We start from the raw sequence: 57,671 nt of genomic DNA, 5'->3' as shown, positions 1-57,671 counted from the left end.
TCTGCGCCTAATCCAATAGCGATTTTAGCTGCATTTGTTCCAACCATACCGCCGCCGACGACAGCGACTTTACCACGTTTAACTCCAGGAACTCCGCTTAATAGAATTCCTTTACCACCGTTATTTTTTTCAAGGAACTGAGCACCGATTTGCGCTGCCATACGTCCAGCCACTTCACTCATTGGTGTCAATAAAGGAAGTGTACGGTTTATTGCAACCGTTTCATAAGCAATGGCCAAGACACCGCTTTCTTTTAGAGCCTGTGCAAGAGCTGGTTCAGCTGCAAGATGCAGATATGTGAAAAGAATTAAATCTTTACGGAAATATTTATATTCAGATGAGATAGGTTCTTTTACTTTCATGATCATTTCTGTGCTTGACCAAACGCTAGCAGCGTCCTCGACTATAACAGCTCCAGCTTCTTGATATGATTCATTTGTAAAACTGCTTCCTAATCCTGCGTTCATTTCGATTAATACTTCATGTCCCGCATTGACTAATGCTACAACCCCAGCTGGAGTGATAGCTACACGGTTTTCATTGTTTTTAATCTCTTTCGGAATTCCTATTCTCATCTTAATCCCTCCAATAATTTGTTTTACTATTTGTATCACAAGTATAATGGGAAAAAGAAACAGTTAGTATGTGGAAATCAGAAAAAGGAAAAAGGTGTATTTGTGGAATTCCACAAACGCAGTATCAATAATTATGGACTTGCCAGGGTTAAGTGCTTAGTTTAGATAGTTAACGTGAGAAAACATTACGCTGAAATCTTAATTTTTTGCAACCGGTTCATGCATTCGCTCCAAAATCCTTCTTTTCTTATATAGCATTATTCCCGTATCGGCCATATCAGCGATCATAGAGCGATTGGTAATGGCACCAAAGATTATTCCAGCAACAGGTACCATTTGCAGAAGCTTTTTCCAACCAAACTGATCACGATATGTATAAACAACTTCCCGCCATCCTTGCAATTCAGAAGCAAGTTCTCTTTTGGATTCAGATTCGGGAAGGTGCATATTCGACAATTCCTTTAACAGTGCCTTTTTTCCGACAACATCTGATGTAGTAAATTGTAGGCATTTGACGATGAAAATACGCTCCTGACGGTCTCGTGGATTGTAGCCGTAAGAGAGAGCGATTTCCTGAAGTGTCTTGATTGACATACCAAGAAGCAAGGGGATGTCAATGGCTAGGGTGAAGATTCCACCTATGCCAGTAGTAGCACCCTGAACTGTGGCCAATTTACTTCCGGAATTTTTAATCTCTTGACTAACACTGTCCATAATATGAAGGGGAAGTTTTGAAACATCTTCTATGGAGGAAACATTCAGTTCAGGATTCTTGGCCTGCAGCTGATTTAGAATATTGGATTCCTTTGTTAAATATTGTCCTCCGGTTTGAATATAGCTACCGATTTCATCGAGCATGACACCAAGCTTTTTCTGTATGAAGTCCGGTGTTAGCTTGTCTAAAAGTTTGAAGGGGAGACGTCCAATTCGTTCCCAAAACCATAACCCATTCTGGTCTTTTTCCCATTTTTCAATGATTTTTAATTCTTTCTCAAGTTCTTCATTCGATTCTAGATTCATTTAACCAACCTTTCCATTTATTTATTTTTTTTCCATATGTTGATGGAATATTTCAATTTTTCTTGTGAAATTTGTCAAATTCATAAAGTTTAATATCTAGAAATAGAGACATTTTTTGAATCGGATCTTTTAAACGAATATTTCCTACTTCTGTAATCCGTTTTAAACGGTAATTTAAGGTATTCACATGGATATGAAGATTTCTTGAAGCTTCATTTGGATTGCAGTCTTTCTCTAAATAGACAGTAAGTGTTTGCAGTAATTCTGTCTGGTTTTTCAAGTCATAAGCTCTTAGCTTCAAAATAGAAGGATGAGCGTGACGTTGTTTGTTGTTTGCAAGAGTTTCAATCATTTGAAACATGCCTAGCTCTTCATAATGTAAAATAAGCTTCATATCATGAGGAAAAATATTTTTCATTTTTAAGGTATATTGAGCTTCTTCATAGCTTGATTTTACGTCCATTAAGTTTTTATACATATTACCTGAAGTACCAAGGATATGTTCAACACCAAAACGCCGTTTCATTTCTAATATGAAGAAAGGAATGAAATCATAAATGGATGTGGTAAAAGAAGGGCTATTTTCTTGGTCCGATCCCGCAAAAAGAATGAGCTTGTTATGGTCAATGGCAAATAAGAACCTGTTTATCTTTTGAGTAGTCGTTAACATATAGGAAATGTAGCGTTCTACTTCGCGATTGATCTCTTTAGGGAATTCAAATACTAATATGGAAAAAACAACAGGAACTTGGATAGAAAACTTCGTGAAATTTTCTATTATTTCTGATTCTTCTTGATAATGACCAGTTAACATACGCCAAAGAAACTCCTGATGACCTGCTTCTTTCCTTTTCTTTTTTAATTGTAATTGCTGCAACTGGTTTTTCGCTTCTTTTGCAGCAAATTGAAGAAAGTCCATATCTTCTTCGGAGAAAGGTTGATTCACTTCCAAGGCCCAAATGAAGCCAAGGACTTCATTATTTTTCCTAATAGAGACTGCCGCTCGATTACCGAGACCAACATCATTGATAGCCCCAATTTTAATAGGAGCGTCTTCTTTCAATAAAGCCGGGATAAACCCATCTTTCCATAAGCTGTTGATGACTTTTTCAGGAACGCGCCTTCCGATAATAGTCATGATGCGGGCTTGGTCGGTTGTATCATCATGCGTACTATAAGCAAGCAGGCGATGGTTACCATCCTCAATTGTAATGGGACAGCCTAAGACGGAACTGATTCTATCCGCAAACTCCATCATATCTCCATAAAGGTCTTTAAAAATATCTCTATTTGTGAATTCCTTCATTATTATTTTGCCCCTCGCTTAAAAGATTCCTTTTTCTTTAAATTTTAAACGATTAACAGTGTTTTAGCATAGAATTATATCCATGTTTTTTACGGGAGAAACAGAAAATCCCTACCGATGGAAACCGGAAGGGATTTTTATTTTAGAAAAGGAAATTAATCAAAAGATAAAGCAAACCTGCTAATGTTGCTGAGATAGGAATGGTAATGAACCAGGTAACAATCATTCTTCTTGCCGTTCCCCATTTTACGCCCTTAACACGGTGGGCTGAACCAACTCCAAGAATCGAAGAAGAAATAACATGTGTTGTACTAACTGGCATGTGTATCACGGTCGCGCCAAAAATGATGAAGGCTCCGGTTAAATCCGCTGCAACACCATTGACAGGGCGGATCTTCATAATCTTGCCGCCAACTGTTTTAATGATTTTCCATCCGCCAACAGAAGTTCCAAGTCCCATTGCTAACGCACAGGAAAATTGAACCCAGAAGGGGATGTCAGTACTTGTTGCATAGCCATTTGCAATAAGGGCCATCGTGATGATCCCCATGGCTTTTTGGGCGTCATTCGTTCCGTGGGTATACGATTGAAGTGCTGCAGTTGCAATCTGTATAGTACGGAATTTCTGGTTTGTTTTTGTCAGGTTATTATTTTTAAATATAACTTTAAAGATGCTGTATACGATAAATCCAATTACAAAAGCAATTATAGGGGAGAAAATCAAAGCTTGAAGAATTTTTAAAAATCCTTCCCATTTAATGCCGGCGAAACCAGCTGCTGCAATGGCGGCACCTGCAATCGAACCAATCAATGCGTGGGATGAACTGCTTGGTATCCCGTAATACCATGTAAGGAGGTTCCATATAATAGCGGCAAGCAAAGCTGCCAAGATTACATATGAACCATTTGGAAGCGTGAACGGATCCACAATATCCTTAGTTATGGTCTTCGCTACGCCTGTAAACGTCATAGCTCCGACGAAGTTCATGATGGCTGCCATGACAATGGCATGCCGAGGTTTCATGGCCTTTGTTGAAACAGCTGTAGCAATTGCATTTGCTGTATCATGGAAACCATTGATGAAGTCAAATGCTAAAGCAAAGAAAACGATTAATATAGTTAAAATTAATAAAGTATCCATTTATGGGGGTACTCCTTAGGCGTTTTTCATTATGATTGTTTCAAGTGTATTGGCCACAGCTTGACAGTGATCAGCGATCTCTTCAAGGCTTTCGTATATTTCTTTATATTGAATGATTCTGATTGGATCCTTTTCAACCGTAAACAAGTTTTTGATCGATTGACGTTGGATTCCGTCACAAACAGATTCAAGGTCTTTAATTTTAATTGCATTTTCACGAATCATTGGTAATTTTTTTGTGGAAAGTGTATCGACAGCTATTTCAATCTCATACGTACACTCTTTAATTGCATCCACAAATTTAAGCATATACTCATCAGCATTGACGATTGAGTACATTTCGAATAATGCGGCGCAGTGTTCCAAACCGTCTATGACATCATCCATTCTCATGGTTAATTCTAGGATATCCTCACGTTCGATAGGAGTGATGAAGGCATTGTTTAGTTCTTTAATTACGTTATGAACCATTGAATCGCCTTTATGCTCATAATCTTTCATAGTATCTGAAAATACTTTTAGATCGGAGATATTCTTCAGTTTATAATCCGCGAAATAGTCAGCACCTTCTTTAAGGTTTTGAGCGATGTTAAAAAGCATTACTGCGAATTTGTCTTTTTTAGATTTAAAAGCCATGTTAAGCCTCCCAATTAGTCATGCAATTTTTACATAAAATTATTATACGCTTAGTATTAACAAGTTGATTGTAACGAATTCATGTAGTATGAGGAAAGGTTTTTCGACGAAAATTTACAAAATCTTAATAAAACTTTACAATCGAAAACAAGGATAAGTAAAAAATGGGAATCAGTTACACTTAAAAGGGCGAAATCATAAAAAAACCTTCCCAATATGGAAAGGTTTAAGGTTTTATAAAAATAAAGCAATTAGATAATAAATCAATCCGGCTAAGGAAGCTGAAATCGGCAAGGTTATGAACCAAGTGATTAACATACTTTTAGCTGTTCCCCATTTTACACCTTTGATACGGTGTGCAGAACCTACCCCAAGTATGGATGAAGAGATGACATGTGTCGTACTGACCGGCATATGCAGGAATGTAGCACCGAAAATTATCGCTGCACCGGTCATATCGGCAGCGACCCCATTTACTGGACGTATTTTCATGATCTTACCGCCCACCGTTTTAATGATCTTCCAACCACCGATTGAGGTACCAAGCGCCATTGCGATTGCGCACGATAATTGCACCCAAAAGGGGACATCAGAGCTAGAGGCATATCCGTTAGCCATTAAAGCCATAGTGATGATACCCATGGATTTTTGAGCATCATTTGTTCCGTGTGTATAAGACTGAATTGCCGCTGTGAGAATTTGTATTCTCCTAAATCGCTTGTTAGTCTTACCTAAATTATTATTTTTGAAAATTACCTTAAAGATGTTGTACACAATAAATCCAAGTGTAAAGGCAAGAATCGGAGATAAAATTAATGCTTGGACGATTTTGGTGAATCCACTCCATTTAATCGTATCGAAACCTCCAGCCACAATGGCAGCTCCCGCTATAGAACCAATAATAGCATGGGAAGAACTGCTTGGAATACCAAAATACCAAGTGATTAAATTCCATGTTATTGCGGAAAGTAGAGCAGCGAGGATTACATATGAGCCATTGTTTAATGTGAAAGGATCAACAATATCCTTCGTAATGGTATGTGCTACACCAGTGAATGTCAGCGCTCCTAATAAATTCATGACCGCAGCCAAAATGATCGCATGACGTGGTTTAAGCGCCTTAGTTGACACGGCTGTTGCAATAGCATTGGCTGTATCATGAAATCCATTGATAAAGTCAAAGATTAAAGCAAAGATAATAATTAGCGCGGTTAAGATGAATATAGTATTCATACATGGAAGACTCCCTTAATATTCAAGTATGTAATGAGAAAATTTAGATAGTGACCAATGAATGGGCGTTGGACAACTTTGCAACTCCACATTATTAGAATGGAAGTTTTACGTTTGATTATTCTTTAAAGATGGCACCTTCTTCTTTTTCTTGGTTTACGGACGGACTATTCAATTGTAACTAATTTCTTATCTATAAGCATAGATATTTCGTCATTTTTTTACAAAATATTTAACTTAATGAAGGATTAAATGATAAATTTTCACTTTAAATAGAAAATTTTGGATAAAATGTTTGTTGAGTCATTTAATAAACCTTTAAATTCCGAGGCTTATGGTTAGAAATAAAAGGTAGGACGATGATATAATTGGTAAATAAAAGGTAAGGGGGATTGGCAAATGATATCAAGTATAGGGGAAACGATTACTTTACATAATGGAGTAAAAATGCCGCAGTTAGGTTTCGGTGTATTTAAAGTGAAAAATGGCAGTGAAACGGTTGAGTCCGTCAAGAAAGCAATCGAAGTAGGATACCGTTCAATTGATACGGCTGCCGTTTATGAAAATGAAGAGGGTGTAGGACAGGCTATTAGAGAAAGCGGAATACCGCGTGAAGAATTGTTCATCACATCTAAAGTGTGGAATACTGATCAAGGTTATGAAACGACCCTTCAGGCATTTGATGATAGTTTGAAACGCCTTGGTTTGGAATATTTAGATTTATACTTAATTCACTGGCCAGGAAAAGACAAATACCTGGAAACGTGGAAGGCATTAGAGAAGCTTTACAATGAAGGAAAAGTGAAATCAATCGGTGTAAGTAATTTCCATGTCCACCATTTAGAAAAATTATTAGCGAACAGTGAAATAAAACCTGTCGTAAACCAAATAGAATTACATCCACTTTTGACTCAAGTTGAAATTCGTGATTACTGCGAAAAGCATGATATCAAGGTAGAAGCATGGAGCCCGCTAGGTAGGGGGAGCTTAATAGAAGAACCGACTATCAATCATATTGCAAAGAAGCATGGAAAAAGCTCTGCTCAAGTATTAATTAGATGGCATCTCCAACATGAAATTGTCGTTATCCCTAAATCGATTACGCCGTCCCGTATCGAGGAAAATGCACAAGTGTTTGACTTTTCATTGAGTCTTAACGAAATGAATCAAATTGATGCCTTAAACAAAAATGAACGATTTGGAAGCAATCCGGATGAACTTTTGTTTTAATGATTGATGATATAGACTTTAAAGAGAACTAAAAATGATATGAGGGTGTCCCAGTAATTTCGGGGCATCCTTTTTTCGTTATATCTTTATAAACATATTTGAGCTAGATACTGCTTATACTATGAATGTGACAAAAATGTAGCATAGTGTATACCCTTTTCATAAGTCTAATAATCATTTTTTCTTTGCCAAATATTTTTTAAAAAAATGAGGTTTTAGATTATTTTAACGGGGAAAATAATGAGTACAGCAGCAAACAAAAAGAAAAACACACTAACATTGAGGAGTGTCCAATCAGTTCCTCAGGGTCAATAGCTAGCTAACTTTCCCACTAACTAAAGCATTCACATTCATTAGATATTGTGCATAATCGGCATCATACCATTTGAGTGAAAAGGTTAATGAATTGAACAGGACATGAATATTTGGAAGTGATGAGATTTCTTGAAGTCTGCTGTAGAACAGGAAAATATACTGTCTGGTATAAAAATACAACTACTTAAGGAGGAAATATATTATGGGATTTTTATGGTCATTAATTATCGGAGGTATTATCGGTTGGTTAGCAGGTATGATAGTAGGACGTGACGTACCATTTGGTATCATTGGTAACATCATCGCTGGTTTTGTTGGTGCATGGTTAGGTTCATTAATTCTTGGGAACTGGGGACCTTCAGTAGCAGATTTCGCTATTATTCCTGCATTAATTGGAGCAATTGTATTTGTCTTCATATTAAGCTTGATCTTAAAAGGCATGAGAAAAGCTTCTTAAATATCACAATAAAAGCTGGCCCAAGTGGCCAGCTTATTTTTTTGATTCATAATCCTTACTATGCAGCTTTAGAAACGGCTGCTTATAATGATAGAATTTTAAGAAAACTGACTCCTACTTATTTGGGGTCAGCTTCTTTTGTATATTAGAGAGTCTCAAATATCCCGGACTTATCTAAGAAAGGTGCTTCTATTATCATTTTTTCTTCGGAAATTGGATGGATAAATTCAATTTTTCGAGCATGAAGGGCTTGCCGTGGAAAGGTATTTTTTCCGCCGTACAAGGTATCACCAGCCAAGGGGTGATTTATGTGGCTAAAGTGCACCCTGATTTGGTGGGTGCGGCCGCTTTCCAAAGTGCAACTGACAAGCGTTAAGTTTTTCTTCGAATCCCGCTTAAGCACTTGGAAATGGGTAATAGCCACCTGGCCAGTAGGTGAAACCCTTCGTCTAGTAGCATGATGGCGGTCTCTACCAATTTTTTCGTTGATTTTACCTTCATTCTTTTGGATGATTCCTTCAACTAAAGCGACATATGTTCGTTTGATTTTTCTTTCTTCCAGCATTCTATCCAACATAGACCCAGTGAGGCGATCTTTGGCAAAAAGAACGGCTCCAGTGGTATCTTTATCAAGCCTATGAATATGCTTAATCATACAGGTTTGGCCGGTGTTCTGAAGGTGGTACCCTACACCATTGATAAGCGTATGTGTATCGCCGGGTTGAGAAGGGTGGGTATCCATTCCTGCCGGTTTATTGGCAATCAATAATAGGTCATCTTCATATAAGATAGAAATCCCTAAATCTACAGCTTTAACGGTTTCATTTTCAGCATTCATTAAAGGAATGCTAATCGTATCGCCTTCGGAAAGAGTCGTTGTCCATGAAACAGTATTTCCGTTCAATTTTACTTCTTTACTCATTCTCCACTCATGCACCAATTTCTTTGGCGCCTTCCAGTGGTCCTTAAAAAGCTTATCTAATGTTAATCCATTCCAACTTTGAAGAACTTCAATTGATAATATTTGGTTTGTTATATTAAAATGTCCCAATATAATTCCTACTTTCGACTTATGTGATTGTAATTAATTGAAAAAAATATATAATGATTACAAATAAAAGTAAAATTAGTAACATTAGACCTATTGTTTAGAATTCAGTGGCGAAAATTACCACGTTTTTTTTACAATATTTATGTTATTCTAGAGGGAAAGAAATCGCTTGTCCTAGAATATACATACTATTAGATAGGTCTAATGGATCTAAAAAAGGTGGTTTTTTTAGTGAAGACGGTCTTTTCTTCAACCGAAGAACAAGAGCAAGAAATTGCGAGTCTCGTTGCACGTTTCTACAAATCTGTATTTCCTAAATACTTCACAGAAAATGAAATTATTCATTTTCGGGAGATAGGCGTTTTGCAGCCGAATAAAAGTACATTTACCTACTTTGCAACACTAAGAGACGCATTTCAAGTAATGGCATGCCTTCAAGTCCTCTTGTCCATTCTAGACAAAAAGAAGATAGAGGATTCTTTTATAATTGATTCTAAATTTGAAGAATTGTTTCAACATAACATTACTCTATTGAATGAATGCGGAATCTTTTTCCCTTTTTATTATGACCATTTTACACGTATAAACCATGAAGCAAGTAAAGATATGCAAATGATGGATATTCAGGTGGCGAATCAATATTTAGTATAAAACATTAAAAATGAGCCGGCTATAACGGAAATACTTTTCCCGTTATAGCCGACTCATTTTTTTCTATCCTTAATTAATATCATTGTCCTCAAACCATTTTTTGAAGGTTTGTTCTTCGTTATAGCCAACTATACGTTCTTGTTCTTTTCCATTTTTAAAGTGAACAATTGTCGGCGTGCTTTTGATGCCATAATCGCTCCAGCCTTGTTCAAACTCCAATAAATTGTATTGAACGAGATCGATACCCATCTCTTCAGCCAACGGAGCTACGATAGGTGTAGTTTTTTGACAGTGAGGGCACGTAGGACTATAAAAATAAACAGTCATTTCTTCTTTATCTTGAAGGTCATTCTCTAATTCTTCGGGAAGGATCAGATTTTGATAATTTGGGTCATCCAATTGATCGACGGTGGCGGATTTAAGATGCTCTTTGCCATACGGATTTCCTTTTGATTTTTCTTCTTTTTTATAGTTTGTCAAAACGCCTAGTATGACAAAAAGCGCGACGATTATCACTAAAAATATAACCATTTTCTTCATTAAGCTGCAACCTCCTTGGATCTTGTCCATACGATGTAACTGCATATGAAAATAATGACAAATGCAGTTAAAGCTAGGAACGGGATGGTAATAAAACCAAAAACGTTAATATATTGTCCTGTACAGGGAACCCTTCCGCATGCTAGGGTATGTTCGGAAAAAAATGAAACCTTTTGTATTAAATAATGATAAGTTGAAATAAATGCACCAATTGCAGATAATATCATGGTATAGAAGCTGATCCAATAATCTTTTCGAATGATTGCAATTCCTAAAATGATTGTAAAAGGATACATGATAATCCGCTGATACCAACAAAGCATACATGGTTCATATTGCTTAATCTCAGAAAAATATAAACTTCCAAGCATAGCAATGATGGAAGCAGCCCAGGCTACAAATAATATATTCTCCCCGCTGCGTTTTGTATTGTTCATCGATCCTCTTCCCCATCTCTTTTTTCTCTTATGAAAATTATAGTATGTATGGATGCGGTCTGTAAAATATATATTCTTTTTATGGGGGTACAGAATAGATTTGGACGCGGGAAGAATTGAAAACTTTAAAAGAGTGGCAGTTAGCTTAACAGATAATAGGTAATTAAACCCGATTTAACAGAAGTAATGATGGTACGATAAGGCTACCCAGTAGGCGAATTGGCAGTAAGAAAGGTAATAAAAAATAGAGATGTTATCTATATGCCTCCGAAAGGAAGAAAAGTAATGTTTTATCTAGGAAGTATTGAATAGGCTGGAGAAGGTTCAGTTGTTTTAATTTTTGAATAAGGGGTATAATTCTTATGGAAGAGATTAAAGGAGTTTGAGGAAAATGCCTAATTTGGACCTGCATAAATATGAAAAAATAATGGAAATACGTAACATGAGGCTAGGGGACATTGATGAAATAATTGCTTTACAATCTAGTTGCTTTCCTGGAATGGATCCATGGAAGCGCGATCAGCTTGAAAGTCATCTGGAAATTTTTCCAGAAGGACAATTTGTAGCTGAATATGATGGTAAAGTGATTGGATCATGTTCTAGCCTCATTATTAATTTTGACGAATATGATGATCGCCATACATGGGATGATGTAACCGATAATGGATACATCACGAATCATAATCCGGACGGTTATAATTTATATGGAATCGAGGTCATGGTCCATCCTAAATTCCGCAGGATGAAAATTGGTCAAAGACTATATGATTCAAGAAAAGAACTTGTTGCCCATTTGAACTTAAAAAGCATCATTATTGGCGGCAGGATTCCTAATTACCATAAACATGCGGAGGAATTGCTACCAAGAGAATATGTGAAAGAAGTGCAATTACATAAAATATATGATCCGGTTCTATCGTTCCAGCTTTTAAATGGCTTCACGCTCATGAGGATAAATCCTAATTATTTGCCTGATGATTTGCAATCCAATAAATATGCTACACTCATGGAGTGGAATAACGTTGATTATCAGCCGAAAACAAAACGTTATTATAAAACATCTGAACCGGTACGTATCTGCGTCGTGCAATACATGCTGCGTAAAATCGATTCATTCGAAGACTTCGCTAACCAAGTCGAGTATTTCACCGACGTTGCTTCGGATGCTAATGCGGATTTCGCCGTATTCCCGGAATTGTTCACGACCCAGCTGATGTCTTTCTTAAATGAAAGATCACCAAGCTTGGCAGTACGGAAACTGTCAGATTTCACGGAACAGTATATTGAATTGTTTACCACTTTAGCTGTAAGGTATAACGTCAATATAATTGGCGGTTCTCATTTCGTTAAAGAAGACGACGATAATATCTATAATATAGCCTATTTATTCCGCCGTGATGGGACAATTGAAAAGCAATATAAAATTCATATTACACCGAATGAAAGAAAATGGTGGGGCATCAATGCTGGTGACCGTGTACGCGTCTTTGATACAGACTGTGGAAAGATCGCCATTCAAATTTGTTATGATATTGAGTTCCCGGAACTTGCTCGGATTGCGACTGATATGGGAGCTAAGATTATTTTTACGCCATTTTGTACGGAAGACCGACAAGGTTATCTGCGTGTTCGCTATTGTGCTCAGGCCCGTGCAGTGGAAAACCAAATTTATACGGTTATTTCTGGGACTGTCGGGAATCTGCCGCAAACGGAAAATATGGATATCCAATATGCACAATCAGGGATTTTCGCCCCGTCGGATTTTGAATTTGCACGTGACGGGATTGTTGGGGAAACGAGCCCGAATCTTGAGATGGTTCTGATTGGCGATGTTGATTTAGAGATATTAAGACGTGAGCGACAATCGGGTACCGTAAGACAATTAAAAGATAGACGCCATGATATTTACAAACTACATTATCAAAAAGGTGAAAAATAAAGATTTAAACTAGCTCGTGATGAAAAAGCCATGCTCGATGTGGCTTTTTTTATTACGAGCCTTTACTTCATTTATTGGGAAAAATGTGATAATTTTGTTATAGAAACAGATACATAAAAGTTTTTAAAAAAAGGTCGTTGAGAGGGGATGTCAGAGATGGACTGGAAATCAGTATACACCACTTGGGCAGGGTATCAGAATTTAAATGGGGAATTACGTGTCTTGCTTGAGGAAATGCAACAGGATGAAGCTAAACTCGAAGATGCCTTTTATAAGAATTTAGAATTTGGAACAGGCGGTATGCGTGGAGAAATTGGAGCAGGAACCAACCGAATGAATATTTACACTGTAAGAAAGGCTACGGCTGGATTGGCTCAATATATTTCAACGTTCGGGGAAGAGGCAAAAGGGAGAGGTGCTGTCATTGCTTATGATTCAAGACATAAGTCTCCGGAATTTGCACTCGAAGCAGCTAAAACCTTGGCTACATTTGGCGTAAAGGCTTATTTATTCGATGAATTACGCCCAACTCCAGAATTGTCATTTGCTGTTCGCAAGCTAAATGCATTTGCTGGGATTGTCATCACAGCGAGTCATAATCCACCTGAATATAATGGTTACAAGGTTTATGGATCAGATGGAGCACAGTTACCTCCGGAAGCTGCTGACCAAGTGATTAGCTACGTGAATGCCATTGAAAGTGAACTTGATTTACAAATTAAAGAAGCTAAAGATCTTAAAGAGCAAGGGCTTATTAAAATAATCGGGGAAGAACTGGATGCAGCTTATAATAAAGAGTTGCTCACAGTTCCTGAAAATCCACAGCTTGCTGAGGAAATAGATGTATCACTAGTCTTTACTCCACTTCATGGAACGGCAAATAAATCAGTCCGACGTGCCCTGCAGAGCTTAGGGTATCAAAACGTCCATATCGTTAAGGAACAGGAATTACCGGATCCAGACTTTTCAACGGTCAAATCTCCAAATCCGGAGGAACCTGCAGCATTTGAATTGGCCATCGAGCTTGGAAATAAAGTCGAAGCGGACCTATTGATTGCGACAGACCCAGATGCCGACCGACTTGGTATTGCCGTGAAGAACAAATCGGGCAAATATGTCGTTCTGACTGGAAATCAAACAGGTGCGCTTTTTCTAGATTATTTACTAGCTCAGAAAAAAGAAAAAGGTACGATACCTGAAAATGGAATTGTCTTAAAAACCATTGTGACTTCAGAAATCGGGCGGACAATTGCAGAGTCCTATGGCTTAAAGACGATGGATGTACTTACCGGATTTAAATTCATTGCTGAGAAAATAAATCAATATAATAAAAGTGGCGAACACAGCTTTTTGTTTGGGTATGAAGAAAGCTACGGATATTTAATTAAGGATTTTGCTCGTGATAAAGATGCTATTCAAGCAGCAGTGCTTGCTGTCGAAGTCTGTGCTTATTACAAAAAGCAGGGATTGACTCTTTATGAAGGTTTATTGAACGTCTTTGAAAAATATGGCTTCTATCTGGAAGGGTTGCGTTCATTAACGTTAAAAGGAATTGAAGGAGCGAAACAGATTCAAGGAATATTGGATCAATTCCGTCAGAACCCGCCAACGCAAATCGCAGGCATCCAAGTAGTCGTCGAGGAAGACTATCAGAGCAGCAAAAAGCATTCACTAACTTCAAATAGTGAAGAGCTAATTGAGCTTCCGAAATCAAACGTATTGAAATACTTCCTTAAAGATGGGACATGGGTATGCCTTCGTCCTTCAGGTACAGAACCGAAAATTAAATTTTATTTCGGTGTCCAAGGCAAGACGATGGCGGAATCAGAAGCTAAATTATCAGCTGTTATAGCAGACTTTATGGGTAAAATTGAAGCATTAGTCTAAAGTGATAAACAGATAAATGTAAACGAAGGGCTTCAGGTCCTTCGTTTTTTTGCGTAAAAGTTGTTTTTTAGATGAAGTTGGAATACGTTTAGTGTAATAAATGTCTCTAATTCAAGGAAATTTTTAGCTGGTTTTGATATACTGAAAAAGAGAGTAACATGGGTGAAATATTCAAATAGAAACAATGGAGGAGTATTATACATGAAATTAGTCATCATTAATGGATCACCACGTAAACAAGGGCGTACAGGGATTGCCTCTCGCTTCATTTCCAAGCAATATGGAGCAGAACTAATCGATTTAAGTAACAGTGAGATTCCTTTATATTCAGGTGAAGGCGAGCAATATCAATTGAATGTAATTCAAGATTTTCGTAAAAGTATTGAAGAAGCGGATGGAGTGATTTTGACATCTCCTGAATATCATGGTTCGATGAGTGGCGCTTTGAAAAATGCATTGGATTTTCTAAGCAGTGATCAATTTACACACAAACCAGTTGCTTTACTAGCTGTATCAGGCGGTGGTAAAGGTGGGATTAATGCGTTAAATTCTATGAGAACAGTGGGCCGAAGCCTATATGCAAATGTGATTTCAAAACAATTAGTGCTTGATCCGCATTGCTTCGATTATGAGAATGACGGTTTAACTGAAGAGCCTGCGTTACTTGTCGAGGCCTTAATTGAAGAACTTAAAATGTATGCAACTGCTTATGCAACAATGAAAAAATAATGGATGAGGGTCAGGTATAAAAATACCTGACCCTTTTTTTTAGGTTTTCACCCGCCACAGTTAAATCCCCATGAAATTAATCTTCTTCTTGTATATATTTTCCCGTTTTGCAAAAACTATTGTTGATTTTAGCTTGGGAGTTCACTTAAATAATCACTTGTCTTTTCTGCCGCATGATCCAAATAACGAAGCAGTGCATACAGTTGAGATTGAATAATTTGATAATCATGCTCAAACCGATAGGCGTGTAAAAAATGTTCTATTTTTTTCGAAAGAAAGTGATCTTTCGTACGAACCATTAATACTAACAGGCTGTCCCAATCAGAGCGGTGTGTGTGAAACAAAGCCTGATCATAATCCGCAATTTTCATGTAGTTCTCCTCCTTAGGAGCTATTTGTATTTTGTTCAGATTGGGTAGAACATTTACTTACAATAAGTGGCGATGTATACGGGCCGCGGTTGTTGCTTTTTACCTGAATAAAAATAAAAGGTGAGAACATGAGAAAGATAATCTTAATAGTATTGATTGGTCTTCTTTTTTTTCCTGAAGCACCACGCGCAGAACAGGTGTATTCACCTGGACAAATGGAAAAGGACCTACAAGAAATTCAGAATCAGTATAAATTCGAAGTCCAAAAAATTGGAAAAACGGAAAAAGGAAAATATATAAAAGCAGTCAGGTTAGGGAAAGGGAAAAAATCCATCTTACTAGTAGGCTCACATCATGGGCGAGAATGGCTAAGCTCTATCCTGTTGATGACTATGCTAAAAGATTATGCAGCAGCCTATCAAGCGGGCAAACCAATAGGCGGGTTTCCTTCAGGTTTATTGGATGAAGTGAGCATCTGGTTTATCCCGATGCTGAATCCTGATGGAGTCAGCATTCAACAAGGAGATTTATCAAATTTGAATTTCCTTGAAAAAGCAGGGGTCTGGAGAATGAATCGATATAGTACGAATTGGTCGCGGTGGAAGGCCAACGCAAAAGGGATTGATTTAAACAGGCAATATCCGATTGGGTGGGAAGAAGTAATGAGTGATGCAAAAAAACCTACTTATCAATTTTATAAAGGGGAACAACCGCTAGAAGCTACAGAGGTTAAAGCGCTTGCGGATTTTACGAAGAAAGTTGATCCCACAATTGCGGTGTCCTATCATACATCCGGCCGGGAAATTTTCTGGCATTATAAAAATAAGAGAGAGAATATGGCGAGGGATTATGGCATTGCGAAAAAAACAGCAGAATTAACAGGTTATGAACTGACCTTTCCGGAAAAGGAGGCTGTAGGCAGCGGATTTACGGATTGGTTCATAACCGAGTTCAAGCGCCCGGGAATGACAATTGAACTTAGTTATTTGGTGGATGAAACCAATCCTCCATTTTCTGTATTTCCTGAGGAATGGAAACGGAACCGGTTAGTTGGGATTATGCTTGTAAAAGAAGCGAACAAGCTGCATAACAAATGAACAATTTAACATAATAAAACTAACAGGATGTATGAGGAGGAAATGGTTTTGAAAAAAGTCATCATGATGATTTTAGGACTTCTTGTAATTTTACAATTTGGTTCCATATCAACACATGCCCAAAAACCAGATTACGAAAAATACGGAAAGATTGCAATCGCCGTCGTACAGGCCGATTACCCTGAAGTTGAGATTACTGATTATGAATATAAGGGAAGAAAAACAATAGGGGAAAATCAGGTGGAAGACGATTTTAGTTTCTTAGTCGTGGAGAAAGGCAATAAATTCAAAGTCACTGTGGCAGTCCAACATGATCTTACCAATGAAAAATTACTTAGTTTAAAGGTCACAGAACAGAAGGAAAAGTAAATTTACCCCAATATATTTTAGTATTACCTAACATCTTCGGTTTTTGAGGATGTTTTTTCTATTAACGTTGAACAATTAATCACGGAACTTTTCCGCCTTCCCACATTAGGAAAAAGATAGAAGACTAGGGAATATCGGATAAAAGTGCAGAGCATAAGGATCTGGAAAATGACCTTAGTGGAATCATGGCCTGAAAATGAAATCAGATCTATCCGTTGATTTTATAAAAAATACAAAAGATCTATAGGTGATGAGGAAGTGAAATGAGGAAATTAAGCCATGATTGACTCAATCAGGGGATTTTTGGAACCTTGAATGAAAGGGTAATTGGTAAATGAAATCAAATATATAATAAGTTTACATAATTGTGATTTTAATTTCACCCTTTGTACCGCTACAATTAACTTTTCATTGCATTTATGAGCCGCTAACACGTATAGTTAGAATCAGATTGACAATATAGCATGACTTTAGGGGTATTTTATAATGAGAAAGTTTAAGAAAGTTTATGTAGAAATTACGAATATATGTAACTTGAAATGTAATTTTTGTCCTAGTTCTAGCTTGCAGAGGACACTGAAGTTTATGGATCCGGATGGTTTTACTCATGTTATTGAGAAAATCAAACCACACACCGATCATATTTATTTTCACCTGATGGGTGAACCATTTTTAAATAAAGATTTAGGAACTTTCTTGGATATTAGTGCCGAACATGATCTGAAAGTGAATATAACAACGAATGGTACTTTGATTCAAAAGGTTAAAGAAAAGCTGCTTTCCAAAAAAGCACTTCGTCAGGTGAATATTTCACTTCATAGCTTTGAAGCGAATGATACGAGTAATAGTCTAGACTCATATGTGAGTAATATTGCTGACTTTATTAATGAGGCAAACGAAACAAGTGAAATGATCTGCGCAATTCGATTATGGAATATGGATACGGATGAGCTTAAGGCGAGTAATGGTCTAAACGATGATATTCTCAGTATGTTGGAGGAGAAGCTTTCGTTGGATATTCGATTAAGTGAAGCTCTTCAGGATAAGAATAATATTAAACTGAAGGACCGTGTTTATATAAATATGGCTGAAAAATTTGAATGGCCAGAATTGGACCGCGACATTATCGATGAGAATATTTTCTGTTATGCTCTAAGAGACCAGTTAGGTATCTTAGTGGACGGTACAGTTGTTCCTTGCTGTTTGGATAGTGAAGGGAAAATTCCACTGGGGAATATATTTGAATCATCTCTTGAAGAAATTATAAATGGTGAACGGGCTAAAAATATGTTTGATGGTTTTTCGAGAAGATGTGCAGTAGAAGAACTATGCAAACGATGTGGCTATGCAAAGCGTCATAAAAAATAAGAGGTAATGAAAACCACGGAGAATCTTCGTGGTTTTTTTTTTGACTAATGTTTTATATTTATTTAGGTTTTTTTATTAAAAATTCTGAATATTGTTGTTTTATTAAAATGCCCATGATAAAATATTCTCTATTATAAATGAAGTGAAAACTTCATATAGTAATAAAAAAAGTTTTGGATTCATATTTTGTCTGTAAGGGGAAGGTTTTATGGATTTGCAGCAAAAAGTTAAAGAGGTATTCCCTGGATTATCTACTGGCCAAAAAAAGGTCGCAAATTACTTGTTAGTTCATTCACATACATTTGCAGTCAGCTCAGCTCAAAAGTTAGGGAAGGATATAGGGGTGAGTGAAACAACGATCATTCGCTTTTGTTATTCTTTAGGGTTAAGTGGATTTGCGGAACTTCAAAAACTTATTCGTAATCAATTAATATTCGAGAGTAGCCTGAATGAATATCATTCTTCTAAACTAGAAGTTGCGAATCAGCCAAACTTCATGGCACAAGTAATGCAGAAAGATATCGTCAGTATCGAAAAAACAATAAAAAATCTATCAAATGATGATTTTACAAAATCAGTCGATAAATTGGCGGCAGCCGACCAAGTATTAATTTCCGGACATCGTTTATCATTTTCAGCGGCGCATTGGTTAACTTTTACGCTTAGACTTGTAAGGGAAGAAGTCCATTTATATAGACCGGATACAGATGATATTTTTTTACAACTAAACAAAATAACTGAAAATTCTGTTTTTGTAGCAATCTCATTTCATCGTTATGTGAAAGAAACTGTGAAAATTACGGAAATGGCAAAACAAGCGGGTGCATTTGTAATCGGAGTTACCGATTCTGAATTGGCTCCAATTGCGGAGTTTACGGACGTTTTATTGCCCATTTCAGCACCTAGAACCTCCACTATCGATACTGCACCTGTTCTATTCTCATTATTAAATAGTTTAGTAGCAGGTGTATCGATTAAAGACGCGCAGGGATTTAAAGAAAGAAAGGCTATGTATGATGCGTTCAATCAAGATGATGATTTTTTCTTTTAACAGAAAAAAGGGGAGAAAGAAATGGATATAACACAATCAATTGAAAAATTAAGACCTCGTATTATCGAAATATTTGACCATTTACACTCTCATCCTGAAACAAGTTGGAATGAAGTGAATACTACAGCATTCATTTCGAATGTTTTAAAAGAAAATCAGTGCTCTGTGAAAAAATTTAAAGATTGTACGGGCGTAATTGGAGAAATCGGGAATGGAAGTTTCACTGTCGGATTACGATCAGATATTGATGCACTTTGGCAAGAAGTGCATGGGTCGTTTCAGGCCAATCATTCCTGTGGACACGATGGGCATATGACTTTGGCTCTTGGAGTTTTCCTGGTATTGAAGGAAATGAACTTTCAACCCAAAGGAAAACTGAAATTCATTTTTCAACCTGCTGAAGAAAAAGGTACGGGTGCATTAAAGATGATTGACGAAAAAGTAGTGGATGATGTTGATTTTCTTTATGGTGTGCACTTAAGACCAGCGGAGGAAGTGAAAGATGGACAGGCGGCACCAGCAATTGTTCATGGAGCTGCACAGTTTATTAAAGGAGAAATAGTAGGGACAGATGCACATGGAGCTAGACCGCACCAGGGGCAAAATGCTATTGAAATAGGAGCATCATTCGTTACATTGTTAAACAATATCCATCTCAATCCATCCATACCTTTTTCAGCAAAAATGACACAGTTTTTTGCAGGTGGCGAAAGTTCCAATATCATTCCAGGGAAAGCTACATTTTCATTGGATTTAAGAGCTCAGGATAATGAAGTAATGAAAGACCTTACCAAAAGAGTGGAAAAAGTTGCAGAAGCTTTGGCCGTCGCAAATGGAGTTGAAATTAATCTGGAGTCGGGAGCTAATGTAGCTGCTGCAATTGTGAACAACCAAGCTCAAGAAATAATGGCTGAAGCTATTGCAGATACTCTAGGGAAAGAAAATTTAGTAGCTCCAGTTATTACAACTGGAGGAGAAGATTTTCATTTTTATACATTAAAAAAACCAGAAATCAAAGCGACGATGCTTGGGTTAGGCTGTGATTTGACACCAGGTCTACATCATCCGAATATGACATTCAATAAAGAAGCTTTGCTATCCGGAATTGAAATTCTAACGAAAGCGATCATTCTTACTTTTGAAAAATATGGTGAGGGGGAACGACGATATGACAAATGAATTAATCATTAAATCTTTATCTACTCTAGAAGATTTACAAGAAGTGCAGCAACTTGAAATTCTCGTATGGGGCATGGATTGTGTCCCTACCCATCAAACGCTTACAGCAGTCAAAAACGGTGGCATTATTTTAGGTGGTTACATCGATAATCAATTAGTAGGTTTTCAATACAGTTTCCCTGGATTTAAGGATGGAAAGGTTTTTCTTTGCTCACATTTGCTAGCTATCCATCCCGAACATCAAAAGAAGGGATACGGTAGATTACTTAAATTGGCACAAAAAGAAGAAGCACTTAAAAAAGGCTATCATTTAATTACCTGGACATATGATCCATTGGAAAGTGTGAATGCTAACTTGAATATCGGTAAACTAAAAGCGGTTTGCCGTACATATATGGAAGATTGTTATGGGGAGCTTAAAGGCGAACTTAATGAAGGACTGTCCACTGATCGTTTCATGGTGGAATGGAATTTAGAGCAAGAAACTGGGAGCGATGATCAACTTACTGATAAAGCGACGCATATCGTAACGACGGAAATGAATAAGCAAGGCTTTCCGTTCATCGAAGATTATAGTTTGGAAACAACTGCGGAAATCGTGGCTATACCCATTCCAACGGAAATTCAAAAAATAAAAAAAGAAAATCTTTCCCTTGCAATTGATTGGCGTGTAAAAACAAGTGAACTATTCCAAACGCTTTTTTCCAAAGGGTATGTTGTAGTAGGAATTGAACGAAAACAAGGTGAAAACATCCAAAACTACTTATTAAAAAAAACAGAATAAGAGGAGAATAGAGATGAAAATAAAAGAAGTGCGTTTACGTCATTTGAATATGGATTTGACTGCTCCATTTACAACTAGTTTTGGAACATTTGTAGATAAAGAGTTTATCCTAGTGGAAGTGAAAAATGAAGAGGGACTTTCAGGATGGGGTGAATCAGTCGCGTTTGGAGCTCCTTGGTATAACGAAGAAACAATTAAAACTAATTGGATTATGCTGGAAGATTTCCTGATCCCGCTTGTGTTGGATAAAGAATTAGAACATCCGAGTGAGGTATCGGAAATGTTCTCACATATTCGTAAAAATAATATGGCAAAATCGGCAATCGAGGGAGCTATCTGGGATTTATACGCAAAAGAAAAGAATATCCCATTAAGTACAGCTTTAGGCGGAGAACTGGATAAAATTGATGTAGGCATAAGTATAGGAATACAAGAAACAGTAGCTGATTTACTTAAGAAAATTGAAAACGGCTTGAAAGATGGTTATAAAAGAATCAAAATCAAAATTCAACCAGGTTGGGATGTAGATGTAATCAGGGAAGTACGCAAGCAATATCCTAATGTACCGATTATGGCAGATGCAAACTCTGCCTATCGTTTGAAAGATATCGAGTTACTGAAACAACTCGATCAATTTGATTTAATGATGATCGAGCAGCCTTTGTCATCTGATGATATTGTGGATCATGCGACATTACAAGCGCAAATCAAAACACCGATTTGCTTGGATGAAAGCATACACTCCGTAGAAGATGCACGAAAAGCTCTTGAGTTGGGAAGTTGCAAAATCATCAATATTAAAATCGGAAGAGTAGGCGGCTTAACGGAAGCAAAGAAAATTCATGATTTATGTAAAGAACGAAATGTACCGGTTTGGTGTGGAGGCATGTTGGAATCAGGTATCGGACGTGCCCATAATATCGCATTAACAACACTTGATAATTTCACAATGCCTGGTGATACGGCAGCATCGGCAAATTATTGGCATAAAGACATCATTCAACCCGAGGTTACAGTGGAAGATGGAGTCATTATTGTTCCAAAGACGGCTGGTATTGGCTTTAAAGTCGATTACGCAACTGTCGATGAATTTACTTCTTATAGTAAAAGATATACCAAATGAGTAATTAAGCAGTTTTAGTATTCCAGCTTCGCGAGCGATGTGAATAACCTTATCGTAAAAACGCTGAAGCTGGAAAGTTATTAATGAAAAAAACGGGTAGAATTGAATGGGGAAATGTTTCGTGTACACTAAATTGTCAGAATAATCATTTAATTAAGGTGGAATTCATATGAAAAACAGTGTAAATCTTGCAGGTGCATATATTGGAATTATCATCGGAGCAGGATTTGCTTCAGGACAAGAAGTATTGCAATTCTTTACGAGCTTTGGAATCTACAGTGTATTGGGAATTATAGTAGCAACTGTATTATTTGCTTTTCTAGGTATGCAGGTTACACAGTTGGGCTGTGCCCTTCAAACACGCTCTCATAAAAGTATAATCGATCATATTTGTGGTCGTTATTTAGGTAGAGTGGTTGATGTTATGATCACGTTTTTCTTATTTGGTGTAACTGTCATTATGATTGCAGGTTCTGGCACTATTTTTGAAGAACAATTTGGCATTCCAAGTGTAGTAGGAGCTGTAGTGATGACAGTACTTACCATTGGAACTCTCTTACTTAATGTGAATAAAATTATGTCTATCATTAGTGCAGTCACACCGTTTTTATTTATCATCATGATTATTATTTCGGGTTACTCATTCTTTACATCTGATCTTAGTTTTAATGAGATCATTTCTTCCTCTAGTAAAGAAACAGCAGCAACTGGAAATTGGATTATGGGTACATTACTGTATGTTTCCTATAATATGGCTGCTGGAATTGCAATGTTAGCCGTAATGGGTGGTACGTTTAAGAATAAGAAAGAGGCAGGTATGGGCGGTATTTTAGGTGGAATCGGTTTAGGAATATTATTATTCTTGATCAATATGGGAATGATATCTGATTTAAAAGGCATTGAAGGTGCAGGAATGCCCACTCTAATATTAGCCAATCAAATTTCTCCATGGTTGGGTTATATACTATCAATTGTACTTTTGGGGATGATTTACAACACTTCAGTTGGAATGCTTTATGCTTTTACTGCTAGATTTGTTCCATCCGAAACAAAAATCTTCAAAATTTCAGTAATTGTTGTAGGGATACTGGCTTTCCTTGCTAGTTTCGTAGGATTCATTAAATTGGTAGGAACCGTATACCCAGTTACAGGATATTTAGGTTTTGTAATTATAGCAGCGCTTATTGTTTCTTGGGTTCGCTCAAAATCGAAAAAAAGAGCAGTAAATGCAGACTTCGTGAAGTATTAAAAGTGAAGGGGATTTAACTGATTACAATATCGTTCCCTGAATTAAATAACATTGATAATGAAAAAAGAGTTTATTTCTAAATATATTCCTAACATCTTCGCTTTATGGAGATGTTTTTTTCTATTAACGATGAACCTTTAAACGTGATTACGGCATTTTTCCGCCTTTTTTTCATACATTAGGATAAAGGCGGAAGACAAGGGGGATATCGGATGAATGAAGCGGAGCAAAAGGCTCTGGAATATGCCATTAGTGAGATTACAGAAATAGCAACTGGGTTCGGGTTGGATTTTTACCCGATGCGTTATGAAATTTGTCCTTCAGAAATTATTTATACATTTGGTGCATATGGGATGCCAACTCGTTATTCTCATTGGAGTTTTGGAAAGCAGTTTCATAAAATGAAGCTACAGTATGATTTTGGATTAAGTAAGATTTATGAACTGGTTATTAACTCTAATCCTTGTTATGCTTTTCTTCTTGACTCCAATTCACTTGTGCAAAATAAATTGATTGTTGCCCACGTTTTGGCGCATTGTGATTTCTTTAAAAATAATGTTCGTTTCAATAACACAAAGAGAGATATGGTAGAAAGTATGTCGGCCACGGCAGAAAGAATTCGAGAATATGAAATTCTGCATGGCAAAAAGGAAGTAGAAACATTCCTCGATGCTCTTTTGGCTATCGAAGAACATATCGATCCGTCACTTATGAGACCAAAGCTTGCCTGGACGATGGAGGATGAGGAAGAAGAAGAGGAAATAAAGCCTGCAGCGACTCAATACGATGATTTATGGAACCTTGATAATAAGGATAAGCCAAAGAAATCTAACGTGAAAGGTCGGAAAAAATTTCCTCCGAGGCCTGAGAAGGATATTATGCTTTTCATTGAGCAGTACAGTAGGGATTTAGCAGATTGGCAGCGGGATATCATGACAATGATTAGGGAAGAGATGCTGTATTTCTGGCCACAGCTCGAAACGAAAATCATGAACGAAGGCTGGGCATCCTACTGGCATCAGCGCATTATCCGTGAATTGGATTTATCTTCAGGTGAAGCAATTGAATTTGCCAAATTGAATGCAGGTGTTGTTCAACCATCACGAACCAGCATTAACCCTTATTACCTTGGGCTGAAGGTGCTTGAAGATATTGAAGAACGCTATGATAATCCAACCGAAGAAATGATAAGACTTGGCGTTAAGCCTGGATCCGGTAGGGAAAAGATGTTCGAAGTCAGGGAAATTGAATCGGATATATCCTTTCTGCGCAATTATTTGACGAAAGACCTGGTTATGCGGGAGGATATGTATTTATTCCAGAAGCAGGGCAAGGATTATAAAATTGTCGACAAAGCGTGGGAGCAAGTTCGCGATCAGCTCGTCAGTATGAGAGTGAACGGAGGATTCCCATATATCACAGTAAATGACGGCGACTACATGCGGAATGGTGAACTTTACTTAAAACATTGGTACGAGGGTATTGAATTGGACCTGAAATATCTTGAAAAAGTCATGCCGTATATCCATCAGCTCTGGGGACGTTCCGTGCATATGGAATCGGTCATGGAAGGAAAAGAAGTCCTGTTTTCCTATGATGGAAAAAGTATTCATCGGAAGTATTTATAAGGAAGAATGAACTGCTGAGTAATCGGCAGTTTTTTTGGTTTAGTTTCAAAATTCAATACTTTCCACACTGATGAAGTGACTTGATTTCTCTGTGTCCAAGTTACTTAATTATCCTGCTGATTTTTTTCTTAATGATTCAAAGCAAAAAAAGACGTTATTTGTAAGGCGATTCTTCCTTTTTTGTTGAATAAGAAAAGGTTGCCGCAGCAACCTCCTTAATTGAGGTAAAGTCCCCGTTAACTGAAGATGTACAATATTTATTTATCATTACATTTCGAAAAGGTTATCTCGCTCCACTTTACAAACTCTAGCTGCGAAATTTTTATAACATTCTGTTTTACCTTTGTCTTGTGCAGCTTTATGTGCTGAATGTTCCTTCCAATTCTTTATTGCATCTAGAGATTCCCAGTATGACACAGTGATTCCTAGCCCCTCATCTCGAGCACTTTCCACGCCTAAGAAACCCTGCTGTTGAGAAGCTAACTCTTCCATTTTGTCTGACATTTTTCCATAACCATTGTCACCTTCCGTTCGCTGTGAAGAAAAGATCACTGCATAATACGGTGGTTGAAGAGTTTTTGCAATCCCACTCATTTCTTGTCCTCCTAATAAATTGAATATTGAGACATTTATATCTTCTGAATTTTAACATAATTTCTGGTATTTTTGTTTAATTAACCTGCCCTGTTTGTGGCATAAGAAAAAGGCTGCCACAACTAATGAATGTACTATTCCCCCAGATGATCTCTACGAAATATGAACAACATGGTACCCCCTTTAGCAGAAACCATCAAGGCTCTTTAATGTGTGAAGAACAAATTACTATGTTAACCCCTGGTGATAGTTAAGAATAGATCTTCTTTATTGTTGAATAAATAGTAACAAAGAAGGCGTTTCACAAAGGACGGTAAACAACATTACGAGTGGAGTTGTAATTATTACCGAATGTTTCACGATTTGGAAATTTACTTCAACGGCTATTCATACAACCAAACATGGGGGGGACGGAATTCACGGGCGAATAACTCTTCCGTGTTTTTCTTTTTATATAAAATAGTGTTCCGGAAAAATTAACAACATTTACCATAAAATCAATGAGCTTGAAGTGATAAGATGGACTAGATGTAGTAACTTTGTTTATTTCTCCAATGTTAATTGCAACAAAACAGAGTATATCCTTCGAGGACGATGATTTCATAAGTGAGCTCGAGGTCACAACTAAATTTCATATTAATCCATGTAAATATTCCATTTGGAACAATACTGGACGGTGAAATCATCAACAATGTAAGCCTGATTTTGAAACACTGATGTAAAGATTTTAATCTAAAGAATAATCAGAACATACTCTACAATACAGCAACGAAATATATAAACTATGGGGCTGATTAACGTTAGCAGCTCGTAAAAGTAGTTCCCAGACGTTTTCAAAAATCATATGAATGATTGATTAAAACGTTTAGAGAATCGCTATACAACAGCAAATGCAAGTGCGGGGGCTTCCTTGCTATATGTACGGATCTTGGCGCAATGCTATGCCGAGAGTAGCCCGCCCGATATTCATTAATACTGGATGGAAAGCTAGAGGAGATACATACACTTATGGATAACAAAAGATGTATATGTGCGTGCCAAGTGGGATGATATTACCCGTTTAACTAAGTTATTCGAAAAGAATAAAACTAACGTTGACTATTATTGCAACGGTGTTTAAAAGCAATCTGTTAATGCTTCCGTACAGTTCGCTATTCATTTGTGAATCGAAAGTAAAATAGGGGGACTTTGGGATGAAAGAATGGATGTTGAAAATGTTTCAAGAATCATCGGGCAACTTAATCGAATTAATAACCGTTACTCTGATAGCAGGGCTAATCGGTTTCGTAATCATATGCGTTCGTGGTCTTTTTTACAGAGCATTGGACTTCTTTTCAATACCTGTTGGTCGGTTAATAGAGAAATTGGTTAAGAGAAACTAGATATGGGGTTTTAGTCCGATAAAAACACTCCTCGATCGCTTATTAGTCGAACCCTCGCTAGAATATATGATGAGTTCTACGGACACAGGAAGTCGATGGGGGGGTGTAAGCTGCGTTTTTTATGACATGATCGAGCTGTGGGAAATGGTTGCTGGACAACAATGTCCAATGCGCTAACCTTAGATTTCATTTACTGTTTTTTCACACCAAAAAAGAGAAAATTAGCTTGCTGAAGTAAATACTTCTGCAATGAGACATTGGAAAAAGAGGGGTAATTCACTCAGAAGAGATAAAGTAAAAGGGATATAGGCTTTTACAGTAGCTAATTGAGAAAAATGATTGTTCCAGCTAGCACTACAAAATTTAATAATCAACTAACCATTCTATGTAAAGGAATAACTGAACTAATGAAATCTACTAAGAGGATTACCAACCACAATATTTGTTATAGTGGTCGGCTTAGTGTTGGAGGTAAAATATGGAAATTGACATTATGAAACCTAGCAAACTAAATAACTGGTCAAAAACGAATAATCCCCAAAGTAAAACAGTTAAAATAGCCCAGCTATCGGATTCTTCGATTTTTCGTTCCATTTCTATTAAAAAGTTAACCTCATTTCTCAACGTATCTGTAGATCAGCAATAGCGTATAAAACTGCGGACCCACTGATTTTCACTCTATCTCCCGAAGATTTGCAGTATAATGTTCCTCCGCGTTTGGAAAGCTGTCTTGCTACCATTTCATTCTTACCAAGACGTTTTGCCCAGTAAGGAATGAAATTACAATGTGCAGAACCACAAACAGGGTCTTCATTCACCTTGAGATTCGGGAAAAAGGATCTAGAAACAAAATCGTATTTATTACTTTTCGCCGTGATTGAAACGCCCAAACCATCCGGCAATTTTTCTAGCTTAGAAAAGTCAGGGGAGGCATTTTGAACATCCTCTTCCTTTTCCAATACTAACATCAAATCTCTGCCCAGATAGGTTTCTATAGGCTTAACACCAAGAGCTTCGACTATTTGATCTGTTAGAGGAAATTCTTCTGGCATCCTGCTTGGAAAATCCATTTCGTAAAGTTCATCTTTTTTTAATACAACAAGTTCACCACTCATTGTTTGAAACTTGATTTCCTCCACATTATTTTCGTAATAGTTGGCAATTACATAAGCCGTTGCCAAAGTAGCGTGGCCACAGAGTTCAATTTCGTCTGCCGGCGTAAACCATCTTAATCTGTAGCTTTCACCCTCTTTCACAGCAAATGCTGTTTCAGAAAGGTTGTTTTCAGTAGCGATTTTCTGCATAGTATCATCCGACAACCATTCTTCCATGATGCAGACACCAGCAGGATTTCCTTCAAACACTTTTTCAGCAAACGCGTCTACCACGTAATATTTCATTCTAATAACCTCCTTGTCTTTATCTAAAACTCATATTTACAAAATTACTTTATCATCGTAATTGTATGCTTTCAATGATATTATTGTATGCAATACAATTATCTGGAGGCTCAATATGCCTGTAAATTCATTTGAAAATTACCCCATGACGTGGAAACCAGATAAGAAACAGCTTGCTTCTCCAATATATAGATCCATTGCAAGCTTATTAGAATATGATATTCTCAATGGCTACCTATCACCTAATACCAAACTTCCGCCTCAAAGAGAACTAGCAGATTATCTTGATATTAATCTTAGTACAGTAACCAGAGCTTTTAAAATATGTGAAGTTAAAGGATTAATTTACGCTGTTACCGGAAGTGGAACCTTTGTCGCTCCTAATGTGGGAAATGCTATTTTCATGGCAGATAGCGAAGAGAATAAGAGTTTCATAGAGATGGGTATTATAGAACCACTTGATTGCTCAAATGCATTAGTAGCAGAAACGATTAAAAGAATTGTCACTAAAAATTATTTGAAAAAATTATTGGATTACAGACACCCATTAGGCATGCCTTATCATAGAATGGCAGCCAAAAAGTGGATGGAGCGTTTTAACATGGATATATCTGTTGAAAATATCGCGATAACTTCAGGGGGGCAAAATTCCCTTACACTGATTTTAATGTCCCTGTTCAATCCCGGGGATAAAATTGCGGTGGATACGTATACTTATCCTAATTTTATAGAATTGGCGAATATGCTTAATATTCATTTAGTTCCAGTAGAAGGAGATACCTTTGGAATGTTACCAGAACGGTTAGACGCCATATGCAGGGCTAATCATTTGCAGGGGATCTATTTAATTCCTTCCTGTAATAATCCGACTGCTATCATTATGGATATGAATCGAAGAAAAGATATAGCAAAGGTCATAAATAAACACAACCTTATACTAATGGAAGATGACATATTTTCTTTCCTCGCACCGCAAGGCTATTTACCGATTTCACATTTTGTACCGGAACGGTTTGTTTATAGTTTAAGTATCTCTAAATCACTAAGCTCCGGAATGCGAGTTGGATTTTTGGCCTACGCTAATCAGTTTGCCGAAAAAATCACGCACGGAATTTTCAATATCAATATAAAAACCTCCTCATTAAATGCAGAAGTTATAACTGAGTTGATCAATACTGGCAGTGCAGAGAAGATTATTTCGCAAAAGAAAGAAATTGCAAAAGAACGTAATCTTCTCTATCAAAAATATTTTCAAAAAGAAAATTCTAACGAAAACCCGTTGAGTTTCTTTCGTTGGCTTCCGTTGCGCCAAAAGTATCAGCTGAAACAGTTTGAACAGAACGCTTTGGAACATGGTATTCATGTTTATCATTCCCATCGTTTTTTGGTCAAAAATGATAAATCCGATCAGTTTATTCGTATTTCGCTGACATCGGCCAAGGATTCTGATGAATTAGAGAAAGGGCTTTGCATACTTAAGAATTTCTTACTAAATATCGAATGAAAAATGATGTATTTTAAAGGAACTGACTTGCGGTGTTTTGGCTCACGTTAGAAGTGGTTAAATATCATCTCGAATGACAGAAAAAGGACAAATTACCGAATTTGAAGCTTAAGGGCTCCACGAGCCGGCAAGCAGTCGTTTTCTAACCCACCATACAACTCTATTAGGTATTAGAATTCAGCAATTATTGGAATCTGGGCGAATAAATATTCTAACTCCATTTCATATTAACGGAGTTTAACCAACAAACGATAAAATAACTTTTGTGAGAAAACTAAACGAAGAAGAATTCACGATCGGTGATATCGATGAAATAGTTGTGAGTGCTGTGGCAGTCCTGTTCTAGCGAAATTGGAAATTAAAAAAATTCTTGTAGCGAATAAAAGCAGAAGACCAATCTGAAACCAGGCTGGTCTTTCAAGAAGATTAAAGTAAAAAATTTTAAGATATATAGTTTTCACTTGAATATATAAGAATATGCTTATATAATGATCAGGAAATGAGACGGTAGAAGTTTATCGTTTTTAAGATATAAGTATATAATTATTTAACAATTAGTTGAGGAGGGGTAAAATGCAAACGAATGAAGCTGCGGATATAGAAATTGCTGCGAGCATTCTTAAACTTCTAGGTGATAAAACACGTTTGACCATGGTTAAAATCATGTCTGAGCATGAATGTTGTGTCTGTGAATTTGTGGACTTGTTCGATATGAGCCAGCCAGCTATCAGCCAACATTTACGTAAGTTGAAAGATAGCGGAATTGTGAATGAAGCGAGAAGAGGACAATGGATATTTTACTCGTTAAACCAAACATCTTCGTATTACTCATTTATTCAAACCGTTATCAAGGACTTGCCAAGTCAAGCATTTAAAGTAGAAGAATTAACAGCACAAGGAAAACGAATTTGTTGTGACTAACTAGGAGGTACTACTTCAGTGGGTTCAGTTATTTTGGCAATTATCATCTTTTTATTAACGCTCGTACTTGTCATCTGGCAGCCAAAGGGATTGTCGATTGGATGGTCAGCTTGTGGCGGAGCGGTATTAGCTTTACTTGTGGGTGTGGTGGATTTTACAGATGTCATAGACGTGACATCAATTGTCTGGAACGCAACGCTCGCCTTCATCGCCATTATTATTATCTCCCTTATTTTAGATGAGATAGGCTTTTTTGAATGGGCGGCTTTACATATGGCTAGAGCGGCCAAGGGAAATGGAGTAAGGATGTTTGTCTATGTAAGTGTCCTGGGTGCTCTTGTGGCTGCTTTTTTTGCAAATGACGGAGCAGCTCTTATTCTTACACCGATTGTATTAGCAATGGTTCGTGCCTTAAAGTTTAGTGATAAAATGATTTTTCCATTTATCATAGCTAGTGGTTTTATTGCCGATACAACCTCACTACCTTTAGTGGTAAGTAATCTTGTAAACATTGTGTCCGCAGATTTCTTCAATATCAGTTTTGCCGAGTTTGCATCAAGAATGATTGTACCAGATCTTTTTGCACTTGTAGCAAGTATCTTGGTTTTATATCTATTTTTCCGTAAAAGCATTCCGAAAAATTATGATGTATCACAACTTAAAAAACCAGTGGAAGCCATTAAAGACCAAAGAATGTTTCGGTTGTCTTGGATAGTACTAGGAATTTTACTTATTGGTTATTTTTCAAGTGAATTTATTAGGGTACCTGTATCCATTATTGCAGGTATTGTTGCTATTTTCTTTCTAATGATGGCTAGAAGGAGCCCAGTGGTCAACACGAAAACCGTTATTAAAGGCGCGCCATGGGCAATCGTGTTTTTCTCAATTGGCATGTATGTAGTGGTTTACAGCCTACGAAATGTTGGATTAACAAATGTATTAACGGATTTAATCCAAGTTACCGCCGATCAAGGGCTATTTTCAGCAACGATTGGGATGGGCTTCATTGCCGCCATTCTCTCATCGTTTATGAATAACATGCCAACTGTGATGATTGATGCCCTTGCCATTTCCGACACCAATACAACAGTAGTGATTAGGGAGGCCCTTATTTATGCAAATGTCATAGGTTCGGACTTGGGCCCGAAAATTACACCGATTGGTTCTTTGGCTACATTATTGTGGCTACATGTCCTTTCATTAAAAGGCGTGAAAATCTCATGGGGAACCTACTTTAAAACGGGAATCATCTTAACCATTCCAACATTGTTCATCACATTAGTTGGCTTATATATATGGTTGCTCATTATTCATTAAACACTTACTTTACTTTAAAAGGAGAGATACAATATGGCTAAAAGAACCCTTTACTTTTTATGTACAGGTAACTCTTGCAGAAGCCAAATGGCAGAGGCATGGGGCAAGAAATATTTAGGAAACGAATGGGAAGTGCTTAGTGCAGGAATTGAAGCCCATGGGTTAAATCCAAATGCCGTAAAGGCAATGAATGAAGTTGGAGTGGATATTTCCAATCAGTCATCAGATATCATCGACACTGACATTTTAAATAATGCAGATTTTGTTGTGACTTTATGTGGTGATGCAGCAGACAAATGTCCAATGACGCCACCGCATGTTAAACGGGAACACTGGGGCTTTGATGACCCAGCAAAAGCGGAAGGAACAGATGAAGAAAAATGGGCTACTTTCCAACGTGTTCGTGATGAAATTGGAGCAAGAATTGAACGTTTCTCTAAAACAGGCGTATAAATAACATTGAAAAGCCGCGAGTGATCTCTCGGCTTTCGTTTTATCCATAGCATGAGTAAATGATTATATATTGAGGGGAGATGAGCTAGTGATGAAAGTTGAAAACTTTGATCCGTCAATGTGTTGTTCAACCGGTGTTTGCGGGCCAAGTATTGATCCTGAATTAACAAGGGTGGCTTCAGCTGTTTATTCTTTTATCCATTACTACAATCATCAACGAATCAAGGGAAAATTAAAAGGCATGAGCCCGGTAGATTACCGGGTTCATGCCTTTGAGGCTGCCTAATTAAATAAACTGTCTAACTTTTTTGGTTCACTTCAATTCGGCAGCTGTCTTCTTAATTAAATTTTAATCTTAACCTTAGCATCTTTTTGAAGCTCTTCCACATGTTTCACAAGCTTTTCTTGTTTCTTTTGTTGCTCTAGTAGCTTCTTGATTTGCGGCTTCATTTCTTCAAGTTTCTGTGCCTCTTGCCCACTTGCCTTCGCTTGCTCCTTAACCTGGTCGTAATACTTTTCAATTTCTTCATCAGTTGCTTCTTCTACTTTAATCTCTTTATCAACGTACTTCGTATACGGAATATCTTTAGCAATCTGAGTTTTCAACTTTTCCAAATTCAACCCTGCTTGTTTCATCGCTTCATTAAATTTCTCATCATTCTCGTATCGGCCTTTCATTTCTGCAAGTTGCTTTTCGATTTCATCCTTGGAGGCTGTGTAGCCCTTTTTTTCAGCAGCTTGAAGCAGCAGTCTTTGCCCCACTAAAGAATTGATCGTTTGCTCTTTAATTTGTTCGGCTACTTTCTTCGAGGTTGGATCTTGTCCCAATTGTTGCATCTGCATTTGTGTCGTAGACAGCATGTTATTATATTCCGCACCTGAAATTTTCTCGTCATTGACGATGGCCACTGTTTTCTTTTCATCTACCTTTTGCTTGTCTAGTTTCTTCTGCAATTCTTCCATCTGTTTTTGCTGATCCTCAGTTGTTTTAGCCGTTTCTTTCTCGTCATTTTTTTTATCAGCTTCATCGTTCGAACCACAAGCTGTTAAAAATACTGCCAATAATCCAATAACGATAGGGTACAATAGTTTCTTCATATCCGTTCTCCTCTCGTATTCGAAACTAAAAAATCATCTAATGCGAATTATAAATGAATTTCCCTTTAAAACACAATATAATCATTCTTTTTTCCAGAAAACAGGAAGATAGTTTAGGCATTACCTCATATAAAAGGTGCAACTTTCTAGGAAACTGAATCAATTTACCCTTCATAGATTCAATAAGCTGAAAAGAGATAGTAAGACAAACATACACGAACAAAAGGGGAAATTATTTCGATCCATCCATAGCAGAGACTTTCATAGACTATTTTAAGAGCAAAGATCTGATTGTATAACAAGATACATATAGAAACGCCTGGGGTTGTATTTAAGTAGTTGATAAAAAGTTTCATATCCTACTTAATAATGAAACGTTTTAATTAGCTATTTCAGAATTATTATTTGATAGAACAGAAAACTTTGTGAAAATTCCTTGAATTGTCATATATATAGATATAAGTAACTACTGTATCTGAGTTATTTATGGTATTATATACCTGGTAATTAGATTGTAGTTCAGGAGGAAGTTCATTGTTTTTTAAGAGATTCAATTCACAAAAAGAAAACATAGTTAACATAGCAGGGAATGCTAAATTGGATATACCTAGGGGGACGGAGATTGAAAATCAAGTGCAAATGATTAGCCTAACTAAAGAGGATCTTCGAATCATGAACCGTTTACAACCCATTGTCATTGAGAAAATTGATGATATCGTAAGTGAATTTTATAAAAATTTAGAAAATGAACCTTCCTTATTAACCATCATCCATGATAAGAGCTCGATTGATCGATTAAGAAAAACCCTTAAAAAACATATTTCCGAGATGTTTGATGGCGTTATTGATCAGACCTACTTCGAAAAAAGGATACAGATTGCCCAGATTCATGTTAAAATCGGACTTAAAACAAAATGGTATATGTGTGCCTTTCAGGATCTTCTCCTTTCTCTTACCACTATCATTGAAGAACACATAGAAGATCGAGTGGAAGCTTTTCTAGCTGTAAAGGCTGTAACTAGACTATTAAATCTGGAACAACAATTAGTGCTGGAAGCGTATGATTCTGAAACGGAAAGATTGAGAGAACAAGACGAAGAGCAAAAAAAATGGATGAAGGAACGTGTGGCAAATTCTTCAGAAAACCTCGCGGCGATTTCCGAAGAGACTAATGCATCCTTCCAACAATTAAGGGTTCAGTCCCATGAAATTGTTACACTTGCAAACAAAGGGACTGCCTTATCAGTGCTAGCAGAAAAACGAGCTGGAAAAGGGAAAAATCAGCTAAGCAAACAAAATGACACGATGGTGAATATCCATCAATCGGTCAATGATATATCAGGTGATGTAGAGGTATTGCTCGAAATTTCGAATAGGATGCAGGTCATTGTGAATATAGTAACAAGCATTGCCGAACAAACAAATTTATTAGCTCTAAATGCGGCAATTGAAGCAGCACGAGCGGGTGACGCTGGAAAAGGTTTTGCTGTTGTAGCTGGAGAAGTTCGTAAGCTTTCCGAAGAAACTAAAAAGTCAGTAACAAACGTATCCACTTTAATCATAGAGACGAACGCTCAAGCTGGAAAATTAACACACTCTCTCGAAAACATTAGGGAGGCTGTAAAAGACGGTAATGAAAGCATGAAAGAAACGGAAAATCATTTTGAACAAATACTAAGAACGATGGGTGAAACGAAATTCCAAAATGACAAGATTGAAAATGAATTAGTTTCCTTTGTGAATGTGGTGAATGAATTAAGTCAAGCATTTGAAGAAGTAACTTTATCTGCCGATAGCCTTACCATGATTACACAAGAATGAAGTAATTTGATGGAGGTATAGACATTGAAAGTTAAATCAAGTGTACCACTTGAATTGGTGTGGTATTTAAAGCTGGCGGATGCCGTCATCATTACGGATCACCATCATCGCATTGTTGATATTAATGCGTATTATGAGCAAACCACTGGGTATTCAAGAGACAACATCATTGGATTCAAGGCTGGATTTTTAAAGTCAGGGTTAACACCTCCGTGTACCTACACGTCCCTTAAAAGAGAATTAAGGAAGGGGAATCCTTGGTCAGGGGTCTTCACCAATCGAAAGAAATCAGGAGATATTTGGCATTCCTCGATTACAATCACTCCGATTCATATAGAGAATCATCTGTATTTTGTTGGGGTTTTTCGCGAATTGGAGCAATTGAAAGAAGGGGTTTATCTTTCGGAAAACAAAAGAGTCGAGAACCAGAGAGAATTGTTAAAGGTCCTTGCTATTTCATGCGAAATCCGAGATCCTGGCATCGAAGAGCATTTATTGAGAGTACAAATCTTAACCGAGAATCTGGTTTTGGCACATAATCGAAGAAACCATTTAGAACTATCTAAAAGCTATATTAACCATATTGCTCATGCAAGTATTTTACATGACATCGGGAAAGCGGAGATTCCTGAAGGGATTTTATATAAACCAGGTCCCTTATCTCCATACGAACGGAAAATCATTGAGATGCACCCATTAATGGGAGCTGATATTTTGAATAAGATTTCAAGGGAAATAAACCATGAGATGATCAGCAGTCTGGAAGTTGCTGAAAACATCATCACCTACCATCATGAAAAATGGGATGGAACGGGATATCCCTATCGTTTGAAAGGGGAAGATATTCCATTAGAAGCTAGAATTGTAGCCATTGTGGATGTGTTCGACGCATTGATCAGCAGAAGACCTTATAAAGATTCATGGCCAGTGGAGCGAGCGTTATCTTACATACACGAACAAAAGGGAAAGCATTTCGATCCATCCATAGCGGAGACTTTCTTAGACTATTTTAAGAGCAATGATCTGATTGTATAACAAGATACATATGGAAATACCTGGGATTGTATGTAACAGAAAAGGTATTAATCGGAAGGGGGCTGCTGAGAAATCGGCAGTTTTTTTGTAGTGGCTCTATAAAAGAGTAGAGATTCTATACTTAAGAAATAGAAATACTAGTTATGCTTGATACCAAAGTTACCTCTAGATCAACTTCTTTCTTATAAAAATCCAGCTACTATTTCAGATGAAGAATAAAGACTATGCCACTAGTACTGGTACAAACTTTAATAAAATAGACGAAAAATGGGAAAATGGTTAGAAAACATGAACTTCAAATCCACCATCTATTAACGTATTCATCGATGAATAAGTAGAGATTTAGAAAGGATCTTTGATATCTCAGACATTCCTTCTTCTATTGTTTTCTTTACTTACCTTTCATATAAGGTTAATACTCTACTAATAGTTTCACCTTATTATGAAGTAAGAACTGAACTTTATAGGGTGATCTTCAATAAAATGTAAGTTTGTAATACTATAAATATCCAATCCAGTTTTTGCGATGAAAAACAGGGAGACTTTGTTTATAGTAATGGTTTTTTGAATTGGAACTACATAGTTTTTCTTCACGTATTTTTTGTAATCCTTATATGCTCACCATTGAAATCGATAGCTTTATCCCTATAAAACAGTTACTAGAAGAGAATGGGAGATTTTTTATGAAGAATCAAGAACCACATGAAGGGTTGGATAGACGGAATTTTATTAAGATAGGAGGAATGAGTACACTTGCCTTAACACTTGGATTCTCTGGACTTTCAGATGATTTATTTAGCACCACAGCACTCGCTGAAGAAAAAGATGACATTTCTCTACAATTTAATCGTAATGGAAAATTAAAAATCGTTCAATTTAATGATACACAAGATGATGAACGTATTGATCGTAGAACATTACAGCTTATGGAGAAAGTGCTTGATACAGAAAAACCTGATTTTGTTGTGCTTAATGGAGACATTATTACGGGTGGATGCGATACACCTATGGAGATGAAGCAAGCCATTAACAATGTTGCACATCCTATGGAACAAAGAGGAATCAAGTGGGCTATTACCTTTGGAAATCATGATGAAGATTCTACCCCGAAGGGCGGTCTTGATGAGGAAGACATGCTCAAAATCTATCTTTCTTATAAATACAATATGAACAAGCCTACTGTCGAAGGTATTACTGGGACAGGTAATATGAATTTACTTATAAAGGATTCAAAAGGAAAAAAGGCAGCTTTCAACCTCTGGCTTCTTGATAGTGGAAGATATGCACCAAAAACCATAGCGGGTCAAGATTTCCAAGGATATCCTACGTGGGACTGGCTTCGTTTTAATCAGGTAAATTGGTATTATGAGACGTCTAAGAAGTTAGAGAGAAAATGGCGAAAAAAAATTCCTTCACTCGCTTTCATCCATATTCCTCTTTGGGAACACAGGTTTATGTGGTATGCGAGCGTAGACCAAAGAACAGACTCTAATCATGAGATTGCCGTTAAAAAGCATAATATAGTAGGAGAAAGAAATGAAGAAGAGTGTATGGGACCAATCAACGGGGGACTGTTCTCAGCGATGCTGGAGAGAGGCGATGTCAAGGGCGTTTTTTGCGGTCATGATCATATAAACACTTACGTAGGTAATTATTACGGAATCTTGCTTGGGTATGCGGGCAGTACCGGGTTCGGTGCTTATGGTCTGCCGGGAGCTGAAAGGAACAGACTACGGGGCGCCAGAGTATTTAATCTAGATGAAAATACAGCTGAGGTTCTAGTAGAAACGCATATGGTATTCGCGAAGGACTATGGCATTGACTTGACAGCTAATGATCAGAGTATTGACCCTGTGCCTCTAGAAAACAACAAGAAAATTAAAGGGTAAAGCGGTTTTAAAGAGTTAAGTACATTTACTTGTTTTTGGACAGAATTGTCCCATTAAACAACTTCTTCCAATTGATTGTTCAATAAAGGAGTAATTCTATAATTTATATTTATCAAGCTGAAAATTACTAGACAATCGGGCGCTTATCTAGAATAACGAAATTATTAATTTATCTTTGTCAAATCGTAATCTTGTAATACTACAAAAAAGGATAGATAAAGCTGATTAAGTTCTGTTTTATCTATCCTTCATTTTACCTTTTAAAAAATGACATTATTTATTACTTCTTTGTTATCAAAACATTTCATCATAACCTTGACTTTTAATGGAAATATCAGGTTTTTTTCGTTTGCATGGTCCCCTTCATTACATTTCTTTATTCTTACCTCTTTTAAAGTAAGACAAGACTACGATGATCAAAATCAATAATATTAAAATATTCCTTACATCCTCCGATGCCTGCAACACTTGGGTCACTGAATAGGCCTCGATAAGGAGGGCGGGCAGTTTTCCAATAGATGTAGCGATGAAGAAGATTATTACACTCGTCTTACTTATTGCTGCTGTAAGATTAATTACGCCGGAAGGTATAAAAGGAAGGAGTCTAAGCATTAGGAACATCCAAAATGCACGCCATCCTTGTGAGTTTTGTAGTTGTTTTAACCATCGGTTCTTCAAGAATTTCGGTTTGAAAGATTGAAGGCCTTTTCGATATAACCAAAAGCTAATTACTGCTCCTGCAATTTCTCCAATGTAAGATAGAATTAATCCCTTTTCAAAACCAAACACAGTGATATTGGCGGCAGTGATAAACACACTTGGAATAAACCCAAGTACACTAATTAAAATGTTTAATAATACACTTACGGCAATAGAAAATGGGCCACTTGATAATAATGCTGCAGAAATGATCTCTATATCAATCAAACAGAACTCCATTTATAACCGATACCCCAAACTGTTTTCAAATGTTGGTCTACTGGAAAATCGACATGGCGCAATTTCTCTCGAATATTTCGGATATGAGAATCGATGGTCCGATCTTCTGTATCCGTTTTGAATCCCCATATGGTCGATAGCAGATGATCTCTAGAGTACACTTTGTTAGGGTATTTTAGAAGTAACCCTAACATAGAGAACTCTTTTGGTGTTAACGGGATGGCCTTAAATTGATAATGCGCTTCATAAGCAGATTCATTTAAAGTTATTCCGTTAAATTTTACATATCCCGCTGGATGATTGCGTACCCGTCGCGTCACAGCTTCGATTCTAGCAAGTAAAACTTCTTCATTAAAAGGTTTAGTCACATAATCGTCGGCTCCCTTTTTTAATCCTTTTACCATTTCTTCTGCCGCATCACGAGCGGTGAGCATGATAATGGGAACATCAGAAAACGCTCGGATTTTTTCACACGTTTCCCATCCATCCATTTCAGGCATCATCACATCTAGAATGACCAAGTCAGCCTGATTTTCCCTTAAGAACAAAAGCGCTTCATGTCCAGAGTTCTTCTTCATGCATGTATAGCCGTGAGGTGAAAGATATAATTCTATAAGATCAAGCATTCTCTTTTCATCATCAACTAGAACTACTGTCTTCATTTTTTTTCTCCTTAAATATAATAATGAAGCACGTACCTTGCTCTATACTACTTTTAACTGAAATGGTTCCTCCTTGAACTTCCACTAATTGCTTAACAATAGAGAGCCCCAAACCAAATCCGCCAGTAGCTCTCGCGCGTGATTTCTCAACACGGTATAAACGATCAAAAACATGGGGGATGTCTGCTTTCGGAATTCCTACTCCTTGATCTATTATAGAGATGGAAATACTGCCAATTGATTCAATGGCTTTGATAGTAGTGACCGTATATTCATTCGAGTATTTTAGCGCATTGTCCAGTAGGTTAAGAAGAACTTGTTCAAAACGGGAAGGATCAATATCCATAAATAAATTATCCTTACACTCCAGGTTTAATTGTATATTTTTATTCGTAAAAGCAGGTAACACTTTTTCATAAACGGATTGCAGGAATGAAGAGAGAGGGACGGTTTCTTTTGAAATCGTAAATGTATTAACATCCATTCTTGCTATATTGAATAGTTCATCTAATAAACTGTTTAGTCGTTTTGATTCTTCATGGATGATCTCTAAGTATTGTGTTCTTTCTGGTATATCTAAATCTTTTCGCCGTGCAATATCAGCATAGCCCTTAATATACGTTAGTGGTGTGCGGAGTTCATGAGAGATACTTGCCAAAAATTCATTACGTTCCTTTTTTAAATAGTTTAACTCATTAGCTAAGCTTTGAATGGACTGTGCAAGTTCCCCTAATTCATCTTTTGAACGTACAGGTACAGATACAGAAAAATTCCCTTTGCTTAATTTGGTCGTTGCTTCTTTCATCGTAATAAGAGGTCTAGTCAACGCTTTTGATAGAAAATAAATGGTTATAAGCATAAAGAAAAGGAGCAATAAAGTAGCAAAGAGAAAATGTTTGTTCAATTGAGAGATTAAATCTTCAACATCTCCGGTATTTTTGAACATATAGACATAGCCTTCATTTACTTTATCGCTGTTAAATGGTGTAACGGTGGCTATATATCTTTCTTCCTTCCAACTTGATTGGATGATTAGACCTTTTCTTGGTACTTGGGAGAGTTCCTTTTTTAAGATTTTCTTCATTCCGCTATTGACCTTTTCAGACGATAATAGGATATCGCCTTTTGTATTCGTAATCACAACATCTGTATCGGTATGTGATTCCATCAGGCCGATGTGATGAAGAGTTGAATTGTCATAAGAGATTTCTAACACGTCACGATGACTATTGCCACGTGACTTTAGTGATTCTAATTCTTGATTGATACGAGAATGAACTACTTTATTGTGTAAATAAATCATGGAAACAGTTTCTATTAAGAAAATGCATACAAACATCCATAAACCTAATTTAAAAGAGATTTTCACGTGTATTCACCTTCTTATTTATTGAGAACAGTGTATCGTAAAAGTATGAAGAAAGTATGCAGATTTTTATATACCTTATCCCGTTACAAAGTTTAATAAAGTAGAAATTAACATTCGCTGAGACATAGTTACTTAAATAACGATAATCTGAAGTGTAAATTGTTGCAAGGGGGACCATAAGCTTTCCATACAAGAAAGGGTTGGAAAATAAAACTCCGAGGAAATCGGGAAATAATATTTTAGTCTATACAAAATGTTTTGCATAAAGGAAACATTTTATTGTGATTGAATAGAATGTAAAAAAAGGAGCTGATTTAAAATGTGTTGTACAAACCGTACGCAAAGAAAAATAATGGTTTATTCCGCTTTATTTAAAAAAATGGGTATTCTCAATGAAGAGGAATACAAAAATATCGCGAAAACTTTTCAAACGAAGTATTGAGCATTGGGTATTCATAAGTTTTTATTCCACGTTGAGCAGGTTGTAAAACCCCCACCTTTAAATTTCGAATAAGGCGGGGGACTGTCTGTAAAAATCCACATTTGTTCACACATTGATGTTAATTACATACTTATTGAAAAGGGTCCGCCAAAATTGGGAGCCTTTTTGCTGTAGATTGATTGTATGAAAACTATTATTCTTAAGAAATAGTTTGAAGGAGTTGCTTGTGTTGCATCATTAAAGTTGGAATTATTCTAATCGTGAAAACGTTATTTATTACCCTTATGGGGATATTAGGCTATTAATCATTTATTAAGAAAACTGCCGAGGAATCGGCAGTTTTTTTGTGAATCGGAAATCGGTGTTTTAAATTGATGAGGAAAAGGCAAGTTTTGTTGTGATCCGGTGGTTTTCTCTGCGATAATAGAATAAATGAATCGAAAAGGAGTTACAAAGGATGGCAGAGGACTTTAAGATTCCCAGCTTAAAAGTTGATGAGATCGATAAAAAAATCATTTCGATTTTACATGAAGATGCACGAATTTCATATACGGACTTAGCAAAGAAAGTGGAACTTTCTAGAGTAGCGGTTCAAATGAGAATTAATCATCTTGTTGAAAACGGTGTGATTGAAAGGTTTACTGCGGTCATTAATCCAGCTAAGGTCGGTATTCAGGTTTCTGCGTTTTTTAATGTTGAGGTCGAGCCTAAATATTTGGAATCGGTGGCCAATCAACTAGAGAATGAACCAGCAGTGACGAGTTTGTATCATATGACTGGTCCAAGCAAGCTTCATATGCATGGGATCTTTACTGATAATCAAGAGATGGAACGCTTTCTTAATGAAAAGTTGTATGCGGTCAAGGGGGTTGTGAGCGTTGATTGCCAAATTCTCATTAAACGTTATAAGAGCCGGATGGGAATGAAACTTTAATAAAAAAAAAATCCACCATTTGGTGGATTTTATTATTTATGTGAGAGGGATGATAAAACCGCCGTATGCAAAGGCAAGAATGATCACGAATGCTGGGTGAATTTTGAACTTGCCTAAAGCTAAGAAGGCCAATCCTGCGATGATAAAGGAATGGATGTAACCGATGGACCCGACAGCATCAGCGGCCATATTCCATGTGAGCAATAACATCATGATCGCAATCACGGGCTGCACAAGTAGGGACATGCCTTTTACGATGGGTGATTGCTTGTATTTTCGCAGGATTTTTAATAAATAGATCAAAGCCACTGCTGAAGGGATGATGGTGCCTGCCAATGCAGCTAAAAATCCTGGCCAGCCATATACATCATATCCTACATAGGCGGCTATTTTGGTGGCGATCGGTCCTGGGAGTGAATTTCCTAATGCAAGCATTTGTGAGAACTCGGTATTATCAAGCCAGCCGTAACGGGTGACAATTTGATCATACATAAGCGGAATCGAGGCTGGACCTCCGCCGTAACCAAGAATATTGGCTATGAAAAACGCTAGAAAAACAGCGACACCAATAGGGATGATAATAAGACCCATTACGCGGATTCCTCCTTCCTATCAACCTTTTTATTCTTCAATCTATCTTTTAATTTAAAATGAAACGCCCCATATAAAAGGAAAATCATAATGACAATACCCGGATGCAAGGATATGATCTGCAGAAGGAAAAAGGAAATCGCAAAAAAGGTGATTCCGAGTACTTTTCCTAAACCTTTTACCGCCTTTTCGCCAAACTCATAAGCCATTTGACCAAGCATGACGGCAACAACTGGCATTACAGCAGCGATCATATTGCTGATTATGGCTGAATTACTTAAAACATTAATGAACGCAATCAAGAAAACCATCGCAAAGCAAGAAGGTAATATATGAGCTGCCACACTAACGAGGGCTCCCGGCCAGCCTTTTAATTTATAACCAAGATACGCTGCCATTTTGGTGGCAATCGGTCCTGGGAGTGTATTGGCGATCGCCAAGGTGTCCCCGAATTCATCATCGTCGAGCCAATGATAACGGGAAACTGCTTCGTGACGGATGAGAGGAATTACAGATGGTCCCCCGCCGAATCCTAAAATCCCCGTTCGCATCATCCCAACAGTTAATTCCGTATATGGATTTTTCACAAAGATTCCTCCTGTTTTTGTATTGAAATTAAGAATTAATTTCCATGATTATGTATTTATAATAACAAAACTAGTTTCAAAATGTACATATAATTTTAATAATAATTACGAAATGAATGATTTTTTTGTATTTATTAAGATAATAGACAATATAAACGAAAAAATATCATCTTTTTGTCTAGAAAAGGCGAATTTAAATTACGTATAAAGAAGAAACAATTTATATACAATTACGGTTTGTTTTTTTGAAAATTCAAATAAATAAAAAGAGGGGACTTACATGACTAAATCCATAATTGGAACGAAAAGTTTGGTGGTAAGCCCTCATTATCTAGCATCGATGGCAGGGAATAAAATTCTCGGGAGGGAGTGCTTTTGATGCGGCAGTCGGTTCTTAATGTAATAAACGGTATGTTGAGAACAGCATGTAGCTTTGAAACAAAGATTGGTCAAATTAATACAAGGAACCTTGATAAATGAACAAATTGAAAGAGCATGTTTTGAAAAAAAGTTTGATCAAAACATGCTCTTAATATATTCAATTGAATGATTCCTCATAAATCGTTTTAATAACATAACCAGCTATTAATTTTCTCTTCAAAATCGTGCTCCTTCCAAGCAACAATTGCGCTCATTTCTCCTAACTGTGATATTTGATGTTGGAATAACGTATCTCCTAAAAAGTATCCCAGTCGACTATGTCCAAATTTTTCCCCTCCATTTATAGAAAACCACTCACGATAAATATCTTGGGGAGTACAAGTAGCAAGATCTTTTGCAAACCCCAGTTTAGCATCTTGTTTATTCGATTCTGCAAATGACAACCACTCATAACCCCCATCGTTAAAAGAAAAATAAATAGAAGGGTGCAAATCAGGTACTGTTCTCCTAGAAAAATGTGTAGCTGCTCCTTCCTGATAAAGCCAAGTAAGAGGGCTGTTCCACTGAATTTTTGTCCAGTCAATTCCTTTGTCATTTGAAATAATGTTATATGTAACGTGACCAAACTCGTGTGCAACAATGGTTTTTAAATGATTAGGTTCTGGTGATAATTTTTCTAAAGCAAAAGTTATATTAGGTATGATTTGACGATATGTATAGGCATTAGAACCGAAGCCCCCAACTATTAAATTTACTTCAATTGGAAAGGATACTTGATATATACTAAAATATTCTTCCTCTATTTCATTTATGATAGGTACAATGTTCTCGTGAGTTTGCTTTATGGTTGAAAAAATTTGAGGATATTTTGATATTGATTGTTTATGCCTTTCTTCATTGTCTTTGCAATGATATAAAAAGTATTCTTTAAATACATCGGGATATTCATTGTAATAGTGCCTTAAAAATCTTAAAGAAGGTAGATAGTTATTTACAAAAAACGGTATGGTATCTATGATTTTCAAGTGAATTCCCCAAAAATTTAAATATCTATCACTAATAACAAGTCTATAGATTTTAATAAAGCTTTTCCCTGTCTTTTTCTTCAAAACAAAGTGGATATCCTCTTTTTCGCTAAACTGTCCCTTTAGCTCTATAAGAAAAAAGCAATCCTCGCTAAATGAAGTAAACCACCTGTTAGTTGAATTAGAAAATGTTATCCAATCAAGAGGTCTTTTTGGACTCAAATCTTATTTTCGTTCATAACAGGAATGCTTCCCTTTTTTCAAAATGCTAAAAAGTGATTAATCTATTTAAAATGCCGGAGAAGGATGTAATCTTCTCCGGCATTTTTATTAACTCCCCCGATATACCTGATAACCCCATGGGGAAACGAGTAAGGGCACATGATAGTGAGAGGCGGGGGAGGAAAGTCCAAAACGGACGGGAACTTGGTCCAAAAAGGGTCTTAAATTATTGAAATTTGTTTTTTGATTTAGGTTCCACACATAATCACCTGTCAATGTAATGTGTTCCCAACCAAATGGGGATATATGTTGTAAATATTCCTCTGGAATGTCCACGCCTTTTGCACGCAAAGCATCTACCGCACGTGATATATATACCGTATTCCATAATACAATAGCTAAAATAAGAAGTTGCAAACCGTCGACTTTTTGTTATGTTTGGATTTTAAAAGACTAGTTTCTTTTCTGCGTCACATACGGATAAATCGGATCTCTTAATTCGAAGTCATACGTTTCTCCATTCACAATTCCTACCACCCTCTCACTGTCATATAAATCTAGTAAGAAACCGGCCATTTGTTCAGCTGTATGGAACTTAGGAACAAAACCATCATATTCAAAATTATCAACATTATAGGAGCGTTTCGCAAATTCGGTCTCTGTTGCAGCAGGAGCCAAGACTTTTGCTTGCATGGCTGCCCCTTTTCCTTTCAATTCTTGTGCTAGACCTTCTGTAAAGGCACTTACATAGAACTTTGTCGCGCAGTAGGTCACAGCATCGGCAACAATCCGGTATCCTCCTCCTGAAGAAATATTAATGATTTGCGTTCCATCAACATCTCCATAGTCACGTACATAAAGAGAGGACAGAACGGTTAAGGCTTCAATATTCAAGTGAAGCATCGTCTCAATTTTATTTAAATTTTGTTCCCCAACGGAAGCAAAGTTTCCAAAACCAGCATTGTTGATCCAAGTCTCGATCTGATAATCCTGAAGACTTTCGTAGAATTCATAAACATTTGCAGTAACAGATAAGTCAACAATTCGAATGACAACATCCAGGTCTGCGTTAATGTCAGCCACTTTTGATTTTAGCTTTTCCAATTCCTCCGTTCTGCGAGCTGCTATGATTAAGTTTTTCCCACGAGCCGCAAAAGCAAGGGCCGTTTCATACCCAATTCCTGAACTGGCACCCGTAATAACTGTATATTTCATATAAATCCCTCCTGAATTTTATCCAATTGATTTTATTGTGAGCGAACTATGAGTTGATTATAATGATTAGAGTAAACTCTAAGTCAAGAAAAAATTAATGTGGAGGTTTCTTATGCACAGCATTGGTGAAGTGGCTAAAATTTTAGGGATAAGTACACATACATTGGGTATTACGAAAAAGAAAAAATTATAATTCCTGTTCGTGATGCCAGCGGAGACAGGCGATATAACGATACACATATTAAATGGCTGCAATTTGTTATCAAGTTAAGAGAAACACAAATGCCTATCGCGAAAATAAAGAAGTATGCTTCATTAGTTTTAGAAGGAGAACATACCACACTAGAGCGATTAAGCCTTTTAGAAGAACATAAAGACTCTATTAAGAAACAAATCAGAACGTTAAAAGCTGTAGATGAGATGCTTGAATATAAAATTGTGGCTTACAAGGATTTCATCAGTAAACGAGATTAGATGCAGTCTCTATAGGGTGTTATACCAGCAAAACGCGGAAAACATATGCTAAGCAAATTTGTCTAAAAATCTATACCAAAAACGGTGGTTCCGGGAGCTGGATAGTTTTGTTTCGGAAGTAATCGCCAATATGAAAGACGATTTCGTAGTTTCCCATTTTTGTATTTTCTGCGGTTAGGAGCGGGGCATGATGCACAGGTATTTGGAACAATGTGCCCAACTTGCTTGCTGTTTGTTCCGAGTCAGGGGGGAATCAGCCACTCACCTAAGGAGTTTACTAGTGTTCCAGATTTGGAAAGGGGAATCGATGTTTTAAGCGAAATACTATATAGATTAGCCTATTAAAGGGAGCTGAGGAAAATGGCATTTTCAGAATTACATACACCGATGAGGACAATCATGACTCCAGGTCCAGTCGAGGTGGATCCGCGTGTGCTAAGAGCGATGAGCACACCTATATTAGGGCAATTTGACCCCGCATTTACTACAATCATGAATGAAGTGATGGAAATGCTTCGGTTGGTTTTTCAAACGAAAAATAAGTGGGCTTTTCCAATTGATGGTACATCAAGATCCGGCAATGAAGCGATCCTTTGCAGCATCATTGAACCAGGAGATAAAGTTCTGGTTCCTATTTTCGGAAGATTTGGTCATTTGTTTGTTGAAATTTGTGAACGATATGGAGCGGAAGTCCATACGATTGAATGTTCATGGGGAGAAGTGTTTGATCCGCAAGTGGTTATTAAGGAAATCAAGAAAGTGTCCCCAAAAATAACCACGATTGTTCATGGAGAAACTTCTACGGGGTGTATGCAGCCGTTGAAGGAAATCGGGGTGGCCTGCCGTGAATTGGATGTCTTGCTTGTGGTCGATGCGGTTGCTTCCATCGGCGGAACAGACGTAAAGGTAGATGAATGGTGTATTGATGGATTAATAGGCGGGACGCAAAAATGCTTGTCTGTTCCTTCAGGGATGGCGCCGATTACATATAATGAAAGAATTGAAAAAATCATTCAGTCTCGTAAAAAAGTGGAATGTGGGATTGCGACAGAAGAGGACCGCCAAAAGGTCTTGAGCCACCGTCCCATCACCAGCAATTATTTCGATTTAAGTATGCTGCAGGATTATTGGGGCCCGCGCCGCTTGAATCACCATACAGAGGCAACTTCAATGATTTATGCGTTACGTGAAGGGTTGCGCCTTGTACTTGAAGAAGGATTGGAAAAACGCTTCGCTCGTCATAAACTCCATGAATCCGCCCTCGTTGCAGGGGTCAAGGCAATGGGATTAACGTTATTTGGGGATAAGAAAAACAAACTTCCATGTGTAACTTGTATCAGAATTCCAGAAGGTATCGACGGGGAAGCGGTACGAGGTATGCTTTTGAATGAATTCAGTATCGAGATCGCCTCCTCGTTTGGTCCGCTTCACGGAAAGATCTGGAGAATCGGCACCATGGGATTTAGCTGTCGGAAAGAAAACATTCTCTTTGTGCTAGCTTCCTTAGAAGCCGTTCTTTTACGCCAGGGTTTCGAAGTGAATCGAGGAGAAGCTTTACAGGCTGCACTTGATGTATATGTAGGGAAGACAGAGAAAGTGGGTGTAGGTAGGAGTTCTATTTGATTTTTTTATTATGAAGGAGTGATGTTAATGTCAACATACGACCTTATTATCCGCAATGGTTACGTAGTTTTACCTGATGAAGTTAAGAAAGCTGATATTGCGGTACATAATGGGGTGATTGTTAAGGTTGGGAATCAGTTAGATAGTAAAGCTAATGTAGAGTATGAGGCGAAAGGTTAGTACATTTTTCCGGGTATGATTGATGTGCATGTCCATTTTAGTGAACCTGGTCGCGCTCATTGGGAAGGTTTTGATACAGGGTCGCAAATGATGGCTGCGGGGGAAATGGTTAAAAGTGATGGACTCCAGAATTGTAGTTAATAACTAGTCAGAAAACTTTTGGAATCCGTACAACTGTAGCGATAGTCATTTTAAGTATTATTTTTTGAATCCAGTTATCTATTACCCTCCTATATATGTCTTGTTAAAGGCCTATCTATCAGGGAGAAAAAGCCAACCGGACAGGTCGACTGACATGTCCGGTTTTAATAATGCTTTATTCATCTTGTTGAACAAAATAATGATTCTTCCGATATACCATCGCTTCCATGGTTGCGATTAGTTCCTTTTCATTTAGGACTTCGATTTTGTACCATGCGAGTTTGTGATTTTTCTTTATTTCTTTTGCATTTGCAGTTAAAGTCTCACCACGTTTGCCAGCGGATATAAAGTTAACATTGGTTGTGACGCCCACTGCTATTTTGCCGTATGAATTGCTCGCAGCTGCGAATACGTAATCCGCAAGTGAAAAGATAATTGCCCCGTGAACCGTTCCGTGTGAATTGAGCATGCGGTCGTCAGGGATTAATTCAGCTTCCGCTGTGCCAGGCCCAAGTTTTGTCAGTTTCATACCGAGAAAAGATGCAAATGGTTCGTCTTTAAGCACTTGCTTAATTTGATCATAATGTAATTCATGAATATCCTGATCATCTAATTGAATGGTCATGGAAATCCTCCTTTCTTCTAATGGTCTTTCGCTGAGCTTATCCCAAATCCGGTGTTAGATTTGAAAAGTACTTCCGGAAATTTATTTTCCTCTTCTTTTGCTTTAGACAACACTGTCCCTAAATATGCACCAATAAAACCAAGTGGCACGGTGAAAATGGTCGGGTTGCTCATTGTGAAGAGAGGATTCCCTGTGAAAATACCAATTCCAGGTTCCGGATTCCATACATTCGGGCTGAGCATAACTAATATAAGAGAACTGAGTAACCCGAATAACATGCCGGTGATCGCTCCAGTTGCATTAAATCGTTTCCAATAAATTGTACAAAGGATAATCGGCAAGTTGGCACTTGCAGCGATTCCTAATGCAAGTACAGAAAGGAAAGCGACGTTCAACGATTGTGCAAACAAGGCAAGCACGATTGATATAACAGCTACACTAACTGATGCAACACGGGCTACAAGAATTTGCTGCTTTTCAGTTATTTTTCCGTCTTTAATAATTTCACCATAAATGTCATGTGCGAAAGCGGACGCAGACGTTAAAACAAGACCGGATACAACCGCTAAAATAGTGGCAAATGCGACGGCTGAAACGAAAGCGAACAAAAATTCACCGCCCACGGTTAATGCGAGGAGTGGCGCTGCCATGTTTCCAGCAGAGTTTGCTTCAACGATGCGGTCAAATCCTACGAAAGAAGCAGCTCCGAATCCTAGGAAAATAGTCATGATAAAAAATAAGCCTATAAACCATGTGGAATATACTACCGATTTTCTTGCAGTAGCCGCGTCCTTTACTGTAAAGAAGCGGACGAGCAGATGGGGAAGGCCAGCTGCGCCCAGGACAAGTGACATATTAAATGAAATCATGTCAAGTCCATCAGTGTATTTATTGCCTGGATTTAAAAAATTGTTTCCAAGAGGTGTTGCTGTTTGAACATGGTGGAACATTTCAGAGATGTTAAAATTAAAGCGGGAAAAAACAATAAAGGTCAACACAGCGGAACCGCACAGTAAAAGAACCGCTTTGGTGATTTGCACCCAGCTTGTCGCTCTCATCCCGCCGAAAATTACGTAAATTGTCATCAATACACCGACGAGAAGAACGGATAGCCCGTAATCGATGCCGAGCAACAGTTTAATTAATCCACCAGCACCAACTAGTTGTGCAATCATGTAAAAGATTGAAATGACAAGTGTGTTCGCGGCAGCTATCCCACGTACTTTTTTTGATTTGAAACGCGCTGAAATCATGTCTGCCAGCGTATATTTTCCCAAGTTACGCAGTGGTTCTGAAACAAGATACAATAAGACGAGAAATGCAACAAGGTTCCCGATGCTCATATAAAAGCCATCGAAACCGATTAGTGCGATAGCTCCTGTAATTCCTAGGAAAGAAGCAGCTGACATAAAGTCACCGGCCACGGCTAATCCATTTTGCCAGGCAGTCAATCCGCCACCTGCTGTATAAAAATCACTTGCGTTTTTCGTCTTTTTAGAAGAATAATATGTTATTGTAAGCGTTAACAAAATGATGCCTAAAAAAAGCGTAAGAGATAAAGTGCTCATTCGCCAAGCTCCTCCCGATATTTAGTTAAAATATTCTTTGCCATCTTGTCGTACTTCGCTGATTTCTTAATATAGACAATTCCTCCGATCCATACGACAGCAAATTGGAGAAGTGCGTACACCCATGCCCATGTAATATTGAGAAAAGCTTCGCCCTTTAATACATCTGTATAGGCAGCTAAAACAGGCAGGACAAAATAAAATGTAAGAAAGAATAGAGTGACTGGTACAATGAATGCTTTTTTCTTTTGAAGTAAATCTTTGAAATCTTCTGTTTCAATTAATTTACGATACTGAATCTCTCTGTCATTGCCTTTGATTAAATGATCTGTTTTTACTGGCGATTCCATAATAATATCCCCCTTGAAATTATAATACGATTTTTAAACGAGTTTATCTAAATTTGATATATATCAATGTAAAAGTATCATAGTCAGAAAGTTATGTAAATTTAAAATTAAATTTTTTGTTAATTTTGCTAATTTTGTTAATTTCAAAGAAAACATTATTGACAACGTATAAATGGCGTATTAATCTTAAAAATGAAACATAACAATAATTAATATTCCGTTTTTATATCGTTATGAAAAAGGGGTCGGATGAAGAACGAGCAAATAAGGGGGACTGAAACAATGTACAATCCAGAAGTTGAAACAGCTACGCGTGCTGAAATGGAAAGATTACAAGTGACACGCCTTAAAAAAACGATAAGCCATGTATATGAAAATGTACCTTATTACAGAGAGAAATTTGAAGAACTGGGTCTTAACCCAGAAGATATTCAACAGTTAAGCGATATTACAAAGCTTCCATTTACAAAAAAACAGGTTCTGCGCGATCAATATCCTTTCGGTTTATTCGCGGTTCCTATGGAAGATGTAACACGTATACATGGATCATCCGGAACAAGCGGGAAGCCGACAATTGTCGGATATACGAAAAATGATTTGGAGAACTGGGCAACTATCGTCGCGCGAGGAATTGTCGCTGCGGGAGGGCGGAAATCGGATATTTTTCATAATGCATACGGATATGGTCTGTTTACAGGCGGACTGGGTCTTCACTATGGTGCAGAGCAGTTAGGCGTTGCAACGGTTCCTATTTCAGGTGGAAACACAGATCGTCAAATTACCATTATTAATGATTTTAAACCGCGAGGCATTTGTGGTACTCCCTCTTATATTTTGAATATTGCTGAAAAGATGGAAGAGATGGGGATCGACCCAGCTGATAATGGGCTTGAGTATGGAATTTTCGGAGCTGAGCCATGGTCAGAGGAAATGAGAGCTACTCTTGAAAAGAAACTGAACTTGAAAGCGGTCGATATTTACGGTCTAAGTGAGATCATGGGACCGGGTGTTGCTATTGAATGTCATGAAGCACAGGATGGACTTCATATCGCAGAAGATCATTTCCTTGTTGAAGTAATCAACCCGGATACGCTTGAACCCGTAGAGGACGGAGAAGATGGAGAACTTGTTTTTACTAGTTTAACAAAGGAAGCGCTACCAATTATTCGATATCGTACAGGTGATATTGCTTCCATTACTCATGAGCAGTGTAGATGCGGACGTACGACAACAAGAATGTCCCGTGTTAAAGGCAGGACGGACGATATGATCATAGTAAGAGGCGTGAATGTATTCCCATCTGAAATTGAGCGTGTGCTGTTCCAAATGGAGGGGATTGTTCCTCATTATCAGATTCATCTTATTAAGAAAGGTAACATGGATAGTGTTGAACTGCATATTGAAATTGAAAGCGGTTTCTATAAAGGTATAGATGGAGACTTAACACATGAAAATGTACAAAAATTAAAGAAGGCGATTCAGCACCATATGAAATCCACATGTCTTGTAACAATGGATATTGTTGTTAACATCCCAAAAAGCATTCCGCGTTCAGAGGGAAAAGCCATTCGTGTTGTTGACAAGCGGAAAGATGCTGTGATTAATGCATAACTTGATGGAAAGGAAGAAATCAGATGAACCAGCAAAGTAATGTAGTCGATGTCACGATTATTGGCGGCGGACCAGTTGGGCTTTTTACAGCATTTTATGGTGGCATGAGACAAATGTCTGTCAAGATCATAGAAAGTTTGCCACAGCTAGGAGGTCAGTTATCTGCATTATATCCAGAAAAGTATATTTATGATGTTGCAGGATTTCCAAAAGTGCGGGCACAGGAATTAGTTAATAATTTAAAAGAACAAATGAAAGCGTTTAAACAAGAGGTCTGCTTAGAGCAAGCGGTTGAAACAATTGAAAAGCAGGAAGATGGTATTTTTAAGTTAACAACAAATAAAGAAGTTCATTTTTCAAGAACAATCATTATTACAGCGGGTAATGGTGCATTTCAACCGAGGAAACTAAAAATTAGTACAGAAGAAAAATTTGAGGGGAAAAACCTTCACTATTTTGTGGATAACCTAAATTCGTTTACGGAAAAGGATGTTGTTGTGTTTGGTGGTGGTGATTCAGCAGTTGATTGGGCCTTAATGCTGGAGCCTATCGCTAATAACGTAACCATTGCGCACCGACGTGAAAAATTCCGTGCACATGAGCATAGCGTTGAAAATTTAACGAACTCTACCGTTAATGTTATGACTCCTTATGTCCCTGTTGAATTGCGTGGTTCTGAAGAGATTGAATATGTGGTACTTGAGAATGTGAATAATGGTCAAGAATCTATACAAAAGGTAGATGCAGTCGTGGTTAACTATGGATTTATCTCATCCCTTGGACCGATAAAAGACTGGGGGCTTGAAATTGAAAAAAATTCGATTGTCGTTAATTCAAGAATGGAAACGAATATCCCGGGCATTTATGCCGCGGGTGATATTTGTACATACGATGGAAAAGTAAAGCTAATAGCTAGTGGTTTTGGTGAAGCTCCTACTGCAATCAGCAATGCGAAAGTATACATTGATCCATCTTCAAAAGTTCAGCCACTTCATAGTACAAGTTTAATGGAAGAGAAGAAAGAACCAATTACGAAATAAGAATAAGGGGGAAGGCATCATGGCTAAATATACAATTGTGGATCAAGATACATGCATTGCATGCGGTGCATGTGGTGCAGCAGCACCAGAAATTTTTGATTACAATGATGAAGGAATTGCATTTGTTCTTCTGGATGAAAATGAAGGAACTGCAGAAGTTGCGGAAGATTTATATGATGATCTGGATGATGCAATGGAAGGCTGCCCAACAGATTCTATCAAAGTGGAGTCGTCGCCATGTAAGGTTTTGGTTGAATAAAAGAATGGTTCAATCCCACCAATTTCCTATTATTTAGAAAAAATGACGCATTAGTCTTGCTTTTAATATAACAATAAAATATAATAACGTTATATTAACGTTATATATTGGATAAGAGGTGTTTAGATGAACGTTCTTTTAAATGATATGGCAGAACATGAAAAGTTAGATCAATTTATTGCCAGAATCAAAGCAGGAGAAAAGATAGAAGCGGATGATTGGATGCCGGAAGATTACAGGGGCACACTCATTAAATTAATTTCAATGCATGGAATCAGTGAAATCATGGGGGCACTTCCAGAAAAAGAATGGGTACCTAAAGCCCCTACCTTGAATAGAAAACTTGGAATCATGGCAAAAGTGCAGGATGAAATGGGACATGGACAATTATTGCTTCGCGTAGCCGAGGATTTGTTAAAGCCGTACAACAAAAAAAGGGATGACTTGATGCAAGATTTGTTTACAGGAGATTTAAAGTTTCATAATGTCTTCCATATGGAATCTAAATCTTGGGGAGATGCAGGGTTGATCGGCTGGTTGGTGGATGGAGCAGCTATTATTTCCCAAACGAACATGCTTGGTGCTTCATACGGTCCTTATGCTCGTGCTTTGCACAGGATTTGCGCGGAAGAAGTTTTTCATGCCCAGCATGGTGAAGCAATAATCATGGCTTTAGCAGAAGGCACGGAAGAACAAAGAAAAATGGTTCAAGACTCCATCGATTATTGGTGGGAATCGCTGTTACTTTTCTTTGGACCTCCTAGTAAGAATGAAGTTGGCTCTTCCAAACAAGATGTAACGATTAAGTACAGAATCAGAACAAGCACGAATGAAGAGCTTCGCCAAGCCTTTTTTTCTAAATATGTGAAGCGGATCCTTTCACTTGGCTATACCATTCCTGATGAAACACTTCGATTTGATAAAGATACTGAAACGTGGATTTATCAACAACCCGATTGGGGGAAATTGAAGATAATAGCAAGGAATGAAGGTCCCCGTTCACAGCAGCGCTTAAATCTTAGAAGGATTTCTTATGAAAATAATAAATGGGTGCGCGAAGCGTTAGCCCCAAAGGTCATCTAAGGGAGGGGGAAGAACGATATGGAAACTAGACAAAAAACGTACTTTGAAGAATTTGAAGTATTTAGCCGTAAAACTCAGACTTCACCAGTCCAATATCATTTTAGCCTGCTGGCCCCTAATGAGGATATCGCGATCATGATGGCACAAGAAAATTTCATGAGACGTGAAGCGGTTGATGATATCTGGGTTGTAAAAAGACAGAATATACGGAAAATGACGGTTGAAGAAAAGAAAACACTTCAACGTATAGATAATAAAGATTACAGGACAACAAAAGGTTATGGGTACCTAAAGAAAAAATGGCGGAAGTACGAGCAGGAAATGCTCGATGAAAAAGAGATAATGTCTTGGGCAGGAGGCGTGAAAAATGGAGAATAATTCATCATTGGAAAACACCGCAATTAAGGAATTGTTGCTTCAATTGGCGGACGATGACTTTATCCATTCATATCGTGGATCAGAGTGGCTAGGACTCGCTCCACATATCGAGGAAGATGTAGCATCTTCCTCGATAGCCCAAGATACGATGGGTCATGCAGCTATATTCTACAAATTATTGGAAGAACTTGGTGAAGGGGATGCAGATCAGCTAGCCCACGATCGTCCCGCGAAAGAACGTCGTAATGCGATAATTTTGGAAGTGGTCAATGGTCCTGGAAACTATATGGAAGACCCGGATTATGATTGGGCTTTTGCGGTAGTACGAAATTATTTATATACCCAAGCTAAAGCGATTAAGATTCAATCCCTTCATTCAAGTTCATATGAGCCGCTGGCTGAAGTAGCCCAAAAGGTACAGATGGAACTTTATTATCATTTGATGCACTGGAAAACATGGTTCATCCAATTGCTGGGTTCAGGTCACGAAGAAGCAGTTTCACGAATGAAAGCAGCTATTGAGAAAACGTTACAGGATTTTCAAGGAGTATTTTCACTTGGTCATTATCGAGTTGAAATGGTGAAGCAGGGTTTGATAGAAGATGAAGCGGTTTTATTGAATAAGTGGATTCAGGAAGTCACACCTGTTTTTGAAAGTGTAGGGGTGGTGTGCTCTATTGAAGTCGGAATGGTCAAAGGCGATGGACGCACTGGTCAGCATACAGAAGATTTAGAAAAAGCGCTAGAAACGTTAAGCGAAGTATACGCAAGCGATAAAACAGCATCTTGGTGAAATATTAGAAAAAGGGGAGGGGTACTATGTCGACCGTATTGTTAAACACAGAAGAAATATATAAACTCCTGGAAGACGTTAAAGATCCCGAAATCGATACAGTCAGTATTCTGGATTTAGGGATGGTTGAGAATGTGACGGTTTCGGGACCGGACGTTTCAGTGAAAATGCTTCCAACTTTTCTAGGATGTCCCGCACTGTCCATCATTCAGAAAAATGTGGAGACAGCCATTAAACAGCTGACTGCCGTTGGAAATGTAAGTGTGGAATTTCTACGTTCCCCTTCCTGGACATCTGACCGGATTACGGAAAAGGGGAAAGCGGGATTAAAGGTTTTTGGGATCTCCCCTCCTCCTCGACAAATGAAAAAAGATGGATCATGGCATGTAGATTGCCCGT

58 protein-coding genes and 4 pseudogenes (2 of these 62 running past the window's edge) are annotated in these 57,671 nt (G+C 37.5%); 37 read left to right on the top strand and 25 right to left on the bottom strand.

Going from position 1 to position 57,671, the window contains the following annotated elements; genetic code table 11:
- The 6 genes from ald to JFU24_RS11135 form a co-directional block, all read right to left on the bottom strand.
- Positions 1-575: the 5' portion of an alanine dehydrogenase gene (gene ald, locus JFU24_RS11160; protein ID WP_201182314.1), read on the bottom strand. 559 nt of this gene lie to the left of the window's left edge; 575 of the gene's 1,134 nt are visible here — the first part of the coding sequence; its start codon is at positions 573-575; its stop codon lies off the left edge, out of view.
- Positions 576-773: 198 nt separating this feature from the next.
- Complete coding sequence (locus tag JFU24_RS11155) at positions 774-1,595, bottom strand: EcsC family protein (protein ID WP_201221912.1); 822 nt, start codon at positions 1,593-1,595, stop codon at positions 774-776.
- A gap of 52 nt (positions 1,596-1,647) precedes the next feature.
- Positions 1,648-2,901: a PucR family transcriptional regulator gene (locus tag JFU24_RS11150; RefSeq protein WP_201182310.1), complete on the bottom strand. Its 1,254-nt coding sequence runs from the start codon at positions 2,899-2,901 to the stop codon at positions 1,648-1,650.
- Between the two features lie 142 nt (positions 2,902-3,043).
- Positions 3,044-4,042 (bottom strand): inorganic phosphate transporter, encoded by a 999-nt coding sequence (locus tag JFU24_RS11145; RefSeq protein ID WP_201182308.1) that lies wholly within the window; start codon positions 4,040-4,042, stop codon positions 3,044-3,046.
- A 15-nt stretch (positions 4,043-4,057) separates the two neighbouring features.
- Positions 4,058-4,678, bottom strand: coding sequence for a DUF47 domain-containing protein (locus tag JFU24_RS11140; RefSeq protein ID WP_053344716.1), 621 nt, complete (start codon positions 4,676-4,678; stop codon positions 4,058-4,060).
- A gap of 234 nt (positions 4,679-4,912) precedes the next feature.
- The gene (locus JFU24_RS11135; protein WP_056530991.1) at positions 4,913-5,911 is read right to left on the bottom strand and encodes an inorganic phosphate transporter; all 999 of its coding nucleotides are present in this window, start codon (positions 5,909-5,911) and stop codon (positions 4,913-4,915) included.
- 399 nt (positions 5,912-6,310) lie between these two features.
- Between JFU24_RS11135 and JFU24_RS11130 the strand changes: the two genes are divergently transcribed.
- Positions 6,311-7,141 (top strand): aldo/keto reductase, encoded by an 831-nt coding sequence (locus JFU24_RS11130; RefSeq protein ID WP_201182306.1) that lies wholly within the window; start codon positions 6,311-6,313, stop codon positions 7,139-7,141.
- Between the two features lie 517 nt (positions 7,142-7,658).
- Positions 7,659-7,913, top strand: a complete 255-nt coding sequence (locus tag JFU24_RS11125; protein ID WP_170946860.1) for a GlsB/YeaQ/YmgE family stress response membrane protein — start codon at positions 7,659-7,661, stop codon at positions 7,911-7,913.
- Between the two features lie 145 nt (positions 7,914-8,058).
- Here the strand turns inward: JFU24_RS11125 and JFU24_RS11120 are convergent, their stop codons facing one another.
- On the bottom strand, positions 8,059-8,964 hold the full coding sequence (locus JFU24_RS11120; RefSeq protein WP_207196262.1) for an RluA family pseudouridine synthase: 906 nt from the start codon (positions 8,962-8,964) through the stop codon (positions 8,059-8,061).
- A 231-nt stretch (positions 8,965-9,195) separates the two neighbouring features.
- Here JFU24_RS11120 and JFU24_RS11115 point away from each other — a divergent pair, with 231 nt between their 5' ends.
- Positions 9,196-9,615: a DUF5365 family protein gene (locus tag JFU24_RS11115; RefSeq protein ID WP_201182304.1), complete on the top strand. Its 420-nt coding sequence runs from the start codon at positions 9,196-9,198 to the stop codon at positions 9,613-9,615.
- Between the two features lie 69 nt (positions 9,616-9,684).
- On the opposite strand, the gene JFU24_RS11110 is transcribed toward JFU24_RS11115, so the two are convergent.
- Both JFU24_RS11110 and JFU24_RS11105 read right to left on the bottom strand, forming a co-directional pair.
- On the bottom strand, positions 9,685-10,155 hold the full coding sequence (locus JFU24_RS11110; RefSeq protein ID WP_201182302.1) for a thioredoxin family protein: 471 nt from the start codon (positions 10,153-10,155) through the stop codon (positions 9,685-9,687).
- A complete protein-coding gene (locus JFU24_RS11105; RefSeq protein WP_056530998.1) occupies positions 10,155-10,592 on the bottom strand; it encodes a disulfide oxidoreductase in 438 nt (145 codons plus the stop codon). Before JFU24_RS11105 ends, JFU24_RS11110 begins: the two co-directional genes overlap by 1 nt.
- Positions 10,593-10,983: 391 nt before the next feature.
- On the opposite strand from JFU24_RS11105, the gene JFU24_RS11100 reads away from it, so the two are divergent.
- The 3 genes from JFU24_RS11100 (at position 10,984) to JFU24_RS11090 (ending at position 15,147) form a co-directional block, all read left to right on the top strand.
- The gene (locus tag JFU24_RS11100; RefSeq protein ID WP_053344722.1) at positions 10,984-12,531 is read left to right on the top strand and encodes a bifunctional GNAT family N-acetyltransferase/carbon-nitrogen hydrolase family protein; all 1,548 of its coding nucleotides are present in this window, start codon (positions 10,984-10,986) and stop codon (positions 12,529-12,531) included.
- Positions 12,532-12,687: 156 nt separating this feature from the next.
- Complete coding sequence (locus tag JFU24_RS11095; protein WP_201221910.1) at positions 12,688-14,418, top strand: phospho-sugar mutase; 1,731 nt, start codon at positions 12,688-12,690, stop codon at positions 14,416-14,418.
- Between the two features lie 201 nt (positions 14,419-14,619).
- Positions 14,620-15,147: an NADPH-dependent FMN reductase gene (locus JFU24_RS11090; RefSeq protein ID WP_053344725.1), complete on the top strand. Its 528-nt coding sequence runs from the start codon at positions 14,620-14,622 to the stop codon at positions 15,145-15,147.
- 128 nt (positions 15,148-15,275) lie between these two features.
- Here JFU24_RS11090 and JFU24_RS11085 read toward each other — a convergent pair whose 3' ends face one another.
- Complete coding sequence (locus JFU24_RS11085) at positions 15,276-15,518, bottom strand: YhdB family protein (protein ID WP_053344726.1); 243 nt, start codon at positions 15,516-15,518, stop codon at positions 15,276-15,278.
- 128 nt (positions 15,519-15,646) lie between these two features.
- Here JFU24_RS11085 and JFU24_RS11080 point away from each other — a divergent pair, with 128 nt between their 5' ends.
- The 9 genes from JFU24_RS11080 (at position 15,647) to JFU24_RS11040 (ending at position 25,366) form a co-directional block, all read left to right on the top strand.
- On the top strand, positions 15,647-16,615 hold the full coding sequence (locus JFU24_RS11080; protein ID WP_201221908.1) for a M14 family zinc carboxypeptidase: 969 nt from the start codon (positions 15,647-15,649) through the stop codon (positions 16,613-16,615).
- Between the two features lie 48 nt (positions 16,616-16,663).
- Complete coding sequence (locus JFU24_RS11075) at positions 16,664-16,984, top strand: DUF3889 domain-containing protein (RefSeq protein ID WP_201182296.1); 321 nt, start codon at positions 16,664-16,666, stop codon at positions 16,982-16,984.
- 486 nt (positions 16,985-17,470) lie between these two features.
- A complete protein-coding gene (locus JFU24_RS11070; RefSeq protein WP_053344729.1) occupies positions 17,471-18,352 on the top strand; it encodes a radical SAM/SPASM domain-containing protein in 882 nt (293 codons plus the stop codon).
- A gap of 208 nt (positions 18,353-18,560) precedes the next feature.
- Complete coding sequence (locus JFU24_RS11065; RefSeq protein ID WP_201249953.1) at positions 18,561-19,403, top strand: MurR/RpiR family transcriptional regulator; 843 nt, start codon at positions 18,561-18,563, stop codon at positions 19,401-19,403.
- Positions 19,404-19,424: 21 nt separating this feature from the next.
- Complete coding sequence (locus JFU24_RS11060; protein ID WP_180320452.1) at positions 19,425-20,582, top strand: M20 peptidase aminoacylase family protein; 1,158 nt, start codon at positions 19,425-19,427, stop codon at positions 20,580-20,582.
- On the top strand, positions 20,572-21,366 hold the full coding sequence (locus JFU24_RS11055; RefSeq protein ID WP_201221904.1) for a GNAT family N-acetyltransferase: 795 nt from the start codon (positions 20,572-20,574) through the stop codon (positions 21,364-21,366). The genes JFU24_RS11060 and JFU24_RS11055 overlap by 11 nt, the downstream gene beginning before the upstream one ends.
- A gap of 13 nt (positions 21,367-21,379) precedes the next feature.
- Complete coding sequence (gene menC / locus JFU24_RS11050; protein ID WP_201221902.1) at positions 21,380-22,489, top strand: o-succinylbenzoate synthase; 1,110 nt, start codon at positions 21,380-21,382, stop codon at positions 22,487-22,489.
- Between the two features lie 169 nt (positions 22,490-22,658).
- A complete protein-coding gene (locus JFU24_RS11045; protein WP_201249952.1) occupies positions 22,659-23,738 on the top strand; it encodes a YkvI family membrane protein in 1,080 nt (359 codons plus the stop codon).
- A 212-nt stretch (positions 23,739-23,950) separates the two neighbouring features.
- Positions 23,951-25,366 carry a SpoVR family protein gene (locus JFU24_RS11040; RefSeq protein ID WP_201182288.1) on the top strand — a complete coding sequence of 472 codons (1,416 nt, stop codon included), beginning with the start codon at positions 23,951-23,953 and terminating at the stop codon, positions 25,364-25,366.
- A gap of 267 nt (positions 25,367-25,633) precedes the next feature.
- Here JFU24_RS11040 and JFU24_RS11035 read toward each other — a convergent pair whose 3' ends face one another.
- Positions 25,634-25,960 (bottom strand): antibiotic biosynthesis monooxygenase family protein, encoded by a 327-nt coding sequence (locus JFU24_RS11035; protein ID WP_201249951.1) that lies wholly within the window; start codon positions 25,958-25,960, stop codon positions 25,634-25,636.
- A 1,193-nt stretch (positions 25,961-27,153) separates the two neighbouring features.
- Here JFU24_RS11035 and JFU24_RS11030 point away from each other — a divergent pair.
- Entirely contained in the window at positions 27,154-27,342 is a 189-nt protein-coding gene (locus JFU24_RS11030) for a hypothetical protein (RefSeq protein ID WP_201182286.1), read from the top strand.
- Positions 27,343-27,962: 620 nt separating this feature from the next.
- Here JFU24_RS11030 and JFU24_RS11025 read toward each other — a convergent pair.
- A complete protein-coding gene (locus tag JFU24_RS11025) occupies positions 27,963-28,742 on the bottom strand; it encodes a PhzF family phenazine biosynthesis protein (RefSeq protein ID WP_201182284.1) in 780 nt (259 codons plus the stop codon).
- A 115-nt stretch (positions 28,743-28,857) separates the two neighbouring features.
- Here JFU24_RS11025 and JFU24_RS11020 point away from each other — a divergent pair, with 115 nt between their 5' ends.
- The 5 genes from JFU24_RS11020 to JFU24_RS30735 all read left to right on the top strand — a co-directional run bounded on the left by JFU24_RS11020 (position 28,858) and on the right by JFU24_RS30735 (position 33,223).
- Complete coding sequence (locus JFU24_RS11020) at positions 28,858-30,246, top strand: aminotransferase-like domain-containing protein (RefSeq protein WP_201249950.1); 1,389 nt, start codon at positions 28,858-28,860, stop codon at positions 30,244-30,246.
- Between the two features lie 573 nt (positions 30,247-30,819).
- Positions 30,820-31,167: an ArsR/SmtB family transcription factor gene (locus JFU24_RS11015; RefSeq protein ID WP_201182281.1), complete on the top strand. Its 348-nt coding sequence runs from the start codon at positions 30,820-30,822 to the stop codon at positions 31,165-31,167.
- An 18-nt stretch (positions 31,168-31,185) separates the two neighbouring features.
- Positions 31,186-32,484, top strand: coding sequence for an ArsB/NhaD family transporter (locus JFU24_RS11010; protein ID WP_201249949.1), 1,299 nt, complete (start codon positions 31,186-31,188; stop codon positions 32,482-32,484).
- Between the two features lie 33 nt (positions 32,485-32,517).
- Positions 32,518-32,937: an arsenate reductase (thioredoxin) gene (gene arsC / locus JFU24_RS11005; RefSeq protein ID WP_201221890.1), complete on the top strand. Its 420-nt coding sequence runs from the start codon at positions 32,518-32,520 to the stop codon at positions 32,935-32,937.
- 91 nt (positions 32,938-33,028) lie between these two features.
- The gene (locus tag JFU24_RS30735; protein WP_207196517.1) at positions 33,029-33,223 is read left to right on the top strand and encodes an arsenic metallochaperone ArsD family protein; all 195 of its coding nucleotides are present in this window, start codon (positions 33,029-33,031) and stop codon (positions 33,221-33,223) included.
- A 56-nt stretch (positions 33,224-33,279) separates the two neighbouring features.
- On the opposite strand, the gene JFU24_RS10995 is transcribed toward JFU24_RS30735, so the two are convergent.
- The gene (locus tag JFU24_RS10995; RefSeq protein ID WP_201221886.1) at positions 33,280-34,035 is read right to left on the bottom strand and encodes a SurA N-terminal domain-containing protein; all 756 of its coding nucleotides are present in this window, start codon (positions 34,033-34,035) and stop codon (positions 33,280-33,282) included.
- 534 nt (positions 34,036-34,569) lie between these two features.
- Here JFU24_RS10995 and JFU24_RS10990 point away from each other — a divergent pair.
- The 3 genes from JFU24_RS10990 to JFU24_RS10980 all read left to right on the top strand — a co-directional run bounded on the left by JFU24_RS10990 (position 34,570) and on the right by JFU24_RS10980 (position 38,780).
- The gene (locus JFU24_RS10990) at positions 34,570-35,856 is read left to right on the top strand and encodes a globin-coupled sensor protein (RefSeq protein WP_242485322.1); all 1,287 of its coding nucleotides are present in this window, start codon (positions 34,570-34,572) and stop codon (positions 35,854-35,856) included.
- 24 nt (positions 35,857-35,880) lie between these two features.
- Complete coding sequence (locus tag JFU24_RS10985) at positions 35,881-36,891, top strand: HD domain-containing phosphohydrolase (RefSeq protein WP_201249948.1); 1,011 nt, start codon at positions 35,881-35,883, stop codon at positions 36,889-36,891.
- A 683-nt stretch (positions 36,892-37,574) separates the two neighbouring features.
- Entirely contained in the window at positions 37,575-38,780 is a 1,206-nt protein-coding gene (locus JFU24_RS10980) for a metallophosphoesterase family protein (protein ID WP_201221882.1), read from the top strand.
- Positions 38,781-39,146: 366 nt separating this feature from the next.
- Here the strand turns inward: JFU24_RS10980 and JFU24_RS10975 are convergent, their stop codons facing one another.
- From JFU24_RS10975 to JFU24_RS10965, 3 genes are read right to left on the bottom strand one after another with little or no spacing between them, the layout of a single operon-like run.
- Positions 39,147-39,707, bottom strand: a complete 561-nt coding sequence (locus JFU24_RS10975; protein ID WP_201249947.1) for a TVP38/TMEM64 family protein — start codon at positions 39,705-39,707, stop codon at positions 39,147-39,149.
- The gene (locus JFU24_RS10970) at positions 39,704-40,381 is read right to left on the bottom strand and encodes a response regulator transcription factor (RefSeq protein ID WP_098176539.1); all 678 of its coding nucleotides are present in this window, start codon (positions 40,379-40,381) and stop codon (positions 39,704-39,706) included. The genes JFU24_RS10975 and JFU24_RS10970 overlap by 4 nt, the downstream gene beginning before the upstream one ends.
- Complete coding sequence (locus tag JFU24_RS10965; protein ID WP_313888942.1) at positions 40,359-41,750, bottom strand: HAMP domain-containing sensor histidine kinase; 1,392 nt, start codon at positions 41,748-41,750, stop codon at positions 40,359-40,361. Before JFU24_RS10965 ends, JFU24_RS10970 begins: the two co-directional genes overlap by 23 nt.
- Before the next feature lie 899 nt (positions 41,751-42,649).
- On the opposite strand from JFU24_RS10965, the gene JFU24_RS10960 reads away from it, so the two are divergent.
- Entirely contained in the window at positions 42,650-43,126 is a 477-nt protein-coding gene (locus JFU24_RS10960) for an Lrp/AsnC family transcriptional regulator (protein ID WP_053344757.1), read from the top strand.
- 36 nt (positions 43,127-43,162) lie between these two features.
- Here the strand turns inward: JFU24_RS10960 and JFU24_RS10955 are convergent, their stop codons facing one another.
- The gene (locus JFU24_RS10955; protein WP_201182262.1) at positions 43,163-43,717 is read right to left on the bottom strand and encodes a chromate transporter; all 555 of its coding nucleotides are present in this window, start codon (positions 43,715-43,717) and stop codon (positions 43,163-43,165) included.
- Entirely contained in the window at positions 43,717-44,304 is a 588-nt protein-coding gene (locus tag JFU24_RS10950) for a chromate transporter (RefSeq protein WP_201182260.1), read from the bottom strand. The genes JFU24_RS10955 and JFU24_RS10950 overlap by 1 nt, the downstream gene beginning before the upstream one ends.
- A 280-nt stretch (positions 44,305-44,584) precedes the next feature.
- Between JFU24_RS10950 and JFU24_RS30225 the strand changes: the two are divergent.
- Positions 44,585-44,693 (top strand): annotated as a pseudogene (locus tag JFU24_RS30225) (hypothetical protein); the annotation flags it as partial.
- A gap of 177 nt (positions 44,694-44,870) precedes the next feature.
- Here JFU24_RS30225 and JFU24_RS10945 read toward each other — a convergent pair.
- The 4 genes and pseudogenes from JFU24_RS10945 to JFU24_RS10935 form a co-directional block, all read right to left on the bottom strand.
- Complete coding sequence (locus tag JFU24_RS10945; RefSeq protein WP_242485321.1) at positions 44,871-45,794, bottom strand: hypothetical protein; 924 nt, start codon at positions 45,792-45,794, stop codon at positions 44,871-44,873.
- A 246-nt stretch (positions 45,795-46,040) separates the two neighbouring features.
- On the bottom strand, positions 46,041-46,208 hold the full coding sequence (locus JFU24_RS31305) for a hydroxyisourate hydrolase (RefSeq protein WP_446728238.1): 168 nt from the start codon (positions 46,206-46,208) through the stop codon (positions 46,041-46,043).
- Positions 46,206-46,349: pseudogene (locus tag JFU24_RS31300) on the bottom strand (Tn3 family transposase); the annotation flags it as partial. The pseudogene JFU24_RS31300 and the gene JFU24_RS31305, both read right to left, overlap by 3 nt.
- Before the next feature lie 36 nt (positions 46,350-46,385).
- Complete coding sequence (locus JFU24_RS10935; protein WP_201182258.1) at positions 46,386-47,147, bottom strand: SDR family NAD(P)-dependent oxidoreductase; 762 nt, start codon at positions 47,145-47,147, stop codon at positions 46,386-46,388.
- A gap of 112 nt (positions 47,148-47,259) precedes the next feature.
- On the opposite strand from JFU24_RS10935, the pseudogene JFU24_RS10930 reads away from it, so the two are divergent.
- The 4 genes and pseudogenes from JFU24_RS10930 (at position 47,260) to JFU24_RS10915 (ending at position 49,424) form a co-directional block, all read left to right on the top strand.
- Positions 47,260-47,621: pseudogene (locus JFU24_RS10930) on the top strand (MerR family transcriptional regulator).
- Between the two features lie 177 nt (positions 47,622-47,798).
- Positions 47,799-47,966 (top strand): annotated as a pseudogene (locus tag JFU24_RS10925) (M20/M25/M40 family metallo-hydrolase); the annotation flags it as partial.
- A gap of 15 nt (positions 47,967-47,981) precedes the next feature.
- Entirely contained in the window at positions 47,982-49,244 is a 1,263-nt protein-coding gene (locus JFU24_RS10920; protein WP_201221878.1) for a pyridoxal-phosphate-dependent aminotransferase family protein, read from the top strand.
- Between the two features lie 27 nt (positions 49,245-49,271).
- Positions 49,272-49,424: a hypothetical protein gene (locus JFU24_RS10915; RefSeq protein WP_201221876.1), complete on the top strand. Its 153-nt coding sequence runs from the start codon at positions 49,272-49,274 to the stop codon at positions 49,422-49,424.
- Positions 49,425-49,740: 316 nt separating this feature from the next.
- Here JFU24_RS10915 and JFU24_RS10910 read toward each other — a convergent pair whose 3' ends face one another.
- The 3 genes from JFU24_RS10910 to JFU24_RS10900 are packed head-to-tail and all read right to left on the bottom strand — an operon-like array spanning position 49,741 to position 52,108.
- Positions 49,741-50,190 (bottom strand): PaaI family thioesterase, encoded by a 450-nt coding sequence (locus tag JFU24_RS10910; protein ID WP_201182250.1) that lies wholly within the window; start codon positions 50,188-50,190, stop codon positions 49,741-49,743.
- Positions 50,191-50,207: 17 nt separating this feature from the next.
- Positions 50,208-51,758 (bottom strand): solute symporter family protein, encoded by a 1,551-nt coding sequence (locus JFU24_RS10905; RefSeq protein ID WP_201182248.1) that lies wholly within the window; start codon positions 51,756-51,758, stop codon positions 50,208-50,210.
- Positions 51,755-52,108, bottom strand: a complete 354-nt coding sequence (locus JFU24_RS10900) for a DUF485 domain-containing protein (protein ID WP_056531113.1) — start codon at positions 52,106-52,108, stop codon at positions 51,755-51,757. The genes JFU24_RS10905 and JFU24_RS10900 overlap by 4 nt, the downstream gene beginning before the upstream one ends.
- Positions 52,109-52,390: 282 nt before the next feature.
- Here JFU24_RS10900 and paaK point away from each other — a divergent pair, with 282 nt between their 5' ends.
- From paaK to paaD, 7 genes are all read left to right on the top strand, one after another.
- Positions 52,391-53,719, top strand: a complete 1,329-nt coding sequence (gene paaK / locus JFU24_RS10895) for a phenylacetate--CoA ligase PaaK (RefSeq protein WP_201182246.1) — start codon at positions 52,391-52,393, stop codon at positions 53,717-53,719.
- Positions 53,720-53,742: 23 nt separating this feature from the next.
- Entirely contained in the window at positions 53,743-54,759 is a 1,017-nt protein-coding gene (locus tag JFU24_RS10890; protein ID WP_201182244.1) for an NAD(P)/FAD-dependent oxidoreductase, read from the top strand.
- Between the two features lie 19 nt (positions 54,760-54,778).
- Entirely contained in the window at positions 54,779-55,018 is a 240-nt protein-coding gene (locus tag JFU24_RS10885; RefSeq protein WP_053344767.1) for a ferredoxin, read from the top strand.
- 126 nt (positions 55,019-55,144) lie between these two features.
- On the top strand, positions 55,145-56,101 hold the full coding sequence (gene paaA, locus JFU24_RS10880; RefSeq protein WP_053344768.1) for a 1,2-phenylacetyl-CoA epoxidase subunit PaaA: 957 nt from the start codon (positions 55,145-55,147) through the stop codon (positions 56,099-56,101).
- 18 nt (positions 56,102-56,119) lie between these two features.
- Positions 56,120-56,479, top strand: a complete 360-nt coding sequence (paaB, locus tag JFU24_RS10875) for a 1,2-phenylacetyl-CoA epoxidase subunit PaaB (RefSeq protein ID WP_201182242.1) — start codon at positions 56,120-56,122, stop codon at positions 56,477-56,479.
- Positions 56,469-57,272: a 1,2-phenylacetyl-CoA epoxidase subunit PaaC gene (gene paaC / locus JFU24_RS10870; protein WP_201182240.1), complete on the top strand. Its 804-nt coding sequence runs from the start codon at positions 56,469-56,471 to the stop codon at positions 57,270-57,272. Before paaB ends, paaC begins: the two co-directional genes overlap by 11 nt.
- Positions 57,273-57,298: 26 nt before the next feature.
- Positions 57,299-57,671 carry the 5' portion of a 1,2-phenylacetyl-CoA epoxidase subunit PaaD gene (gene paaD, locus JFU24_RS10865; RefSeq protein WP_201182238.1) on the top strand. Its footprint extends 125 nt past the window's final position, so the window shows 373 of its 498 coding nt (coding positions 1-373); the start codon lies at positions 57,299-57,301; its stop codon lies beyond the right edge, outside the window.

This window comes from Peribacillus sp. TH27 (assembly GCF_016650915.1).
Taxonomy (GTDB): Bacteria; Bacillota; Bacilli; order Bacillales; family DSM-1321; genus Peribacillus; species Peribacillus butanolivorans.
This window is presented reverse-complemented; position numbering and strand designations above follow the sequence as displayed.

Excerpts from the sequence above, each read along its gene's own strand:
- JFU24_RS11155 (WP_201221912.1), bottom strand. The coding sequence starts at position 1,595 with ATGAATCTAGAATCGAATGAAGAACTTGAGAAAGAATTAAAAATCATT.
- JFU24_RS11150 (WP_201182310.1), bottom strand. The coding sequence starts at position 2,901 with ATGAAGGAATTCACAAATAGAGATATTTTTAAAGACCTTTATGGAGAT.
- JFU24_RS11145 (WP_201182308.1), bottom strand. The coding sequence starts at position 4,042 with ATGGATACTTTATTAATTTTAACTATATTAATCGTTTTCTTTGCTTTA.
- JFU24_RS11140 (WP_053344716.1), bottom strand. The coding sequence starts at position 4,678 with ATGGCTTTTAAATCTAAAAAAGACAAATTCGCAGTAATGCTTTTTAAC.
- JFU24_RS11135 (WP_056530991.1), bottom strand. The coding sequence starts at position 5,911 with ATGAATACTATATTCATCTTAACCGCGCTAATTATTATCTTTGCTTTA.
- JFU24_RS11130 (WP_201182306.1), top strand. The coding sequence starts at position 6,311 with ATGATATCAAGTATAGGGGAAACGATTACTTTACATAATGGAGTAAAA.
- JFU24_RS11125 (WP_170946860.1), top strand. The coding sequence starts at position 7,659 with ATGGGATTTTTATGGTCATTAATTATCGGAGGTATTATCGGTTGGTTA.
- JFU24_RS11110 (WP_201182302.1), bottom strand. The coding sequence starts at position 10,155 with ATGAAGAAAATGGTTATATTTTTAGTGATAATCGTCGCGCTTTTTGTC.
- JFU24_RS11105 (WP_056530998.1), bottom strand. The coding sequence starts at position 10,592 with ATGAACAATACAAAACGCAGCGGGGAGAATATATTATTTGTAGCCTGG.
- JFU24_RS11100 (WP_053344722.1), top strand. The coding sequence starts at position 10,984 with ATGCCTAATTTGGACCTGCATAAATATGAAAAAATAATGGAAATACGT.
- JFU24_RS11095 (WP_201221910.1), top strand. The coding sequence starts at position 12,688 with ATGGACTGGAAATCAGTATACACCACTTGGGCAGGGTATCAGAATTTA.
- JFU24_RS11090 (WP_053344725.1), top strand. The coding sequence starts at position 14,620 with ATGAAATTAGTCATCATTAATGGATCACCACGTAAACAAGGGCGTACA.
- JFU24_RS11085 (WP_053344726.1), bottom strand. The coding sequence starts at position 15,518 with ATGAAAATTGCGGATTATGATCAGGCTTTGTTTCACACACACCGCTCT.
- JFU24_RS11080 (WP_201221908.1), top strand. The coding sequence starts at position 15,647 with ATGAGAAAGATAATCTTAATAGTATTGATTGGTCTTCTTTTTTTTCCT.
- JFU24_RS11070 (WP_053344729.1), top strand. The coding sequence starts at position 17,471 with ATGAGAAAGTTTAAGAAAGTTTATGTAGAAATTACGAATATATGTAAC.
- JFU24_RS11065 (WP_201249953.1), top strand. The coding sequence starts at position 18,561 with ATGGATTTGCAGCAAAAAGTTAAAGAGGTATTCCCTGGATTATCTACT.
- JFU24_RS11060 (WP_180320452.1), top strand. The coding sequence starts at position 19,425 with ATGGATATAACACAATCAATTGAAAAATTAAGACCTCGTATTATCGAA.
- JFU24_RS11055 (WP_201221904.1), top strand. The coding sequence starts at position 20,572 with ATGACAAATGAATTAATCATTAAATCTTTATCTACTCTAGAAGATTTA.
- menC (WP_201221902.1), top strand. The coding sequence starts at position 21,380 with ATGAAAATAAAAGAAGTGCGTTTACGTCATTTGAATATGGATTTGACT.
- JFU24_RS11045 (WP_201249952.1), top strand. The coding sequence starts at position 22,659 with ATGAAAAACAGTGTAAATCTTGCAGGTGCATATATTGGAATTATCATC.
- JFU24_RS11040 (WP_201182288.1), top strand. The coding sequence starts at position 23,951 with ATGAATGAAGCGGAGCAAAAGGCTCTGGAATATGCCATTAGTGAGATT.
- JFU24_RS11035 (WP_201249951.1), bottom strand. The coding sequence starts at position 25,960 with ATGAGTGGGATTGCAAAAACTCTTCAACCACCGTATTATGCAGTGATC.
- JFU24_RS11030 (WP_201182286.1), top strand. The coding sequence starts at position 27,154 with ATGAAAGAATGGATGTTGAAAATGTTTCAAGAATCATCGGGCAACTTA.
- JFU24_RS11025 (WP_201182284.1), bottom strand. The coding sequence starts at position 28,742 with ATGAAATATTACGTGGTAGACGCGTTTGCTGAAAAAGTGTTTGAAGGA.
- JFU24_RS11020 (WP_201249950.1), top strand. The coding sequence starts at position 28,858 with ATGCCTGTAAATTCATTTGAAAATTACCCCATGACGTGGAAACCAGAT.
- JFU24_RS11015 (WP_201182281.1), top strand. The coding sequence starts at position 30,820 with ATGCAAACGAATGAAGCTGCGGATATAGAAATTGCTGCGAGCATTCTT.
- arsC (WP_201221890.1), top strand. The coding sequence starts at position 32,518 with ATGGCTAAAAGAACCCTTTACTTTTTATGTACAGGTAACTCTTGCAGA.
- JFU24_RS30735 (WP_207196517.1), top strand. The coding sequence starts at position 33,029 with ATGAAAGTTGAAAACTTTGATCCGTCAATGTGTTGTTCAACCGGTGTT.
- JFU24_RS10995 (WP_201221886.1), bottom strand. The coding sequence starts at position 34,035 with ATGAAGAAACTATTGTACCCTATCGTTATTGGATTATTGGCAGTATTT.
- JFU24_RS10980 (WP_201221882.1), top strand. The coding sequence starts at position 37,575 with ATGAAGAATCAAGAACCACATGAAGGGTTGGATAGACGGAATTTTATT.
- JFU24_RS10970 (WP_098176539.1), bottom strand. The coding sequence starts at position 40,381 with ATGAAGACAGTAGTTCTAGTTGATGATGAAAAGAGAATGCTTGATCTT.
- JFU24_RS10960 (WP_053344757.1), top strand. The coding sequence starts at position 42,650 with ATGGCAGAGGACTTTAAGATTCCCAGCTTAAAAGTTGATGAGATCGAT.
- JFU24_RS10955 (WP_201182262.1), bottom strand. The coding sequence starts at position 43,717 with ATGGGTCTTATTATCATCCCTATTGGTGTCGCTGTTTTTCTAGCGTTT.
- JFU24_RS10935 (WP_201182258.1), bottom strand. The coding sequence starts at position 47,147 with ATGAAATATACAGTTATTACGGGTGCCAGTTCAGGAATTGGGTATGAA.
- JFU24_RS10920 (WP_201221878.1), top strand. The coding sequence starts at position 47,982 with ATGGCATTTTCAGAATTACATACACCGATGAGGACAATCATGACTCCA.
- JFU24_RS10915 (WP_201221876.1), top strand. The coding sequence starts at position 49,272 with ATGTCAACATACGACCTTATTATCCGCAATGGTTACGTAGTTTTACCT.
- JFU24_RS10910 (WP_201182250.1), bottom strand. The coding sequence starts at position 50,190 with ATGACCATTCAATTAGATGATCAGGATATTCATGAATTACATTATGAT.
- JFU24_RS10905 (WP_201182248.1), bottom strand. The coding sequence starts at position 51,758 with ATGAGCACTTTATCTCTTACGCTTTTTTTAGGCATCATTTTGTTAACG.
- JFU24_RS10900 (WP_056531113.1), bottom strand. The coding sequence starts at position 52,108 with ATGGAATCGCCAGTAAAAACAGATCATTTAATCAAAGGCAATGACAGA.
- paaK (WP_201182246.1), top strand. The coding sequence starts at position 52,391 with ATGTACAATCCAGAAGTTGAAACAGCTACGCGTGCTGAAATGGAAAGA.
- JFU24_RS10890 (WP_201182244.1), top strand. The coding sequence starts at position 53,743 with ATGAACCAGCAAAGTAATGTAGTCGATGTCACGATTATTGGCGGCGGA.
- JFU24_RS10885 (WP_053344767.1), top strand. The coding sequence starts at position 54,779 with ATGGCTAAATATACAATTGTGGATCAAGATACATGCATTGCATGCGGT.
- paaA (WP_053344768.1), top strand. The coding sequence starts at position 55,145 with ATGAACGTTCTTTTAAATGATATGGCAGAACATGAAAAGTTAGATCAA.
- paaB (WP_201182242.1), top strand. The coding sequence starts at position 56,120 with ATGGAAACTAGACAAAAAACGTACTTTGAAGAATTTGAAGTATTTAGC.
- paaC (WP_201182240.1), top strand. The coding sequence starts at position 56,469 with ATGGAGAATAATTCATCATTGGAAAACACCGCAATTAAGGAATTGTTG.